This is a genomic window from Mycetocola sp. CAN_C7, from assembly GCF_015752285.1.
In the GTDB taxonomy this organism is placed as follows: Bacteria; Actinomycetota; Actinomycetes; order Actinomycetales; family Microbacteriaceae; genus Mycetocola_A.
Genome location: NZ_JADOUY010000003.1, coordinates 113,933 through 169,943, shown reverse-complemented (window position 1 = coordinate 169,943; position 56,011 = coordinate 113,933). Strand labels below are relative to the sequence as shown.

The 56,011-nt window shown below is 65.6% G+C and carries 52 protein-coding genes (1 of these 52 only partly in view); 21 read left to right on the top strand and 31 right to left on the bottom strand.

Annotation, left to right across the window (positions count from 1 at the left end):
- Window positions 1-139: 139 nt before the first annotated feature.
- From IWX78_RS07465 to IWX78_RS07455, 3 genes are all read right to left on the bottom strand, one after another.
- A complete protein-coding gene (locus IWX78_RS07465) occupies window positions 140-955 on the bottom strand; it encodes a DUF1206 domain-containing protein (RefSeq protein ID WP_196832901.1) in 816 nt (271 codons plus the stop codon).
- A gap of 103 nt (window positions 956-1,058) precedes the next feature.
- Window positions 1,059-1,844, bottom strand: coding sequence for an alpha/beta fold hydrolase (locus IWX78_RS07460; protein ID WP_196832900.1), 786 nt, complete (start codon window positions 1,842-1,844; stop codon window positions 1,059-1,061).
- 99 nt (window positions 1,845-1,943) lie between these two features.
- Entirely contained in the window at window positions 1,944-3,059 is a 1,116-nt protein-coding gene (locus IWX78_RS07455; RefSeq protein ID WP_196832899.1) for a YihY/virulence factor BrkB family protein, read from the bottom strand.
- 193 nt (window positions 3,060-3,252) lie between these two features.
- Here IWX78_RS07455 and IWX78_RS07450 point away from each other — a divergent pair, with 193 nt between their 5' ends.
- From IWX78_RS07450 to IWX78_RS07440, 3 genes are read left to right on the top strand one after another with little or no spacing between them, the layout of a single operon-like run.
- Complete coding sequence (locus IWX78_RS07450; RefSeq protein ID WP_334684624.1) at window positions 3,253-3,588, top strand: ArsR/SmtB family transcription factor; 336 nt, start codon at window positions 3,253-3,255, stop codon at window positions 3,586-3,588.
- Window positions 3,585-4,112 (top strand): SRPBCC family protein, encoded by a 528-nt coding sequence (locus tag IWX78_RS07445; protein WP_196832897.1) that lies wholly within the window; start codon window positions 3,585-3,587, stop codon window positions 4,110-4,112. The genes IWX78_RS07450 and IWX78_RS07445 overlap by 4 nt, the downstream gene beginning before the upstream one ends.
- Window positions 4,084-4,449: an iron chaperone gene (locus IWX78_RS07440; protein WP_196832896.1), complete on the top strand. Its 366-nt coding sequence runs from the start codon at window positions 4,084-4,086 to the stop codon at window positions 4,447-4,449. Before IWX78_RS07445 ends, IWX78_RS07440 begins: the two co-directional genes overlap by 29 nt.
- Window positions 4,450-4,553: 104 nt before the next feature.
- On the opposite strand, the gene IWX78_RS07435 is transcribed toward IWX78_RS07440, so the two are convergent.
- Window positions 4,554-5,879, bottom strand: a complete 1,326-nt coding sequence (locus tag IWX78_RS07435; protein ID WP_334684623.1) for an MFS transporter — start codon at window positions 5,877-5,879, stop codon at window positions 4,554-4,556.
- Window positions 5,880-6,009: 130 nt separating this feature from the next.
- On the opposite strand from IWX78_RS07435, the gene IWX78_RS07430 reads away from it, so the two are divergent.
- Complete coding sequence (locus IWX78_RS07430) at window positions 6,010-6,867, top strand: LysR substrate-binding domain-containing protein (RefSeq protein WP_196832894.1); 858 nt, start codon at window positions 6,010-6,012, stop codon at window positions 6,865-6,867.
- A 71-nt stretch (window positions 6,868-6,938) separates the two neighbouring features.
- Here the strand turns inward: IWX78_RS07430 and IWX78_RS07425 are convergent, their stop codons facing one another.
- Window positions 6,939-7,412, bottom strand: coding sequence for a hypothetical protein (locus IWX78_RS07425; protein ID WP_196832893.1), 474 nt, complete (start codon window positions 7,410-7,412; stop codon window positions 6,939-6,941).
- A 212-nt stretch (window positions 7,413-7,624) separates the two neighbouring features.
- Between IWX78_RS07425 and IWX78_RS07420 the strand changes: the two genes are divergently transcribed.
- Both IWX78_RS07420 and IWX78_RS07415 read left to right on the top strand, forming a co-directional pair.
- Complete coding sequence (locus IWX78_RS07420) at window positions 7,625-8,917, top strand: sensor histidine kinase (RefSeq protein ID WP_196832892.1); 1,293 nt, start codon at window positions 7,625-7,627, stop codon at window positions 8,915-8,917.
- Window positions 8,914-9,537 (top strand): response regulator transcription factor, encoded by a 624-nt coding sequence (locus tag IWX78_RS07415; protein WP_196832891.1) that lies wholly within the window; start codon window positions 8,914-8,916, stop codon window positions 9,535-9,537. Before IWX78_RS07420 ends, IWX78_RS07415 begins: the two co-directional genes overlap by 4 nt.
- Before the next feature lie 61 nt (window positions 9,538-9,598).
- On the opposite strand, the gene manD is transcribed toward IWX78_RS07415, so the two are convergent.
- Window positions 9,599-10,906, bottom strand: a complete 1,308-nt coding sequence (manD, locus tag IWX78_RS07410; protein ID WP_196832890.1) for a D-mannonate dehydratase ManD — start codon at window positions 10,904-10,906, stop codon at window positions 9,599-9,601.
- 103 nt (window positions 10,907-11,009) lie between these two features.
- On the opposite strand from manD, the gene IWX78_RS07405 reads away from it, so the two are divergent.
- The 4 genes from IWX78_RS07405 (at window position 11,010) to IWX78_RS07390 (ending at window position 15,256) form a co-directional block, all read left to right on the top strand.
- On the top strand, window positions 11,010-12,005 hold the full coding sequence (locus IWX78_RS07405) for a LacI family DNA-binding transcriptional regulator (RefSeq protein WP_196832889.1): 996 nt from the start codon (window positions 11,010-11,012) through the stop codon (window positions 12,003-12,005).
- 34 nt (window positions 12,006-12,039) lie between these two features.
- Window positions 12,040-14,088 (top strand): alpha-glucuronidase family glycosyl hydrolase, encoded by a 2,049-nt coding sequence (locus tag IWX78_RS07400; protein WP_196832888.1) that lies wholly within the window; start codon window positions 12,040-12,042, stop codon window positions 14,086-14,088.
- Window positions 14,089-14,300: 212 nt separating this feature from the next.
- Window positions 14,301-14,636: a PadR family transcriptional regulator gene (locus tag IWX78_RS07395; protein ID WP_196832887.1), complete on the top strand. Its 336-nt coding sequence runs from the start codon at window positions 14,301-14,303 to the stop codon at window positions 14,634-14,636.
- On the top strand, window positions 14,633-15,256 hold the full coding sequence (locus IWX78_RS07390; RefSeq protein WP_196832886.1) for a DUF2812 domain-containing protein: 624 nt from the start codon (window positions 14,633-14,635) through the stop codon (window positions 15,254-15,256). The genes IWX78_RS07395 and IWX78_RS07390 overlap by 4 nt, the downstream gene beginning before the upstream one ends.
- 25 nt (window positions 15,257-15,281) lie before the next feature.
- Here IWX78_RS07390 and IWX78_RS07385 read toward each other — a convergent pair whose 3' ends face one another.
- From IWX78_RS07385 to IWX78_RS07355, 7 genes are all read right to left on the bottom strand, one after another.
- Window positions 15,282-16,115, bottom strand: coding sequence for a methyltransferase domain-containing protein (locus tag IWX78_RS07385; protein ID WP_196832885.1), 834 nt, complete (start codon window positions 16,113-16,115; stop codon window positions 15,282-15,284).
- A 196-nt stretch (window positions 16,116-16,311) separates the two neighbouring features.
- Window positions 16,312-18,354 (bottom strand): beta-galactosidase, encoded by a 2,043-nt coding sequence (locus tag IWX78_RS07380; RefSeq protein ID WP_196832884.1) that lies wholly within the window; start codon window positions 18,352-18,354, stop codon window positions 16,312-16,314.
- A complete protein-coding gene (locus tag IWX78_RS07375) occupies window positions 18,351-19,070 on the bottom strand; it encodes a DUF624 domain-containing protein (protein ID WP_196832883.1) in 720 nt (239 codons plus the stop codon). Before IWX78_RS07375 ends, IWX78_RS07380 begins: the two co-directional genes overlap by 4 nt.
- Before the next feature lie 76 nt (window positions 19,071-19,146).
- The gene (locus IWX78_RS07370) at window positions 19,147-20,769 is read right to left on the bottom strand and encodes an ABC transporter substrate-binding protein (protein ID WP_196832882.1); all 1,623 of its coding nucleotides are present in this window, start codon (window positions 20,767-20,769) and stop codon (window positions 19,147-19,149) included.
- A gap of 59 nt (window positions 20,770-20,828) precedes the next feature.
- A complete protein-coding gene (locus IWX78_RS07365; RefSeq protein WP_196833248.1) occupies window positions 20,829-21,695 on the bottom strand; it encodes a carbohydrate ABC transporter permease in 867 nt (288 codons plus the stop codon).
- 53 nt (window positions 21,696-21,748) lie between these two features.
- Window positions 21,749-22,708: an ABC transporter permease gene (locus tag IWX78_RS07360; RefSeq protein ID WP_196833247.1), complete on the bottom strand. Its 960-nt coding sequence runs from the start codon at window positions 22,706-22,708 to the stop codon at window positions 21,749-21,751.
- A gap of 68 nt (window positions 22,709-22,776) precedes the next feature.
- On the bottom strand, window positions 22,777-25,137 hold the full coding sequence (locus IWX78_RS07355; RefSeq protein WP_196832881.1) for a beta-glucosidase family protein: 2,361 nt from the start codon (window positions 25,135-25,137) through the stop codon (window positions 22,777-22,779).
- A gap of 277 nt (window positions 25,138-25,414) precedes the next feature.
- On the opposite strand from IWX78_RS07355, the gene IWX78_RS07350 reads away from it, so the two are divergent.
- Together IWX78_RS07350 and IWX78_RS07345 are read left to right on the top strand one after the other, a co-directional pair.
- Window positions 25,415-26,458, top strand: coding sequence for a LacI family DNA-binding transcriptional regulator (locus IWX78_RS07350; RefSeq protein ID WP_196832880.1), 1,044 nt, complete (start codon window positions 25,415-25,417; stop codon window positions 26,456-26,458).
- Between the two features lie 36 nt (window positions 26,459-26,494).
- Window positions 26,495-27,523, top strand: coding sequence for an acetylxylan esterase (locus IWX78_RS07345; protein WP_196832879.1), 1,029 nt, complete (start codon window positions 26,495-26,497; stop codon window positions 27,521-27,523).
- Between the two features lie 138 nt (window positions 27,524-27,661).
- Here the strand turns inward: IWX78_RS07345 and IWX78_RS07340 are convergent, their stop codons facing one another.
- The 8 genes from IWX78_RS07340 to IWX78_RS07305 form a co-directional block, all read right to left on the bottom strand.
- Window positions 27,662-29,362 (bottom strand): BCCT family transporter, encoded by a 1,701-nt coding sequence (locus tag IWX78_RS07340; protein WP_196832878.1) that lies wholly within the window; start codon window positions 29,360-29,362, stop codon window positions 27,662-27,664.
- A gap of 79 nt (window positions 29,363-29,441) precedes the next feature.
- A complete protein-coding gene (locus IWX78_RS07335; protein WP_334684620.1) occupies window positions 29,442-30,446 on the bottom strand; it encodes a formylglycine-generating enzyme family protein in 1,005 nt (334 codons plus the stop codon).
- A gap of 12 nt (window positions 30,447-30,458) precedes the next feature.
- Window positions 30,459-31,898 carry a sulfatase family protein gene (locus IWX78_RS07330; RefSeq protein ID WP_196832877.1) on the bottom strand — a complete coding sequence of 480 codons (1,440 nt, stop codon included), beginning with the start codon at window positions 31,896-31,898 and terminating at the stop codon, window positions 30,459-30,461.
- Window positions 31,899-31,941: 43 nt separating this feature from the next.
- Entirely contained in the window at window positions 31,942-33,438 is a 1,497-nt protein-coding gene (locus IWX78_RS07325) for a sulfatase-like hydrolase/transferase (RefSeq protein ID WP_442929222.1), read from the bottom strand.
- Window positions 33,439-34,458, bottom strand: a complete 1,020-nt coding sequence (locus IWX78_RS07320) for an aliphatic sulfonate ABC transporter substrate-binding protein (protein WP_196832875.1) — start codon at window positions 34,456-34,458, stop codon at window positions 33,439-33,441. It lies immediately after the preceding gene.
- Window positions 34,459-34,473: 15 nt separating this feature from the next.
- Window positions 34,474-35,313: an ABC transporter ATP-binding protein gene (locus IWX78_RS07315; protein ID WP_196832874.1), complete on the bottom strand. Its 840-nt coding sequence runs from the start codon at window positions 35,311-35,313 to the stop codon at window positions 34,474-34,476.
- A complete protein-coding gene (locus IWX78_RS07310; RefSeq protein ID WP_334684619.1) occupies window positions 35,310-36,131 on the bottom strand; it encodes an ABC transporter permease in 822 nt (273 codons plus the stop codon). Before IWX78_RS07310 ends, IWX78_RS07315 begins: the two co-directional genes overlap by 4 nt.
- A 43-nt stretch (window positions 36,132-36,174) precedes the next feature.
- The gene (locus IWX78_RS07305; RefSeq protein WP_196832873.1) at window positions 36,175-37,398 is read right to left on the bottom strand and encodes an ROK family transcriptional regulator; all 1,224 of its coding nucleotides are present in this window, start codon (window positions 37,396-37,398) and stop codon (window positions 36,175-36,177) included.
- Window positions 37,399-37,669: 271 nt separating this feature from the next.
- Between IWX78_RS07305 and IWX78_RS07300 the strand changes: the two genes are divergently transcribed.
- Entirely contained in the window at window positions 37,670-38,029 is a 360-nt protein-coding gene (locus tag IWX78_RS07300) for a YidH family protein (protein ID WP_196832872.1), read from the top strand.
- Entirely contained in the window at window positions 38,026-38,388 is a 363-nt protein-coding gene (locus IWX78_RS07295) for a DUF202 domain-containing protein (RefSeq protein ID WP_196832871.1), read from the top strand. The genes IWX78_RS07300 and IWX78_RS07295 overlap by 4 nt, the downstream gene beginning before the upstream one ends.
- Before the next feature lie 113 nt (window positions 38,389-38,501).
- Here IWX78_RS07295 and IWX78_RS07290 read toward each other — a convergent pair whose 3' ends face one another.
- On the bottom strand, window positions 38,502-39,401 hold the full coding sequence (locus IWX78_RS07290; protein WP_196832870.1) for an SMP-30/gluconolactonase/LRE family protein: 900 nt from the start codon (window positions 39,399-39,401) through the stop codon (window positions 38,502-38,504).
- Between the two features lie 168 nt (window positions 39,402-39,569).
- Here IWX78_RS07290 and IWX78_RS07285 point away from each other — a divergent pair, with 168 nt between their 5' ends.
- A complete protein-coding gene (locus IWX78_RS07285; protein WP_196832869.1) occupies window positions 39,570-40,166 on the top strand; it encodes a hypothetical protein in 597 nt (198 codons plus the stop codon).
- 148 nt (window positions 40,167-40,314) lie between these two features.
- On the opposite strand, the gene IWX78_RS07280 is transcribed toward IWX78_RS07285, so the two are convergent.
- Complete coding sequence (locus IWX78_RS07280; protein ID WP_196832868.1) at window positions 40,315-41,301, bottom strand: LacI family DNA-binding transcriptional regulator; 987 nt, start codon at window positions 41,299-41,301, stop codon at window positions 40,315-40,317.
- Between the two features lie 173 nt (window positions 41,302-41,474).
- Between IWX78_RS07280 and IWX78_RS07275 the strand changes: the two genes are divergently transcribed.
- The 3 genes from IWX78_RS07275 (at window position 41,475) to IWX78_RS07265 (ending at window position 44,319) form a co-directional block, all read left to right on the top strand.
- Window positions 41,475-42,461 (top strand): ribokinase, encoded by a 987-nt coding sequence (locus IWX78_RS07275; protein ID WP_196832867.1) that lies wholly within the window; start codon window positions 41,475-41,477, stop codon window positions 42,459-42,461.
- On the top strand, window positions 42,458-42,928 hold the full coding sequence (locus IWX78_RS07270; protein ID WP_196832866.1) for an RpiB/LacA/LacB family sugar-phosphate isomerase: 471 nt from the start codon (window positions 42,458-42,460) through the stop codon (window positions 42,926-42,928). Before IWX78_RS07275 ends, IWX78_RS07270 begins: the two co-directional genes overlap by 4 nt.
- A 62-nt stretch (window positions 42,929-42,990) precedes the next feature.
- Window positions 42,991-44,319 carry an MFS transporter gene (locus IWX78_RS07265; RefSeq protein ID WP_196832865.1) on the top strand — a complete coding sequence of 443 codons (1,329 nt, stop codon included), beginning with the start codon at window positions 42,991-42,993 and terminating at the stop codon, window positions 44,317-44,319.
- Window positions 44,320-44,580: 261 nt separating this feature from the next.
- Here IWX78_RS07265 and IWX78_RS07260 read toward each other — a convergent pair whose 3' ends face one another.
- Window positions 44,581-45,639, bottom strand: a complete 1,059-nt coding sequence (locus tag IWX78_RS07260) for an NAD(P)-dependent alcohol dehydrogenase (RefSeq protein ID WP_196832864.1) — start codon at window positions 45,637-45,639, stop codon at window positions 44,581-44,583.
- Between the two features lie 284 nt (window positions 45,640-45,923).
- Here IWX78_RS07260 and IWX78_RS07255 point away from each other — a divergent pair, with 284 nt between their 5' ends.
- A complete protein-coding gene (locus IWX78_RS07255; protein WP_334684618.1) occupies window positions 45,924-46,949 on the top strand; it encodes a LacI family DNA-binding transcriptional regulator in 1,026 nt (341 codons plus the stop codon).
- 130 nt (window positions 46,950-47,079) lie between these two features.
- Here the strand turns inward: IWX78_RS07255 and arfA are convergent, their stop codons facing one another.
- The 5 genes from arfA to IWX78_RS07230 form a co-directional block, all read right to left on the bottom strand.
- Window positions 47,080-48,621 carry an arabinosylfuranosidase ArfA gene (gene arfA / locus IWX78_RS07250; RefSeq protein ID WP_196832863.1) on the bottom strand — a complete coding sequence of 514 codons (1,542 nt, stop codon included), beginning with the start codon at window positions 48,619-48,621 and terminating at the stop codon, window positions 47,080-47,082.
- A 34-nt stretch (window positions 48,622-48,655) separates the two neighbouring features.
- Complete coding sequence (locus IWX78_RS07245; protein WP_196832862.1) at window positions 48,656-49,585, bottom strand: carbohydrate ABC transporter permease; 930 nt, start codon at window positions 49,583-49,585, stop codon at window positions 48,656-48,658.
- Window positions 49,585-50,526 carry a carbohydrate ABC transporter permease gene (locus IWX78_RS07240; RefSeq protein ID WP_196832861.1) on the bottom strand — a complete coding sequence of 314 codons (942 nt, stop codon included), beginning with the start codon at window positions 50,524-50,526 and terminating at the stop codon, window positions 49,585-49,587. The genes IWX78_RS07245 and IWX78_RS07240 overlap by 1 nt, the downstream gene beginning before the upstream one ends.
- Window positions 50,527-50,599: 73 nt before the next feature.
- Window positions 50,600-51,970 carry an ABC transporter substrate-binding protein gene (locus IWX78_RS07235; protein WP_196832860.1) on the bottom strand — a complete coding sequence of 457 codons (1,371 nt, stop codon included), beginning with the start codon at window positions 51,968-51,970 and terminating at the stop codon, window positions 50,600-50,602.
- 420 nt (window positions 51,971-52,390) lie between these two features.
- Window positions 52,391-53,314 carry an aldose 1-epimerase family protein gene (locus IWX78_RS07230; RefSeq protein WP_196832859.1) on the bottom strand — a complete coding sequence of 308 codons (924 nt, stop codon included), beginning with the start codon at window positions 53,312-53,314 and terminating at the stop codon, window positions 52,391-52,393.
- Window positions 53,315-53,404: 90 nt separating this feature from the next.
- On the opposite strand from IWX78_RS07230, the gene IWX78_RS07225 reads away from it, so the two are divergent.
- Together IWX78_RS07225 and IWX78_RS07220 are read left to right on the top strand one after the other, a co-directional pair.
- Window positions 53,405-54,349, top strand: a complete 945-nt coding sequence (locus IWX78_RS07225; protein WP_196832858.1) for an alpha/beta fold hydrolase — start codon at window positions 53,405-53,407, stop codon at window positions 54,347-54,349.
- A 156-nt stretch (window positions 54,350-54,505) separates the two neighbouring features.
- Window positions 54,506-54,850 (top strand): type II toxin-antitoxin system HicB family antitoxin, encoded by a 345-nt coding sequence (locus IWX78_RS07220; RefSeq protein WP_196832857.1) that lies wholly within the window; start codon window positions 54,506-54,508, stop codon window positions 54,848-54,850.
- Window positions 54,851-54,891: 41 nt separating this feature from the next.
- Here the strand turns inward: IWX78_RS07220 and IWX78_RS07215 are convergent, their stop codons facing one another.
- Window positions 54,892-55,710, bottom strand: coding sequence for a carbohydrate ABC transporter permease (locus IWX78_RS07215; protein WP_196832856.1), 819 nt, complete (start codon window positions 55,708-55,710; stop codon window positions 54,892-54,894).
- A protein-coding gene (locus IWX78_RS07210) for a carbohydrate ABC transporter permease (RefSeq protein ID WP_196832855.1) crosses the window boundary here: on the bottom strand, window positions 55,707-56,011 show its final stretch. 604 nt of this gene lie beyond the right edge of the window; the window shows 305 of its 909 coding nt (coding positions 605-909); its start codon lies off the right edge, out of view; its stop codon occupies window positions 55,707-55,709. The genes IWX78_RS07215 and IWX78_RS07210 overlap by 4 nt, the downstream gene beginning before the upstream one ends.

Genomic DNA, 56,011 nt, shown 5'->3' with positions numbered 1-56,011 from the left:
ATCCGCGCATCGCGACCGGCCCCGCAGCATCCGTCACTCCAAACGACACAAACGGCTGTCAATCCCAACGAACGATGACCCTTTTTGTCGTTCCACCGGGCGCGTGAGCCCAGGAGTGAGCCCGCGCCGTGGCCGCGACCTAGAGCCGCGCGTACCGGGCGCGCGCGAAGCAGTACACACCGTAGGCGATGAGCCCGAGCGCGACCACCGAGAGGATGACCGCACCGAGCGGCAGTTCAGCGAGGGTTTTCAGCGCACCGTCGAGGCCGGTGGCTTCGCTGGGGTCAGACGTGATTGCGGCAACACAGAACAGGATTCCGACGACCACGATCGCGACGCCCTTCGCGATGTAGCCGACCTGACCGAGCCTGGTGACGGTGCGACCGGTCTTGCCTGCGGGAAGGTTGATGTCCTGGAGGAACTTCTTCCTGGCGCCCTTGACGACGAAGTACACGCCGACGGCGATCACCCCGAGCCCGAGCAGCACGACGACGAAGACACCACCGGGCGACGCGAGCAGCTGAGCGGTGAGCCCCTGGCTCTGGCCCGAACTGCTGCTGCCGCCCCCCATCGCCACGTTGAACGCCGAGAAACCGATGGCCAAGTATGCGACGGCCTTGCCGCCTTCCTTGGCGCGGTCGGCCCAGGCATCCTTGCCTGAACCGCGCACGAGGAACGCCTCGAGCACCTGGAACAGCCCGAGCGCCCACAGGCCGATCGTCACGACCCAGAGCAGAAAGATACCGCCGGGGCTCGAGGCGAGTCCGCTGAGTGCGCCACCCTGGTCGGCCTCGCCGCCGGAACCGAACGCGACGCTGAGGGCGATACCGCCGATGAGAATGTGCAGAAGGCCGTTGACCGCATACCCGCCGCGGGCAGCCAGCTGGAAGGCGTGGTTGTCTTGCAGGCGGGAGGCGGTTGAGCGGGCGGATGCCGCGGAAGATGCGTGTGACATGGCACTCACCATAAAGCCGACGGCCCCTGTTGCGCGCACCGAAGGCAGCCCCTTGCGCGCGACGCGATTTTCGGCTTAGGCAGTGGTGCGCCGGGCTCGCGCGTCACTCCCCTGCGCTGAGGAACCCGAGTGCCGCTTCGCGAAAGTCCTTCGAGGTGGGCGCGTTGAAGTGGTTGCGCCCGGGGATCTCATAGAACGTGCCGTGCGGGGCCGCGCCGGCGAGCGTCCGCGACTTCTCGAGGATGGCATCCTCTGTTCCGGTGGCGAACAACACCGGCTGCTGCGGCGGATTCGCGGGGTCGGGCTGGACGCCGCCGCGCATCCCCTCGACGAGCGAGATGAGCGCTGCGAGATCGTTGCCCCGGATGCCGCTGGCCATCTTCACGTACGCGGCGGTCAGTTTGTCGGTGGGGGCGTTGCCCGTTTCGAGGCAGGCGCGAGCTTCGTCGACGCGGAACCGGGTGAGTGGATCCCCGTCAGGGATGCCGCCGAGCACTGCTTTGGTGATCCGGCCGGGCAGGTCGATCGAGGCCTGCCAGCCGACGCGCGCGCCGAGCGAATAGCCGACGAAGAACGTTTCGTCGAGCATGAACGTGTCGAGCACGTCGAGCAGGTCGTCGACGAGAAGCGGCATCGTGTATGCATCCGGGTCGTGCGGTTTACTGCTCGCCCCGTGCCCGCGCTGGTCAATGGCAAGCACGCGGAATCCGGCGCGGGTGAGCACGCGTGTCCAGCCGGAGAGGTGCCAGTTGAGCAGTCCAGCCGAGGCGAAGCCGTGCACGGCGACGACCGGGATGCCGTCCGGGTCGCCGAACTCATAGGTGGCGATGCGGATGTTGTCGCGCGCGAGCACGAAACGTGGAGCGGGCGACTCGGGGAGCAGAGGCATGCGCCCATTATTCACGGCGCGAACGGGGCATGCGGCATCCCACCCTCACCTTCGTCGGGTAGCGCAGCCGCGCTGGGAGCTGCAACACCCGACGAAGACTTACCGGCGCGAGCGGCGAGTGTCACCCTCGGTGTCGCGGGACTCCCCCTCGGTTTCGCGCAACTTACGGCCGGCGTCGATGTCTTCCTGTTCCTTCTGCTGCTTCTTCTCGCTCGCCTTGGTGTCGCGCGGCGGCAGCTGCAGCGCATCCTCGGCTTCGATACCGCCCTGGAGCTGACGACCGCGTTCCATCTCGGCGTCGAACTCCGCACCGAACAGCAGCGACAGGTTGACGATCCACAGCCAGAGCAGCATGACGATGACGCCGGCGATGCTCCCGTAAGTTTTCTGGTAGCTCGAGAAGTTCGTCACGTAGAAGAAGAATGCGACGGTGGCGAGCGCCATGACAAGGAGTGCGATGAACGCACCCAGGGTCATCCACTTGAACTTCGGCTGCTTCACATTCGGGGTGCCGTAATAGAGCACGGCCACCATGAGAATGGCGAGCAATGCGATCACCGGCCACTTGGCGATCGACCAGATCGTCAGGGCGACCTCGCCCAGACCGATCGCGTTGCCGATCGCCTCGGCAATCGGTCCGGAGACGATAAGCAGCAGCACGATGAGCACGGCGATCACGAGCAACACGATCGTGATGAGCAGCACGGTCGGGCGCAGCTTCCAGAACGGCCGGCCCTCGTCGATCTCGTACACCTGGTTCATCGCCTGGCTGAAGGCACTCACATAGCCGGATGCCGACCAGATCGCCCCGAGAAGCCCGAGCACGAGGGCAAGTCCTGCCCCCTGTGAGCTGGCGAGCTGCTCGATCGGCTGGCGCAGTGTCTCGGCTGTCGAGGCGTCCCCCACGCTTTCGACGATCTGCAACAGCATCTGTGTGGTCTGCTCCGCCTGACCGAACAGCCCGATGAGTGACATCAGCGCAAGCAGGGCCGGGAAGATCGCCAACACGGCGTAGTACGTCAGCGCTGCCGCGAGAGTCGTGCACTTGTCACGGCCGAACTCCCGCAGGGTGCGCTTGATCACGTATCCCCACGACGGCTTCTTCACATCCGTCGGGTCATCCGGCTTGCGGGAATCGTCGGGATCCGGCGCGTGCTGAGCTTTCGCCACGCTGTCTTCGCGGCCCTTGCCGCTGCTCTTCTCGTCGGTCGTCATGTCGTTGCCTCACTCTGCTGGAACATCCGAGGCACTCGTGGCGTCGGAGATACAAGAGTCGTCGCTCGCACCGTCTGCGCCGAGAGGGTCGACGGATGCCGTCGGCGAAGTTATAGTGCCACGTTCGCAACCAGACACAAGGGGTTCACCGAACCCATTGAACTTATCGGTTCAGTGTCATATGCTGAACCACATGGTTCATGAACAGGTTCTCGACCGCACCTTCTCCGCCCTGTCTGATGTCACGCGACGCGGCATCCTGACCCGGCTCGGTGAAGGTCCGGCAACCGTCGGGGAACTCGCCGGACCCGCCGGCATGACGCTGACGGGCATGAAGAAGCACATCGCCGTGCTCGAAGAAGCAGGGCTCGTCGTCACCGAGAAGGTCGGGCGGTCCAGACAGTGCCGGCTCGGCACTGAGCGATTGGACGACGTGATGGCATGGATCAGCTTCTACCAGCGGCTCTGGGAACGTCGACTCGACGGTCTCGACGCCTACTTCACACTCCAGAAGGGAAGAGAGAAATGACTGAACATCCCACCACAACCGACACCATCGAGCTGCGGATCACGCGGTTCCTTCCGGCCACCCCCGACGACGTCTTCGACGCGTACACCGACGCCGAGAAGCAGAAGGTCTGGTTCAGCATCCTCGACGCCAGGCCCGGCATCGTCGAGATCGACGTCGACCTGCGGGTCGGCGGAACCCAGACCGCCGTCTGGGGGGTGGACGCAGACACCCTCTTTCGCGAGACCCAGACTTTCCTCGAGATCGACCGCCCGCACCGTCTCGTCACCGAGTCGACCGGCAGCAGCCCCGACGGCATGACCATGACCACCCGTGTCGAGCTCACGTTCGACGCCCACGACGACGGATGCCTCGTCACCGTCGTACAGACCGGCTTCCCGGCCGTCGAGGTGCGCGACTTCTTCACCAACGAGGTGTGGAGCGGTGCCCTCGAGCGCATCGAGGCGTATCTTCGTCGCGAGGCTGCCTGGCGCTCCCGACCGAAAGGACCCGACCATGGCCACAACACCGACCAGCGTCGATGAGTACATCGCCGGGTTTCCGGCCGAACGGCAGCGAACACTTCGGCTGATCCGCGAGGCCATCCATCGCGGCGTTGCCGCTGCGAGCATCCCGAACGAGAGCGAGAAGATTCGCTACGGGATGCCGGCGGTCATGCTCGGCGGGCGCTATGCTCTGCACTTCGCCGGCTGGAAGAAGCACATCGGGCTCTATCCGGTTCCGCACTTCGACGGCGATCTCGAAGCCGAGATCGCACCTCACCGAAGCGAGAAGGACTCCGTCACATTCCCGTGGTCGGAGCCGGTGCCGTTCGACCTGATCGAGCGGATCGCCGCCGCGATCGTCGCCAGGCGCGGGTAGCGCGCGACCCGAGGGCATCCGTTCCGGACGAAAGCACCCAGCACACCGGGTGCTCTCGACCGCGGCGGATGCCTTCACGAGCGATCGAGGTCGTGCGGCGGGCCCTACACCCGCGACGCGATCTGCACGGACGGCACGAAGCGCCCGGTGCGCACCTGCAACCGCAACTGCCCACGACGGGCCAGCACGAGGGCGATCACGCCGGCGGCGACCAGCGGAACACCGCCGGAGACGACCATGCCGACGTGCGCTCCGAAGTTCTCGATGACCAGACCCATGAGCGGACCGCCGATGGCCTGCCCGCCCAGCAGCACGAGCACGTAGAGCGACATCACCCGGCCGCGCACGCTGATGTTGCTCGACATCTGCACGAGCGAGTTCGCGGCGGTGAGGAAGAGGAGGGATGCCACGCCGACCGTCACCAGGGTCGCCGAGAACAACGCGATCGACGGCATCAGCCCCGCCGCGGCCTGCAACAGGCCGGTCAGCCCGATACCCACCACGATCGTCCTGAGCCGGATGGATGCCCGGCGCGTCGACAGCAGCGCCCCGGTCAGCGCACCGACGGCCACCATCGAGTTGAACAGGCCGTACCCGCCGGGTCCGACATCGAACACGTCGGCGGCGTAGGACGCGAGGAGCACCGGCATCGTCAGCCCGAAGACGGCGAACACCGCGATGAGGATCACCGGATAGAGGATCGTCGGCTTGGCCACCGCGTATCGGAGGCCCTCGCGCAGCTGCCCCTTCGCGCGCGGCGATGGGGCGACGCGGGTCATCTGGCCGGTGCGGAGCATCCCGAGCATGACGATGACGGTCAGACACGCGACGCCGTTGATCACGAACGCGGGGCCGGCTCCGACGGTGAGCAGGAGCACGCCGGCGATCGCCGGTCCGATCATGCCCGCCAGCTGGAACACCGACGAATTGATGCTGATCGCGTTTCGCAGGTTCTTCTGCCCGACGAGTTCGGTGACGATGACCTGCCGAGCCGGGTTGTCGACGACGGTGACGAGCCCGGTGGCGAAGGCGATCGCGAACACGTGCCACGCTTCGACCACTCCGGCGATGGTCAGCACGGCGAGGCCGAGGCTCAGGACGGCGAAGAGGGCCTGCGTGATCACCATGAGCATCCGCTTGCTGTGCCGGTCGACGAGCACGCCGCCGAGCAGGCCGAAGAAGAGCATCGGCGCGAACTGCATGGCGACGGTGATTCCGACCGCTGTCGCACTGCCGGTCAGTTCGAGAACGAGCCAGTCCTGGGCGATTCGCTGGGTCCACCCAGCGGTCATCGCGAGGATGTTGCCGGTCGTCCAGATCCGAAAGTTCGGCACGCTCAACGCGATGAACGTCTTGCGCCACGGCAATCGCCCGGTCTGCACCGACAGCGGTTCGGTGGGGGGAAAGGCGGTCGAGGTGGCGGAGGCCACAGATGTCTCCTGAAACGTTGGAACGGATGCTTCCTTCCACGCTAGGCGCGGCATCCGTATTCGGACCCTCAATGGATAGAATTAGTGCCATTGGTCTATCGAATGACGGGCCTGTCTCCAGGAGGCTGCCATGTACGACCCGGTGTTGCTCAAGACGTTTCTCGTGGTGGCCGAAACGCACAGCTTCACGAACGCGGCGCTCCGGCTCGGCATCAGCCAGCCGACCGTGAGCCAGCAGATGAGCAAGCTCGAGAAGGCGGCGGGGCGGATGCTGATCGCGCGCGATACGAGGGAAGTCCGGCTCACCGACAACGGCGACGCGATGGCCGGCTTCGCACGCACCATTCTCGCGGCCCACGCCGCGGCGGAGAGCTACTTCAGCGGATCGGCCATGCGCGGGCGGCTGCGGTTCGGGGCCGCAGACGACCTGGCGATCACCCAGCTGCCGCGGATCCTCAGGCACTTCCGTCAGCTGTACCCGCAGATCAACCTCGAGCTCACCGTCAATCAGAGCGGCCCGCTGCGGCGGCGGCTCGAGGGCGGGCACCTCGACCTCATCTTCGTGAAGCAGGGCGCTGGCGAGGCCAGCGACAGCACCCGGGTCGCGAAGGACTCCATGGTGTGGATGGCCCAGGAGAAGATGACACTGGACGAAGGTGCGCCTGTGCCGCTCATCGCGTACCAGGCGCCGAGCCTGAGCCGCCAACTCGCCATCGACGCGCTCGAGAGCGCCGGCCGCACCTGGCGCATCACGTGCAACACCCGTGACGTGAACGGGATGCTCGCGGCCGTGCGCGCCGGGATGGGCGTAGCGGTGTTCCCGCACTCGCTCATCCCGTCAGACCTCGTGAAGGTCAGCAACCGGTTCGCCCTGCCGGAGCTCGGTGACGTCGACTATGTTCTGATGGCGAACCCCTCGGCGGCGAGGGAGCCCGTGCAGGCCCTGATGTCGGCGATCATGAGCCGCGGGGTGAGCCGGGCGGCGTAGCATCCGCCCTACCTCCGCTACCGCTCCCCCTCGCCGAATGCTGCAGTTCCATTCGTGCAGCACGCGCGCGCTCAGCCGAGCGTCGACACCCCGAGCATCGCGAGCACACCGAACACGACACCCCAGATGATGATCGAGATGACCTGCCAGAGGATCACCGTGTTCTTCGCCGCGCCGAACGACACCATTGCGGCGGAGGTGATCTGGCTCGGCAGGATGGTCTGGCCGAGCAGGCTCACGCCCGCGACCCCGTAGCGGTCGAAACGCTCCCGCAGCTTGCGGCGTCGCGGCGTCTCGGGCTTCGGGTCCTTACGGCCCGCCACCTTCGACCGCACCCCGTGTGCGCTGAGCACGAAGAGGATCATCGACACGACATTTCCGAGAATCGCCGCGCCGATCGCGATGGCAGGGTGGATGCCCGCAAGCACGCCGATCACCGCACCGAAGTACGACTCGACGAACGGGATCGCCGAAGCGAGCACGATACCGACCCACTGGAGAACATCGGGAAGTCCGGCGGTGAAGTCCTGGAGTGCGTCGATCATGAGGCGCCTTTCGTTCGGGATCAGGAGTGCTGCCATGCCGGGCCACGCTCTGCTCCGGCGGCGGTGTCTCCAGTCTTGCGGCCACGAATGAGCGGGGTCAGTGTCGTGGCGTCACAGGATCCGCAGTGCTTTCGCACCGCCGACCATGACAAATGTCACTGCTCTACGCTGGGGGGCATGTGGCCCAGAAACCGCGCTCAGGAGAGCGTCTCATGACGATTCGCCAGCGCAATGCGCGCGCCACCACCGATGCGACCACAGCAGCCGGCGTGCCCGACGAGCACGACGCGACCGACCCCCTGCCGCCTGTGAAACACCGAGTGCCTGCCCGCGGCGTCCAGACCACCTGGACATACACGCTCGGCTCGATCGTGTTCATCTACATCGTGCTCGATGCACTCGCGTTGCTGACGTCTGCGGCGAGCTACTCGGCGACAAGCGCACCGCTCGACGCCGCGCTGGTGCTGCTGGTCCTCGTCTCCGCGGCGATTCACGTGCGCTACTGCTGGTTTCTCCGGGTCGGGCGCGGGGGCGGGATGCCGCATCCCGCCTGGACGTTCGCGCTGATCGTTCCGGCCGCCGCCGCGTGGGTGGTCGGCCTCCTCACCCCGGGTGGCGGGCTGATCGGCGCTCTGCCGCTCTGGATGGCCGTGACGCTTATCGCCGCCCTCGTCGCGAAGCGGCTCCGGTGGATGCTTCTCGGCGTCGGATTCCTGCTCACCGTCGCCCACGGCATCCTGGCCGTGAATATCTCCGGCAGCCCGGTCGTCATGACATTTCAGGCGGGGTCAGGCGACTGGTTGCTCGTCGTGTACTCGGTGACGCTGCCGATCATGGTGCTCTCGAGCCTGTGGTGGTGGGAGATCGTCGTGACCCTCGACCGGCACCGCTCCGTGGCGGCCGACCTCGCCGTCGCGCAGGAGCGGCTGCGGTTCGCGTCGGACCTGCACGACATCCAGGGGCACCACCTGCAGGTGATCGCGCTGAAGTCCGAGCTGGCAGAACGCCTTCTCTCCGTCGATGCGGATGCCGCCCGAGACCTCGTGCACGAAACCCGGCTCATCGCCCGGGAGGCACTCGAAGAGACCCGCTCGCTCGTCGCCGGCTATCGCGAGGTCGCGCTCGACGACGAGCTCGAGAACGCCCGTGAGGTGCTCGCCGCCGCCGGCGCCCAGTGCGAACTCGCCGTCGAAGCCCTGCCCGCCGACCCCGAGATCGCCCGCACCCTCGCGCTCGTCGTGCGCGAGGCGACCACCAACATCCTTCGTCACAGCGACGCGACCGAGGCATCGATCCACCTCGGTGCAACCAATCAGGGGAGCATCCTCGTGATCAGCAACAACAAGGCCACGGGCGCGGATGCCTCCGGCCGCGCCGCGAGCACGGGTCTCGCCGGGCTGCGCGATCGGGTTCTCGCACTTCATGGCTCGCTCGACACCACGATCGACGGCGACCGTTTCGAACTGCGGGTGGTCGTGCCCACGCGCGGAGGGCTGCAGGCGTGACCGGCGACGAAACCAGGAGCATCCGTCTGCTGATCGCCGACGACGAGCACCTCATCCGCGGGGCGCTCAGCGCGCTGCTCAACCTCGAGCCAGACATCGAGGTCGTCGGGAGCGCAGACAACGGGGTGTCTGCGGCCGAGCTCGCGCTCGAACTCAAGCCCGATGTCTGCCTGCTCGACCTCGAGATGCCGCAGGCCGACGGACTCGAGGCGGCTGCGCGCATCCTGTCGACGGTGGCGACGAAGGTCGTGATCGTCACACGGCATGCGCGGCCTGGTGTGCTGCGGCGGGCGCTCGCCGCGAGGGTGTCCGGGTTCGTGCCGAAGTCGACGCCGGCAGAGGAACTCGCGGATGTCATCCGCGATGTCGCCGCAGGCAAGCGGTACATCGACCCGGAGATCGCGGCGACGGCGCTGACCGCCGAGCGCTGCCCGCTCACCGATCGGGAGCTCGACGCGTTGCGCTTGAGCCGGTCGACGATGAGTGTGCAGGAGATCGCCGACCGGCTGCACCTCGCCGCAGGCACCGTGCGCAACTACCTGTCGTCAGCGATGACGAAGCTCGATGCACGATCGCGGCATGAGGCGGCCGAGCTGGCGTGGCAGCAGGGCTGGATCTAGGAGCTCTCGACGTTCCCCGCGCGCAACCGCCGCGAAGCGGCGAAAACCGGATGCCTGTACCTCACCAGTCGTGCAGCGTCCCGTCGAGCGCCAGCCGGTTCACCGGCAGGTACGCCGGCTGGTATTCGAACGTCCCCGCGAGCGCATCGTCGTACTCGACGCCGAGACCGGGGTTGTCGCCCGGGTGCAGCAGCCCGTTCTCGAAGGTGTAGCTCGTCTGGAACACCTCGAGAGTCGGAGCGGAGTGCTGCATGTATTCCTGGATCCCGAAGTTGTGGATCGCCAGGTCGAGGTGCAGTGCGGCAGCCTGACCGACCGGCGAGATGTCGGTCGGTCCGTGGAAACCCGATTTGATCTGGTAGATCGCCGCGAAGTCCATGATCTTCTTCAGCCCACTGATCCCGCCGGTGTGAGTGACGGCACTCCGCACGTAGTCGATCAGCTGCTCGGTGATGAGCGTCTGATAGTCGAAGACCGAGTTGAACACCTCGCCGATCGCGAGCGGCGTCGTGGTCTGCGACCGCACCCGCCTGAGCGCTTCCTGGTTCTCGGCGGGCGTGCAGTCCTCGAGCCAGAACAGCCGGTACGGCTCGAGCGACTTGCCGAGACTTGCCGCCTCGTTCGGTGTGAGCCGGTGATGGGCGTCGTGCAGCAGCGGCAACGACCACCCGAACTCCTCACGCACAGCCTCGAACACCGCCGGGATGTGCTGCAGGTACGCGGCGCTGTCCCACTCCTCCTCGAGCGGAACGGTCGACCGCTTGGCCGGCTCGTAGTCGTATTTCTCGCCGACCTTCTGGTTGGTGCCGACGCCGTAGACCTGGCCGAGGCCGGGCACACCGGTCTGCACCCGGATCGCCCGGAACCCCTGGTCGAGGTGGTTGCGAATCGAGGTGAACAGCGACGGCAGGTCGGATCCGGATGCGTGCGCGTACGCGAGCGCGCCGACACGCGTCGCCCCACCCAGCAGCTGGTACACCGGCTGGCCGGTGATCTTTCCCTTGATGTCCCACAACGCGATGTCGACAGCCGAGATCGCTGCCATCGTCACAGGCCCGCGCCGCCAGTACGCACCCCGGTAGAGGTACTGCCAGGTGTCCTCGATCTTCTGCGGGTCCCGCCCGATCAGCAGCGGCACCACGTGCTCCTGCAGGTAGGCGACGACAGAGAGCTCCCGGCCGTTGAGGGTGGCATCCCCGAGGCCGGTCACGCCGTCCGACGTGGTGATTCTCAGGGTGACGAAGTTGCGCCCGGGGCTCGTCACGAGAACTTCGGCGCGTTCGATGATGCTCACGGGATCTCTTCCGGTTCGGTGGCCACTGGACGAGCCAGCTCTATCTAGAATGAAACAAAGTGAATAGAGTTGCATTTGGTGCGACGTCGAATGGATCGGTTTTATCCTCTTTGATGGCTCCAGCCTAACCGCAACGACGACAATTGCTGCAAACCTTTGCAGCGGAGAAGGTGGAGGCATGTCGGTCACGATCCGCGACATCGCGCGCGCCTCGGGCGTCTCGATCTCCACCGTGTCCCGAGCGCTTGCCGCACCGGAGAAGGTCGCAGAGTCGACTCGCCTGCGAGTCCAGGAGGCGGCGCGCTCGATGGGGTACCGCCCCAACCGCGCCGCCCGCGGTCTCATCACCGGCCGCACGGGATCGATCGGTCTCGTCGTTCCCGACCTCGAGAATCCGTACTTCGGCGCTGTCTGCAAAGGTGTGCAGGCGCGCGCCCGCTCCGCCGGCTACTCCGTCTTCATCGCCGACACCGACGAGGATGCCGACGTCGAGCGCGAAGCCGTCTCGAGCCTCGCCAGGCAGGTCGATGGGGTGATCCTCTGCTCCGCACGAAACACGGATGCCGCGGTGCTGGCCCTCGCCGCCGACGGTCCCCTCGTTCTCGTCCATCGTGAGGTCGACGGCATCCCGTCGATCGCCTACGACAATGCGGGCGGCCTGCGTGCGTTGATGTCACACCTCGTTGCCCTCGGGCACCGGACCATCGCCTACGCGGGCGGTCCCGAGACATCCTTCTCCAACAGGCAGCGTGGCAACGCCTTCCGCGCGTTCACGCCACCCGCCGCCGAGCTCGAGCTGATCGACCTCGGCAACTTTCCGCCGACGTTCTCGGGCGGCGTGCAGTCCGGTGATCTCGCGATCGCGAGCGGCGCCACCGCCGTTGTCGCCTTCAACGACCTCGTCGCCGTCGGCCTCATCGACCGGCTGACACAGCGCAACGTCAGCGTGCCAGGCGAGATCAGCGTCGCCGGGTTCGACAACACCCCGGTGTCCACGCTGGTGCGGCCCCACCTCACGACCATCGACTCGCCGCGCAGGCAGATCGGTCGCGCCAGCGTCGATCTGCTGCTCGACATCGTCACCGGAGCCGAGGCCGGCAGTCGACCGACGCCGGATCTCGGTGTCGAACTCCTCGTTCGTGGTTCGACCGGCGTCGCGCCGGCGTCCCGTTAGCTTTTTTCCCGCCCCACCATCACAGGAGACATCAATGGCGACCTCTCACCCGACGACAACGACAACGACGGCGCCTGCCTCACCGACCGTCGAGCACCCGGCCTGGCTCCCCGCCGAAGCGGGCCGCCACCTCGGCGGCGAGCGCGTGCACATCGCCGGCACCGGTCCTCTTCTCGAGACGGTCCGGGCCGAGTTCGACCGGGCGATCGCGGCGTACGGCGGATGCATCGTCGACGACGTCGCCACCGCGGGCATCGTCGTCATCGCGGGTGCGGGAACTTCGGCGGATGCCCCCTCCGCCGTCCGCGACGCGATCGACGCCACGGCAACTGATTCGTTGTCCGACGAGGGCTACCTCCTCTCCTCGCGCGACGGGGTCACCGCGGTGGTCGCGGCGACCGATCGCGGCGCCCTGTACGGCGTGCTCGACCTGCTGCGGTCCGGCCGCCCCGCGAACGGGATGCGACGCGAGGAGCCCGCCCACGGCATCCGGATGCTCGATCACTGGGACAATCTGACGAAACACCCGGTCATGGGCACCGTGGAGCGCGGGTACGCCGGCGACTCGATCTTCTTCGCCGACGGCGACGTGCGCGCGGACCTCGACCGGGTCGCGCGCTACGCCCGCCTGCTCGCATCGATCGGCATCAACCGGGTCGCGATCAACAACGTCAACGTGCATCAGACCGCGACCGAGCTGCTCGCCGGCAAACTGCCGGATGTCGCGCGCATCGCCGATGTGTTTCGCCCGTGGGGCATCCGCCTGCACCTGTCGGTGAACTTCGCGTCACCGACGATCCTCGGTGGGCTCGAGAGCGCCGACCCGGTGCTGCCCGAGGTTTTCGAGTGGTGGCGTGTCGCCACGGACCGGGTCTATGCGGCCATCCCCGACTTCGGCGGCTACGTCGTGAAAGCCGACTCAGAGGGCCAGCCTGGGCCGTTCTCGTACGGGCGCACCCACGCCGAGGGAGCGGCCCCGCTCGCTGCCGCGCTCGAGCCGCACGGCGGCATCCTCAACTGGCGTGCATTCGTCTACAACCACCATCAGGACTGGCGCGACCGCTCCACCGACCGGGCCAGGGCGGCGTACGACCACTTCCTGCCGCTCGACGGGGAGTTCGCCGACAACGTCGCCGTGCAGGTCAAGTACGGGCCGATGGACTTTCAGGTGCGCGAACCGATTTCGCCGATCATCGGTGCGATGACGCAGACGAGAGTCGCGGTCGAGCTCCAGGTGACGCAGGAGTACACCGGGCACCAGAAGCACGTCTGCTACCTCGGTCCGTTGTGGAGTGAGGTGCTGAACTTCCGGTTCGGCGGGGATGCCTCTCCCCCGGTCGCCGACATCGCCACCGGAGGGTTCGTCGCCGTGTCGAACGTCGGCACGAGCGAGTTCTGGACAGGGCATCCGCTCGCCCAGGCGAACCTGTACGCATTCGGGCGCCTGTCGTGGCATCCGCTCGCCGACAGCATCGCCGTGCTCGACGAATGGATCCGAGCAACCTTCCCCGGAAGAGACAGCACCACGCACGACGCGATCCACTCGATCATGGCTGGGTCGTGGGCGAGCTACGAGAAGTACACAGCGCCGCTCGGCGTCGGGTTCATGGTGAACCCGGGCAACCACTACGGCCCGAGCGTCGACGGTTACGAGTATACGCCGTGGGGCACGTACCACTTCGCCGACCGTGACGGCATCGGCGTCGATCGCACCGTGTCGACCGGTACCGGGTTCGCCGGCCAGTATCCGTCGCCGTGGCGGGAGCGGTTCGAATCGCTCGCCGACTGCCCCGACGAGCTTGTGCTGTTCTTCCACCACGTGGCGTACGGCCATGTGCTGCACAGCGGGTCGACGGTGATCCAGCACATCTACGACACGCACTGGGCTGGCGTCGAGGATGTGGCCCGCATGCAAGAGACATGGGCGGGACTTGCCGGTGTGATCGATGCGCAGACCCACGAGCGCGTGACGGCGCTGCTCGTCGAACAGGCGCGTTCGGCACGGGAATGGTGCGACCAGATCCGCACCTACTTCTTCCGTAAGTCCGGCATCGCGGATGCCACGGGGCGGCCGATCTACTGACCCGCCTTCACGCTCGGCGGCAGGGCTTCCATTTCGGTGCGGGCCCTGTTTCGTGTGCGCGGGCGCCTCGCAGGCATCCATGCTGCACTTTCTTGTCGATGCTGCAGTTGCAACTGCAGCATCGACACACAAGTGCAGCACGAGCGGTCAGCACATACTCAGTTGCGCTATATATCGGCCAACTGTATAGTTAGCCGATATAAGGAGGCGCCATGAACCGCAACCCACAGCTGCCGCTCACCGAGACGGTGTTCTACATCCTGCTCGCCCTCATCGAGCCGGCCCACGGCTACGTGATCATGGCGCGGGTCGAGTCGATGAGCGGCGGGGCCGTGCGCCTGGCGCCTGGCACGCTGTACGGCGCCCTCGACACCCTGCTGAAGCAGAACATGATCGCGCGGGTGACGAGTCCCGATCCACGTCGCAAGGTCTACCTGATCACCGAGTCCGGCTACCAGACGTTGGGGCAGGACGCCGAGCGGATGGCGCACCTCGTACGCATGTTCAACCAGACCCGGCCCGACCAGACCAGAGGAGAGAGCGAATGAGAATCTTCAAGATGTTCGTCGACTTCGACAAGGAGGAGGCGTGGCTCAACGAGATGGCAGGCCGTGGTCAGCTCGTGACGAGGGCTGGTCTGCTCTACACGTTCGCACCGATTCCGCCGGGAAGCGCCGTCATCCGTGTCGACCACCAGCCCAGCATGAAAGCGGAGGACTTCGACGATTATCGCTCCCTGTTCGCGGATGCCGGCTGGCAGCATCTCGCCGGCACGCGCGGAGGCGGTGAGCAGTACTTTGCCTCCTTCTCCGGCGAACCGAACGTCGACATCTTCTCCGAGAACGGGTCGAAGGCGCAGCGTTATCGACGGGCCATCGCCACGACATCGGCGCTACTGCTCCCCCTCTTCACCATCACCGTTGCTCTGTGGTCAGTGTGGAGAGAGGGCATCGGCAACCTGCTCTCACCCCGGGACTGGTATCTCACTCCAGGTCTGTGGCAGAGGGAAGGATGGGAGTTCGCGCGAGCCTTCGCCTTCGAAACACCGTTCGTCGCTCTTCGTGTCGGCGGCCCGGCGTTTCTTATCGCGAGTTGCCTGGTCATGCTGGCGCTGATCGCCTATCAAAGCGTTCTGTACCGTCGGGCGGTCGCGCGCGCCAACGGCTGAGGTCTTGCTGATGACGGCTGAGGCGTCAGTCGGCGGGGAGATGCGCGAGGATCTCGCCATGGGGGATGAGAAACCAGGCGTCGGGATCCTGACCCCACGCCCGCCATCCACCGGCGATCGCCTGGACCCCGACGCTGTCGATGCCCTGTTCGACTGCTTGCCGCACGAACATCTCCCCGGCCACCCGGTCGGCTTGCCCGTTGCCCCACCACATGCACTCCGCCGCCGTTGCGTAGGTCCATACCGATGAGGTGATGGTCGCATCTGGCACCCCAGCCGCGTTGGCCCATGCCCGCATCCGACGACCCGCATCTGGTTCGGCACCGTTCCCCCTCGCGATTGCCCGGTAGAGGGTGCGCCAGTCGTCGAGTTCAGGCAGTTCCGGATGCCAGGCCATCGCGTCGTAGTCCGCGTCCCGTGCGGCGATCCACCCGCCGGGACGACACACGCGCACCATCTCCTGGAGCGCGCCGACCGGATCGGTCAGGTGCTGCAGCACCTGATGAGCGTGCACGACGTCGAACGTATCGTCGGCGTATGGAAGCGCCATGACGTCGCCCAGTTCGAACCTCGTCGTCTGGTCGCCCCGGGCGGCCGCGGCTGTTCGGGCGGCGACCAACGGCGCCTCGGCCTTCTCGAGTCCGACAACCAGGCCAGGAGTCACGAGATCTGCCAGATCAAGAGTGATCGAGCCTGGCCCGCACCCCACATCCAGGATGCTCATGCCGGGACTCAGGTGAGGGATCAGATAGGCCGCGGAGTTCGCCGCCGTCCGTGCGCCGTGCGAGGCAAGCACGGCGGGCTCATGCCCATGTGAGTAGCGTGTTCCTCCGTCGGTTCCCGATGCACCATCATTCATGTGGCGAGCCTAGCGATGCCGATGAACCGGCGCGCCACGTCTCCTGACCACGGATGCGACGCAGCGGTCGATCGCAACGCTCCGGGAGCACGCATGCCGCCCTGTGAGGCCCCCATGCTGCACTTTCTTGCCGGTGCTGCAGTTGCTAACTGCAGCATCGGCACACAAGTGCAGCATGAGCGCCCCGCTCGCCGCGTCACCCCTCCCGCAGCACCACCACGTCCTTGGGCGCGAGTGTCAGCGACTCCCCGGCCGCAATCGCCAAACCAGTGAGCACGTCGGTACCCGATGCGTGCGCCTCGACTGTCACCGCGGCATCCGCGTGATTGAGCAGGAACGCGATGCGCCCGCCGCCACCGTCGCGCACGGCGAACTCCAGTTCGGGCTCATCCGCATACGGACCGACCAGGCCGTGCTCAGCCAGCACCGCACGAAGGACCGCCGACAGCCCGCCTTGGTCGAGCAGGGTTCCGACGTACCAGGCTGATCCGCCCGCTTCGGAAGCGTTCCGCGTCACCGCAGGACTGCCGGCATAGAAGTCGTCGCCGTAGGTCCCGATCACCTCGGCCCCCTCGGCAACGAGAACCTCGAACACACTGCGCGCATCAGCGACAGTGTCGAGCCCCGCTCCACGGAGTGCAATCCGGTTCACCGTTTCGGCGGGCAGCGAGTCGGTCTCCTCGACCCGCACCCCGAACAACGGAGCGAGCGGGCCCGGGGCATCCGTGAGAAAAGCGTTGGTGTCCACGTCGACGCGACCGGACAGGAAGCTCGACACGACAGACCCGCCACGGTCGACCACAGCGCGGAGCCGCGAGGCCACATCTCCCTTGAGCAGGTGCAGCAACGGCGCGACGACGACGTCATAGCCGTCGAGCGGAGCGTCCACCGCGACGACATCGAGTTGCACTCCCGCCTCCCACAGCGCGCGGTGGTAGCCGAGCACCACCTGCGGGTAGGTGACGGTGCGGTTGAGCCCGTCGGTGATTTCGGATGCCCACCAGCTGTCCCAGTCGAACAGGAACGCGACCCGAGCGGGTGTCCGCGCACCGAGAACAGCCGAACCTACACGTGAGAAGTCCGCGCCGAGCTGTGCGACCTCGCGGAACGACCGGGTATCGGTGCGGCCGGCGTGGTCGAGCACAGCCCCGTGGTACTTCTCGCACGCCCCACGCGACTGACGCATTTGGAAGTAGAGCACGGCATCCGCCCCGTGCGCGACCGACTGCCACGACCACAGGCGAAGCACGCCGGGGCGCTTCACCGGGTTGATGTCGCGGCTCGCCGTGATCGTGGGTGTCTGCTCCATCACCCAGAACGGGTCGCCGCCCTTGAGCCCACGCATGAGGTCGTGGGTGAACGCCATCCGCGCTTCGGACCGGTCGGTGGGCGGGTAGTTGTCCCACGACGCGAAGTCGAGGTGTTCGGCCCAGCGGTGGTAGTCGATCGGGCGGTACATGCCCATGAAGTTGGTCGTCGCGGGAGTCGCGGCGTCGTGCTCCCTGATTGCCGCCTTTTCGTCGATGAAGTTCTGCAGCATCGCGTCTGACATGAAGCGCAGGTAGTCGAGCGTGATGCCCTGGAACGCCGTATGGTTCGGACCGCGCCAGTGCTCACTGAGCATGTTCGGTGGCACGATCTCGGCCCAGTCGGTGAAGGTGTGCGACCAGAAGGTGGCGTTCCACGCCTCGTTGAGCCGGTCGAGTGTGACGTACTTCTCGCGCAGCCACACCCGGAACCCTGCTGCACAGTTCTCGCAGTAGCAGGCGCCGCCGTATTCGTTGCCGATGTGCCAGGCGACGAGACCGGGGTGCCCGGCGTATCGCTCGGCGATCTTTCCGGCGAGACGGGCCGCGAGGCGGCGGAACACCGGCGAGCTCGGGCAGGCGTTGTGGCGCTGCCCGTAGACGTGCCGTCTGCCTTCGAAGTCGGTGCGGTTGACCTCGGGATGCTGGTGCGCCAGCCACGGCGGAAGCGCACCGGTCGCTGTAGCCATCACGAAACGACGGCCGGACTCGGCCACACGGGCGACGATCGCGTCGAGCAGGGTGAAGTCGTACTCGTCCTCCCCCGAGGAGAGAAGGGCCCAATCGAAGACACCGAGGGTGAGTGTGTCGATTGCGGCGAGGTCGAACGCAGCGTGGTCGAGTTCCCAGACCTCGCGTGGCCACTGTTCCGGGTTGTAGTCGCCGCCGTAGAGGATCTTGGTCTGGGGGGCCGGTTCAGTTGTGTCGGTCACGCGATGTACTTCTCCTCGATGTCTGCGGTCATGGGATGGGCGTTCTGGAGCACGAGCGCGCCGACGATCGAGGCGAGCGCGAACAGGGCGATCTCGGAGCCGACGGCGACGACGCCTGAACTCGCGATGACGAGAGCGGCCGCGCCGATCGTCGCTCGCGGCGAGGATCGAACGAGGCGAAGTGCGAGCCGCAGGGTGTCGCGGGTACGGAAGTTGTACAGCGACCCGATGACGAGGGCGTGCAGCGCGGTGACTGCGACGAGCACGAACACGATCGCCTGGGCGACGCCGGCGATCACAAGCGGAAGGCCGGGCGGGACGACCCGGTCGAGGAAGCCGATGTTGATCCCGAGGATGGCGACGATCACGAGGACGAGCCACCACCAGCGCAGGGTCGACACGGCGTTGAGACGGTAGCCGCGCCAGAATGCCCGGGCAGGCTCGAGGTGTTCCTCGGCGGTACTCGCCCGCCAGGCGAAGAGCACGGCAGCGCATGCCGGACCGACGGGGAGGAGGCTCAGAGCGATGAGCGGGGCGTTGGACGGGTCCGGGGCGAGGGCCACGAGGAGGACGATTCCCGGCGACGCCGTGAGGAGAAAGAGCAGTTCGAGAATGAGCACCCGGTAGACGGCGGCGGTGATGCGGCCCAGCGTGCCGGTCGGCTGCGTGCCAGACCCCTGGGTACCTGTCGCGCCTGCTTCTGGCGATGAGGCCATCGGATGCTCCTTGAGATTGCGTGAAATGCCGGAGTCACCGGGGCCCTGATCGGGCCCCGGTGACGACGGGTACTGCTTACTTGCTGTCTTTGTAACGCTCGTATGCCTTGTTCACGAGGTCGATGTACGTGGTCATACCCTTGCCCTCGAGTTCGGTGACATAAGCATCCCAGTCGGCGAGGTCTCGCTGGCCGAGGATGAACTGCAGAGTCGCCTGCTTCGTGGTGTCGGAGAGCGGAGTCACGAGCAGGGTGGACTGCTCCCGTTCGGCCTCTTCGAGCGGGTACGGCGGCGCGAGAGGGAGAACATCCTTCTGCTTCATGATCTCCTGGAAGGCGAGTTCCTCCTCGGAGAAGGTCGACTCGAGCAGTTCGGTCGATCCGCCGTATGCGAACACTCCGCCAGCGAATCCGAAGTCTTTCTGCAGGTGCTTGGGTGCTCCGGGGTTGAGGCCCACGTAGTCGACGTCGTCGGCCAGCGTGTATTTGCCGTCTGCCTTCTCGTATGTGGTGCCTTCGACACCCCACTTGACGAACTCAGCACCCTCGTCGGAGTACCAGAGCCAGTCGATGTACTGCATCATGGCCGTGAAGTTCTCGCTCTCGAGCGCTTCGGCGTTGATCATGATGCCGTTCTCGAGGCGAGTGGTTCCTGCGACGACGTTTCCGGCGGGGCCGGCCGGAAGCGGAAGCTTCGCGACGGTCGCGCCAGGGACGGTGTCTGTGAGCGGCTGACGGTAGTCATTGACGATCGTCTGGGCGTTCGAGCTGATGGCGAATGATTTTCCGCTCACGAACTTCTGGATGGCCGAGTCATCGTCCTGGGTGAAGCTCTCCGGGTCGACGAGTCCGTCTTCGACGAGAGAGGCGACGTACTCGACGAAGTCACGGTAGTCGTCCGTCGCTCCGGTGAACTCGAACTTGTCTTCCGCTTCGTTGTAGTTCGCTCCGTCCCAGCCCCAGCCGGCCGAGACACCGTAGGTCATCGCGATGACGTTGAGGAGGCTGTCACCCATGAACCGGTCAGACAGCGGATAGGAGTCCGGGTATTCGGCCTTGATGGCTTCGAGGACCTCGCGGAACTCTTCCCAGTCCTGGGGCTCTTCGAGTCCGAGGTCGTCCATGACGTCGGTGCGGATCGCCACGGTGTAGTCCTGCCACACGTCTTCGTGAATGCCGGGAAGCACGTAGTACTCACCGTCGGCCTGTCGGAGTCCTTCGATGTTCTCCTCGAGGCCCCACTTCTCGATCTTCTCCGAGAGGTTCGGCATGAGGTCGATGTATTTCGAGACCGGCAGGACCGCGCCGGAGGAGACGTACGCTTCCTCCTGGCCCGGGTAGGTCTTGGGGATGATCATCGGAGCGTCACCGGCGCCGACGATGAGGCTCCGCTTCTGCTCGTAGTCGCTCATCGGCACGACGGTGGGATCGAGGGTGACATTGGTGCGCTCGGTCAGCTCTTCCCAGAGCAGCCAGTCTTCCTGGAGCGGGTAGTTCGGGTGGTCGCTGAAGAGGATCGAGAAGTCGAGGTCCTCTGTCGCCACGAACTGGTCGCCGGCCTTGAAGTCCTTCATCGCGCCTACGTCTTTGCCGGTGAGGTCTGCGCCGTCTGACTCGGCACTCGGCGAGCAGGCCGCCAGCCCACCCACGAGAGCGATGAGCGCCCCCGTGGCCAGGACTTTCTTGGGTGTGGACAACATACTTTTTCCTTTCGTTGCCGACGAGTCGGCGTGTGGTGAAGAAAACGGGTACCCGAACGTCAGCCTTTGACGGAGCCGAGCATGATTCCCGAAACGAAGTACCGCTGGACAAAGGGATAGAGACACAGAATGGGCAAAACGGTGAGCACCATCGTCACCGACTGGATGTTCGACGCCACCTGGGCAAGGTCGGAACCTCCGCCGGAGGATGCCGCCGTCGACGCACCGGCGATGAGGTTACGGAGGTAGACGGTGACGGGGAACAGGTCTGCCCGGTCCATGTAGAGGAACGCCTGGAACCAGGAGTTCCAGAACGCGACAGCGTAGAACAGCACCATCGTCGCCATCACCGCTTTCGACAGCGGCAGGACGATCCGGAACAGGATGCCGAAGGTCGACAGGCCGTCGATCTGGGCGGCTTCTTCGAGCTCTTCGGGGAGATTCTCGAAGAACGCTTTCATCACGAGCAGGTTGAACACCGAGATAGCGTTCGGTAGCACGATCGCCCATAACGAGTTGGTCAGGCCCAGGCTCGAGATGAGCACGTAGTTGGGGATGAGGCCACCGTTGAAGAACATCGTGAAGACGGCGATGCCGATGAGAAAGTTGCGTCCCCGCAGTCGCTTCTTCGACAGGACGTAGGCATAGCAGGTGGTGAGGACCATGGCGATGACCGTTGCGACGACGGTGTAGACCACGGTGTTGCGGTAGTTCGTCCAGAACATCTCGTCGCTCAGCACGAGCTGGTACGTCGTCGTGTTGAATCCCTTCGGCCACAGGTTCACCTGGCCGGCCCGGATGAAGGATTCACCACTGAACGACTGGGCGATGATGTTGACGAAAGGGTAGAGCGTCACGGCGACGACGCCGAGCAGCACGATCGTGTTGATGACCTGGAAGATCCGCTCGCCGCGGGTGGAACGGATGCGACGGGTCGCCCGTTCCTTCTTCTTCAGTTCGGTGGGTGCTTCAGCGGTGGTTACCACAGGCTTGTCCCTACTGTGCGGCGCGAGATGGCGTTGGCGGAGAGGATGAGGGTGAGGCCGATGATCGCTTCGAACATGCCGATCGCGGCCGCGTAGCTGAAGTTGTTGGCCTCGAGCCCGACCCGGTACAGGTAGGTCGAAATCACGTCAGCTGTGGGATAGGTGAGGGGGTTGTAGAGCAGCAGGATCTTCTCGAATCCGACGGAGAGGAACGTGCCGATGTTGAGGATGAGGAGGGTGACCATCGTCGGGCGGATGCCGGGGAGGGTGACGTGCCAGGTCTGCTGCCACCGGTTTGCCCCGTCGATGCGCGACGCCTCGTAGAGGCCGGCGTCGACGTTGGTGAGGGCGGCGAGGTAGAGGATGGTTCCCCAGCCGACCGTCTGCCACACCTCACTCGACACGTACACGGTGCGGAACCAGTCGGGCAGCTGCAGGAACGGGATCGCGTCGCCGCCGACAGCACGGACGATCTGGTTCACCGTGCCTTCGATCGACAGCAGCTGCATGAGCATTCCGGCGACGATGACGATCGACAAGAAGTGGGGCAGGTACGAGATCGTCTGCACGAACCGCTTGAAGTAACGGGCTCGGACTTCGTTGAGCAGCAGCGCCAGGATGATCGGCAGCGGGAAGCAGAACAGCAAAGACAGCGACCCGATCGCCAGCGTATTGCCGAAGACCTGCCAGAACGTCGGGTCGTTGAGGAACATCTCCACGTAGCGGAAGCCCACCCACTCTTCACCGAAGATGTTTCCGCCCGGGCGGAAGCGACGGAAGGCGATGACGTTTCCGAGCATCGGCAGGTAGCGGAAGATCGCGAAGAACAGCAGCGGAAGAATGATGAGGACGTAGAGCTGCCAGTCGCGGCGCAGCGTCTTGCGCCACGGCAGCTGACCCGGCTTCGAGCGGAACAGCCGGCGCTTCTTCTGGGGCGCGATCTCCGTCGCCATCCCGACGGTGGCCGCTGCCTCCGGACCGGTCGCGCCCCCGCCGGTCGTCATCGTTCCCTGTTGCAGGCTCATCGCACGACCTCGAGTTCCGGTAGCGCCACTGGCGTGACGATGTTGACACTGGTGAGCACCCGATCCGGTCCGACCTCGCGCAGAGGCCCGACGAGGTCGAGTTCGATCGTTGTGTGGATGTCGCCGCTCGAGCGGGCGACACGGAGTTCGACGGCGCCCGGTTCGACGATCAGCGTGCCGTCGAGTCCGGTGAATGCGGTCAGATCAGCGGATGCCGTGATCGCGACGTTCGCGGATTCGTTCGGGTCGAGTTCCACCCGTGCGAATCCGATCAGCCGTTGAATCGGTCGGGTGACCTGGGCGACCGGATCGTGGAGGTACAGCTCGACGACATCCGCCGCACGCATGTCCCCGGTGTTCGTGACGGTGACTTCGACGGTGACCTCACCGTCGGCATCCCATTCGGTGCGGCCGGAGCGTTCTCCGACGTCACTCCACTCGAAGCTCGAGTAACCGATGCCGTGCCCGAACGGGAACGCCGGACTGGGGTCGAGGTTGGAGACACCCGACTTCGCGCCGAGCGGAACGGTGAGGTAGGTGCCGGGCTGCGACCCTGCTTCACGCGGGATGCTGACCGGCAGCCGCCCGGACGGCGAGAACTCACCGGAGAGGAGATCGGTGATCGCGGATGCGCCGCGCTGGCCGGGAAAGAAGCCCTGCACGATCGCGGCGGCGCGGGTGACGGCGTCGCCGAGCGCATAGGGACGCCCGGCGAGGAGCACGACGACGACGGGGGTACCCGAGTCGAGGAGTGCGGAGAGCAGATCGGCCTGAACGCCGGGAAGCCGGAGGTCGGCGGCGTCGCAGCCTTCGCCGGAGGTTCCGCGGCCGAACAACCCGGCGCGGTCGCCGAGCACGACGACGCAGACCTCGGCGTCCCTGGCGGCCGCGACCGCGTCCGCGATTTCATCGATCTCGGGGCCGTCGACCGTGCAGCCCTGCGCATGCGTGATCGAGGCGAAGGTGGTGCCCATCGCGTCGACGACCGTGGGGATGTCGATGCCGAGAGCGACCTCAGGATGCTTGCTGCCGACGTGAGCGGGGAACGAGTAGCAGCCGAGCATCGCCATCGGGTCGGCGGCGAGTGGGCCGACGACCGCGATCGTCGTCGCGGGGGCGATCGGCAGCATCCGTTTCGGGTTGGAAAGCAGGATGAGGGATTCGCGGGCGATCTGCGCGGCCAGCTCCTGCCCTTCTGCGGTGTCGAGGTCGAGCGAGTCGACGTTCGCGGGGAGCGAGCTCCAGCTGTCGTCGAGCAGCCCGATCGAGATCTTCTGGGTGAGCACGCGGAGGGCGGCGCGGTCGACGAGCTTTTCATCGATGCGGCCGCCGGCGACTCCGGCGAGCAGCGGGGCGCCGAAGGTGTCGACGGTGGGCAGTTCGACATCGACGCCCGCGTCGAGGGCGAGACCTGCTGCCGCCGTCCCGTCTGCGGCCACACGGTGGAGGCGCTCGAGGAAACGGATGCCGAAGTAATCGGCGACGACGGTCCCATCGAAGCCGAGACGGTCGCGGAGGATACCGGTGAGGAGCTTCTTGTCTGCGGCAGATGGCACGCCATCGATCTCGGTGTACGAGTGCATGACCGAGCGGGCTCCGCCGTGACGGAGCGCGGCTTCGAACGGGGGGAGGATGACGTCGGCGAACTCGCGCGGGCCCATCGAGACCGGGGCGAGGTTGCGGCCGGCTCGGCTGGCCGAGTAACCGGCGAAATGTTTGAGGGTGGCGATGACGCCGGAGTTCTCGAGGCCCTTCACGTAGGCGGATCCGATCGCCCCGACAAGGTGCGGGTCTTCGGAGATGGTCTCTTCGGTGCGACCCCAGCGGTAGTCGCGGGCCACGTCGAGCACAGGGGCGAGGCCCTGGTGGATGCCGGCGGCGCGCATCGTGTGTCCGATGGTGTTCGACATCCGCTCGATCAGGGCCGGGTTGAAGGTGGCGCCCCAGGCCAACGGAATCGGATAGGCAGTCGCTTGCCATGCGGCGAAACCGGCCAGGCATTCCTCGTGCACGAGCGCCGGGATGCCGAAGCGGCTCTGACCGACGATGTGCTCCTGCGAGATGGCGAGAGAACGGGCGGCGACGACCGGATCGATGGGCGCGGTCCCGTACGGGCGGGTCAGCTGGCCGAGGCCATGGCGCGTGACGGCTTCCCAGTCGATCGGGTCTGCGGCGAGATCCTGCTGGAGCGGGGCGACTCCTCCACCGGAGGCGTCTGCACCGACCCAGACGCCGACGAGCTGGGCCGCCTTCTCTTCGAGAGTCATCCTCGATACGAGATCGGCGGCGCGGTCTGCGGGTGACGCAGACTCATCACGCCAGACCTCGACGTCGCCCGAACGGATGTTGAGTGACATGTGACCCCTTCGTCAACCGGTTGCCAAAACGGACGCGAAGACAGGATGTCATTCGGGTACCACGGCGATGTAGTCGTTACGCAGTTTTCGCAACTTCTTGCGAATGCGTGTGTGGTCAGACTAGCAACTGAGGTCGATGTGTCAAGCAACAAATTCTCGATGACCGGCACACCCGCGTGATTTCGGGGCAAACTCCCCCCGGCGGAGGATGTTGCGAACATTTCGGAGGTGCTACGGTTGCCCAAGAAGTTGCGAAAAAACAATGACAAGGGATTCGATGTCTACCGAAACAGCGCCTCTGGGCGACGCCGCAACCGGTCGCATGACGATCTCAGCGATCGCGGCATCCATCGGCGTTTCGGTGCCATCGGTGTCCAAAGTGCTCAACGGTCGCTCCGATGTCGCGCCGGCCACGAGGCTCAAGATCGAGCGGGCGCTGCAGGAGCACAACTACCAGCGCAATGCGCGACAGACCGGCACCAGCGCCGCCCCGCTGATCGAGCTCGTCTTTCACGAGCTCGACTCCGCCTGGTCGATCGAGATCATCCGCGGCGTCGAACAGGCCGCTCGCCGCAACGGACTCGGCGTCGTGCTCTCCGATCTCGGCGGCAGCCACACCCCCGACCAGCGCTGGATGGACGAGGTGATCTCGCGGCGCCCGCACGGCATCATCCTTGTTCTCTCGATGCTCTCGGCGGAGCAACGACGCCAGCTCGACACCCGGTCGATTCCCTACGTCGTGCTCGACACCAACGGTGAGACCACGGTCGGCGCCCCCGCGGTCGGGTCGAACAACTGGAACGGTGGACTGTCGGCAACACGCCACCTGATCTCGCTCGGACACCGCCGGGTCGCCGTCATCTCCGGCCCCGGCGATGTGCTCTGCTCCCGAGCCCGGGTCGACGGCTACCGGGCGGCGCACGCCGAGGCGGGGCTCGAGCCGATGGAGGATGCCATCCGCTGGGGCAACTTCACGGTCGACGGCGGTTATCGGCACGGACTCGAACTTCTCACCCGCGCGAACCGCCCGACGGCGATCTTCGCCGGCTCAGACATGCAGGCGCTCGGGGTGTTGCGCGCTGCGCGTGAGCAGGGCATCGACGTTCCACGGGATCTCTCCGTCGTCGGTTACGACGATCTGCCGCTCGCGGCCTGGGTCGGTCCGTCGTTGACCACGGTGAATCAGCCGCTCCTCGAGATGGCTGACACGGCCGCGCGCATGCTGCTCGGTATCGCTCGCGGCACCGATCCGAACCCGAGGAGCATCGAGCTGGCGACGCAGCTCGTTGTGCGCGAGAGCACAGGCCCGGCTCCGGCCTGACCGCGGTCCGTCCCCTCAACACCAGCAAGGAACGCAATGGCGCACTTCGATTTTCCGGTCGAGCAACTGTGGACCTACCGGTCGGCCGAGGTGGAACCCGACGACTTCGACGAGCGCTGGCGGGAGACTCTGGATGCCGCCAGGCAGCATCCGGTTCTCATCTCCGTCGAGGCGTACGACAACGGACTCGCCGCGGTCGACTGCTGGGACGTGCGGTTCGCTGGCTTCGGCGGTGACCCGGTGGCGGCGTGGTTCTCGCGGCCGGCGGGCGTCGATGCGTCGGTGGAGCTTCCGGTCGTGGTCGAGTACCTCGGCTATGGGCGCGGGCGAGGTCTGCCGCACGAGCGGTTGCTGTGGGTGTCTGCGGGCTATGCCCACCTGCTTGTCGACAGTCGCGGCCAGGGCGGGCAGTACGGCTCCGGTGGGGACACACCCGATTCGTGGCCGGCCCCTCCGTCGGCGCCGGGGGTCGTGACGCGTGGAGTGCTTTCGCATTCGGAGCACTATTACCGTCGCCTGATCACGGATGCCGCGCGCGGCGTCGATGCGGCCCGTGCGCTTCCCGGCACGGATGCGGCCACGGTGATCGTGGCGGGGAACAGCCAGGGTGGGCTGCTCTCGCTCGCAGCAGCCGGACTCGTGCCTGATGTGGTCGCGTGCCTGACGAGTGCCCCGTTCCTGTGCCATCCGGAGCGGGCGTTGAGGATCACTGAAGCCGCGCCATGGGATGAACTCGTGCAGTACCTGTCGGTGTTCCGCAATGCCGAGGCCGCGGTGATGCGCACGCTGTCGTATGTCGACGGGGTCGCGTTCGCACGGCGGGGACGCGCGCCGGTGCATTTCGCGACCGGGTTGCGTGACACCGTGTGTCCGCCGTCGACGGTGTTCGCGGCGTTCAACGCGTATGGCGAGCGTGCAGCGGTGCCGCCGGAACGGCAGATGGAGTTGTACCCGTTCAACCACCACGAGGGTGGGGATGCCGTGAACACCCGGCGGCAGCTGGACTGGTTGCGTGGGCTGGGGCTGGCCGCCCCGGCGCTGGGCGTGTCTGCTCCGGCGTCGTAGCGCGAAGCCGCCTGTGCTGCAGTTGTGTGTCGATGCTGCAGTTGCAACTGCCGCATCGCCACACAAGTGCAGCACCCGTCCCGACCGGACCAGCAGCACTCGACTGGAGCTGCAGCGCTCACGCGATTTCCCGCGCGGCTAGAACACCTCGGTCGGCGGCTCGCTCGGCGACCCGGACTTCGGCCGTCGCCGTCCGAAGATCGTCCGGCGACCGGCATCCGTTACCTCGTCCGGGCCATCCACCTCGAGCCCGTAATGGTCGCCGATCCGGTCGACGAATGCTGCACGCCTGGCCCGTTCGTATGCTCGCCGCTCCCGGCCGAATGCGATCGCGGTCGCCCAGCAGATGAGCAGCATGATGACGCTGAACGGCAACGCGATGATGATCGCGGCCGTCTGCAGTGCCTGGAGGCCACCGGCCAGCAGCAGCGAGATCGCCAGCGCTGCCGTCACCCCGGTGAAGAACGCGCGGATCCAGCGTTTCGGCTCGACCTGTCCGCCGCTGGCGATCATGCTCATCACGAGCGACCCGGAGTCCGCTGAGGTCACGAAGAACACCGCGATGAGGATGATCGCGCCGATGGTCAGCGCCGTTCCTGCGGGGAGCTGGTCGAGCATCCGGAACAGGGCGGATTCGACGACGACCGTGCCGTCCTCGCCGACGAGACCGCCGGGGCCGTTCAGTTCGGAATACAGTGCGGTCCCCCCGAGAACACTGAACCAGAGGAACGTGATCAGCGTCGGCACGAGCAGGACACCCATGACGAACTGCCGGACAGTGCGGCCGCGTGAGATCCGGGCGATGAAGATGCCGACGAACGGCGCCCACGAGATCCACCAGCCCCAGTAGAACGTGGTCCATGCCGCCTGCCACGCTTCACCCTCTGCTCCGGTGAACGCGCCGACTCGGAAAGACAAGCCGACGAAGTCCTGCAGGTAGGTGCCGATCGACTGAACGAAGTCACGCAGCAGGAACTGGGTCGGGCCGACGACGAGAATGAACACGACGATGAGACCGGCGATGATCAGGTTGATGTTCGACAACCACTTCATGCCCTTGGTCACGCCGGACAGCACGGAGAACAGCACGGCAACAGTGATGACGAGAATGAGCACGACGTTCGCGAAGTCGGATGCCGTGAGGAGACCGATGCTTTCGAGGCCGGCGCTGATCTGCACGACCCCCAGACCGAGCGAGGTGGCAACGCCGAAGAGGGTGCCGACCAGGGCGACGACATCGATCAGGTTGCCCCAGCCCCCGTGCACCCGTTTTCCGAGGAGCGGTTCGAGCGTCCAGCGGATCGACACCGGTCTGCCGCGACGGTGGATGGCGTAGGCGAGCGCGAGTCCGATCACGACGTAGATCGCCCATGCGTGCACGCCCCAGTGCAGGTAGGTCTGCGACAGTGCCTGCTGGGCGAGCTCGGTCGGCGTGCCCTCGACACCCGGCCGGGGATTGGCGAAGTGGCTGAGTGGTTCGCCAACACCGAAGAAGACGAGGCCGATGCCCATCCCTGCAGCGAAGAGCAGCGCGAACCAGGAACCGACGGAGAACTCGGGTTCATCGTCGTCTTTGCCGAGCTTGATGTCGCCGTACCGACTGAACCCCATCCACAGGCTGAACGCGACGAAGAAGGCGGCGATGAGTACGTAGTACCAGTTGAAGTTGCTGACGATGCTCGCTTGGATGCCGGCGAAGAGCGACTCAGCGGCATCCGGGAGAAGGATCGCGAACGCGACGAAGACCGCGACGATGATCGCAGCGGGCCAGAACACCCATCGTGCGATGTCTGGGACCTTCGCGCCCGGGGCAGTCGTTGTGCTCACAGGGGTCGACATGCCGCTCAGCATACGCTTTTGCGCACGAGCGACGAGGGGTATCCGCGCGTTTCGTCGGCAGCGCTCGCGCGGCCTGCCCCTACAGGCTCCGCGCGCAGCGGAACCCGATGTGGGTCGTCGCCGAGTCCTCGGTCTGGGGCGACCGAGCCGCCGGCCGATAGCGCTGGCAGTACTCGGGTGCGCACAGGTGCGATCCGCCCTTCGTCACGCGGCTGACCGCTGGATTCGGCGCAGCGCCACTGCCCGCATCCGGAGTGCCCGTGCGAGATGCCGACGGGCCGCACTGACATCCGTCGCCGCACCCGCCCGTAGTCGAATCAGCGCGCACCTCGACCGCCGGCCCGAGCAGGTTCGTGGTTGCGGCGCGGCGCGCACGGTGGTCTGGGGTGAACACCGAACTGGTCCACTCCCACACGTTGCCGATCATGTCGACGAGTCCGAAACCGTTGGCGGCGAAAACCCCGACCGGCGAGGTGCCGACCCACCCCCGCGCTCCCGTATTCCGGTACGGGAATGAACCCTGCCAGGTATTGGCGAACAGCTCCCCGGCTGGCGAGAGTTCGTCGCCCCAGGCGTAGTCGCGGCCGTCGATCCCGCATCGGGCAGCCCGCTCCCATTCCACTTCGGTCGGGAGTCTCTTGCCGGCCCACTCTGCATATGCAGAAGCATCGGTGAAGCACACCTGCACGACCGGATGGTCGTCGCGTCCAGCCAGGTCAGAGTCAGGTCCGGACGGATGCCGCCAGCTCGCGCCGGTCTGCCAGGTCCACCACGCGCGCCAGTCGCGCAGGTCCACCGGCCCGGCCGTCGCCCGGAAAGCGAGGCTTCCCGCGGCGCGGTCGGCCTCGCTGAGTTGCGGATACTCGGCGGCAGTGAGCGCGCGCTCCGCAACGGTGACGTATCCGGTCGCGTCGACGAAGGCGGCGAACTGCTGGTTCGTCACCGGATGCCGATCAAGGTCGAATGCGGCAACCTGGGCCCGGTGTACGGGCTGCTCTTCCGGGTAGAACGCCTCAGAACCCATGCCGAACGCCCCACCGGGAACCCGGATCATCTCGACGTCGGTCACGACGGACATGGTCATCTCCCCGACCCCTTAGCGAACAGCGACCGCACCGGCCGGAACCGGTTGTGACGGGTGCGGCCGGTCGCCGAGGTCTGCCTGAAGCGCCCACAGCCGCACCTTCAAATCGTCGCGGATGTCAGCGTAGCTGCCCGAGTGGTAGACGTTCGTCAGCTCTTCGGGGTCTTCGACCAGGTCGTACATCTCCCACTCCGGCGGGTACACGTGATCCGACGAACCGGGCAGACCCATCCCGTCGTTGTAGAAGTAGATGAGCTTGTAGCGCTCGGTGCGGATACCGTAGTGGGCCAGCGCGTGGTGATGCTGGTCGTCGTTCTCGTAGTAGCGGTAGTAGATGGCATCCTGTGTCGGTTCATCCGACCCGGTGAGCTGCGGCCAGAAGCTGACCCCCTGCATCCGTTCGTGCGGCCCGACTCCGACGGCGTCGAGGATGGTGCGGGCGAAGTCGACGTTGGTCACCAGGTGCTCGAGCGGCTCCGACGGCGCGATCGCGTTGGGGTAGCTGACAACGAGCGGCATCCGGATCGACTCTTCATACATGAAGCGCTTGTCGAACCAGCCGTGATCACCAAGGAAGAAGCCCTGGTCAGACGTGTACATGAGCATCGTGTCGTCGAAGTCACCCCTGGCGCGGAGCCAGTCGATCACGCGCCCGACGTTGTCGTCGACGGATGCCACGCATGCCAGGTAGTCCTCCATGTAGCGCTGGTACTTCCAGAGCGCCAGTTCGTCCGGAGTGAGATCGGAGGGCGGTGCCACCTTCAGATCGGCGAGGTCGAGGTAGTCGGCGACCCGCATCGTCGCGTGACGTGCAGCCATCGAGCGGGTGGAGTAGTCATCGTCGAACGTGCTCGGCACCGGTATTCTCTCGTCGGCATACATGCCCTTGTGCTTATCATCCGGCTCCCACGAGCGGTGCGGAGCCTTGTGATGGATGAGCAGACACCAGGGTTCGTCGCCCTCGAGCGAGTCGACCCAGCCGATGGACAGGTCGGTGATGATGTCGGTGGCATAGCCAGGCTCGATCCGCACCCCGTCTTCAGTGAGGATCTGCGGGTCGAAGTACTCGCCCTGCTCTCGCAGGACCGCCCAGTAGTCGAAGCCCTCCGGGTCGTGCCCCTCCCCCTCGCCCATGTGCCACTTGCCGACAATGCCGGTGCGGTAGCCCGCGTTCTTGAGCAACGAGACGAAGGTGGGCTGACTGGCGTCGATCGGGGTGTCGAGGGTGGTGACCTCATTGACATGGCTGTGGGTTCCGGTGAGGATCGCAGCGCGTGAGGGGGTGCACAGAGCGTTGGTGCAGAAGCAGTTGTCGATCCGCACACCCGCCGCGGCGATCTCGTCGATGCGCGGCGTACTGTTCACGACCGAACCGTAGGCGCTGATCGCGTGCGACGCGTGGTCGTCCGTGAGGATCAGCACGATGTTCGGTCGTCTGGGGGCGGTGGTCATGATTCTCGCTTCGAAACTCGAACGGATGCCGTTGGCGTCCGCATCACTTCTGGTACGACGCGTCGTCGAACCCGCTGAGCGACGGGTCGTAGCCGACCCCGCCGACGTCGTACATGGTGGTCATCCAGTGGTAGAACTTGTCTCCGCGTTCGCGCAACAGGTCGTAGAGCCGCTGCATCATCGACTCACGAACCTCGGCCATGTCCGGGAGCGGAAACACGTTGTTGAGTTCGTCCGGGTCTCGGTGCAGGTCGTAGAGCTCGTTGACCGACTCCGGGTTGACGACCAGTTTGTAGCGATCGTTGCGGAGCATCCTCTGGGCGATCGGGAAGTGGTGCCCGTGGTACTCACAGACGATGTCTTCTGCCCAGTCGGGATGCTTCCCGGCGACCAGCGGGACGAGACTGCGCGAATCGACGGCGGGCGACGGGTCGATGCCGGCGATCTCGAGGAAAGTGGCGGTGCAGTCGAGCAGGCTCACGAACTCGTCGCGTACCTGTCCTTCGGGTGCACCGGGGATCCGTACGATGCCCGGGGTCCTGTAGATGTCTTCGTACATCGCCGGCCCCTTGTCGTGCAGGCGGTGGGAGCCGGTGAACTCGCCGTGATCGCAGCTGAAGAAGACGGCGGTGTCGTCGCTGAGGCCGAGCCGGTCCATGGCAGCCATCACGCGGCCGATCTGCTCGTCGATGAGGGTGACGTAACCCCAGTAGATCGCAATGAGCTTGCGGCTCGTTTCGATCGGCATCGTGTCGAACGCCCAGTGGTCGCTGTAGTTCTGCTGCACGGGCGGTTTGCCCTGGAACGTCTCGGCGATCGACTTGGGCATTTCGATGTCTGCCGGGTCGAACTTGTCGAAGTACTCGTTCGGCACGACGTAGGGCAGGTGAGGGCCGAAGAAGTGGAGCGCGAGAAAGAACGGAGTGCCGTCGGTGTTCGAATCGGCGGCGTAGCGCTCGAGCATCTCGATGGTGCGGGTGGCGAGGTAGTACTCGAATGTCGCCTCAACGGGCTGATGCAGCCGAGCGGCGAGCAGGTTACCCGGCCCGCCGTTCGGCAGCGTGCCACGAATCTGGTCACTGATCTCGTACGGCGGGAGGCCGTTCTCGGTCAGGTAGGCCAGGTAATCCTCGTTCTCCACCGGGTTGTGCCAGCCGGGCAGATCCGGCCCGTCGAACCCGTAGTCAGCAGCGGTCTTCTCGTTACCCGCGTGCCATTTGCCGATGAGCCCGCAGTTGTAGCCGTTCTCGCGCAGAGCCTTCGAAAAGGTGTACTGCCCGTCAGGCAGGTCCTCCAGGTAACCCACATTGCGCTCGTGGTTGGCGAGCAGCTTGTGGCGGAAGGGAGCCTGCCCGGTGAGCAGGCTCGCACGGGCGGGCGTGCAGATCGCGGTGGGTGTGTACCACCGGTCAAAGCGCGTGCCCGTGCGAGCCAGCTCATCGAGAACCGGCGTTTCAGCCAGCGAGTTGCCGTAGGCACCGAGGGTGTCGACCCGGTGCTGGTCGGTCATGAGAAAGAGGATGTTCCTGGCCTGTGACACTTAGTTGCCTGCTCCTGTGAAGAGGTCTCCGGTGTAGTACGTCGACGGGTCGACCGGTTCTGGCAGCTTGCCTGCTGAGACGAAGTAGTCGTTCATACCCTCGAGCCAGCCGACGACTGACCCGTCTTCGGTGAGTTCATCGAGCTCGGCGGTGGTCATGATCTTGACGTTCTCGGCATCCGCTGCGACCTTCTCCTCGTCGATCTGCAGCATGGCGGCGGTGAGCGCGATGGTCTCGTCCATGTTCTCGGCCCGGTAGTCGATGGCCTCACGCAGGGCGGCAAGCACCTGGGTGACGGTCTCTTCGTTCTCCTCGACGAAGTCGGGGCCCGAGACGAATGCGGTCGGGAACGACACCGTGTCGGAGAAGTCGTCGTTCTCGGCGAGGATGTTCAGGTCAGGAACCTGCTCCTCGATCGTGCCGATCAGCGGGTACCAGATGCCGGCGGCATCCACCTGCTTCGACGCGAACGCCGCGACGACCGTCGACGGGTCCATGGCCACCTTCTCGACGTCGTCGATGGAGAGACCGACGGATTCGAGCGCGAGGTTGAGGATCATGTCGCCGGAGGTCCCCTCGGGCACAGCGACCTTCTTGCCCTTGAGGTCCTCGAGCGATTCGATGCCGGCCTGGGCGATGACACGGTCAGCACTGCCCAGAGTGTTGATGGAGACGATCTTGGCCTGGCCGGATGCCGGCAGCCACATGGCACCGGGGCCGATGTAGCCGAAGTCGAGGTCGCCGGTTCCGAGCGCCTGGATCTGCAGGGGTCCGTTGGTGAAGACGCTGGTGGTCACGTCGATGCCATTCTTCTCCCACAGGCCCTGGTCTTCAGCGATGGCCAGGAGGCTGGCGCCATTGAAGTCGGCGATGTAGCCGAAGTTGACCGGGGTGAGCTCTTCGGGAGCGGCGGCGTCGTCGCCGCCACCTCCTCCGGAGTTGGACGCGCAGCCGGTGAGGGCTAGTGCGACTGCTGCGACGGCGGCGACGATGCCCCGTTTTGTGCGTGCGTGTGTCATGAGTTTTCCTTGGTGTCAGGCCGTCTGGGTTGACGGCGTCGATTCGGCTGCTGTGCCGGTGTTCTGGTGGTAGACCGAGTGCCACACCCGGTTGCGGAGAGCCGTGAATTCGGGGCTCAGCCGCATGTCTTCGGTGCGGGGGTAGGGAAGGTCGACGTCGATGACGTCGAAGATGCGGCCGGGACGGGCCGCCATCACGACGACGCGGTTGGCGAGGAAGACCGCCTCGTCGACGTCGTGGGTGATGAAGACGACAGTGCGTTTCTCCTGACTCCAGGTGTCGAGCAGCTGTTCCTGCAGTTTCACGCGGGTGAGGGCATCCAGCGCGCCGAACGGTTCGTCCATGAGCAGGATGGTCGGGTCGACGGCATAGGCGCGTGCGATGGCGCAGCGCTGTTTCATTCCGCCGGAGAGCATCTTCGGCAGAGCGTCGGCGAACTGGCTGAGCCCGACCATCTCGATGAAGTGCTCGGCCTTCTCCCGTCGCTCTTTGGCTCCGAGTCCGGCTGTCTTGAGGCCGAACTCGACGTTCTTGCGCACGGACAGCCACGGGAACAGGGCGTACTGCTGAAAGATCACGCCACGCTCCGGGCCCGGGCCTGAGACGGCCTTGCCGTTGACGAGCGCCTGGCCGCTGGTCGGGTCGTCGAGTCCGGCCAGGATATTCATGAGGGTGCTCTTGCCGCAGCCGGAGGGTCCGACGACGGTGACGAACTCGTTGTCTGCGACGTCGAGCGACACGTTGTCGAGTGCGATGAACTCGTCACCGCTGAGGTCGAAGGTCTTGGTGACGCCCTGAACCGAGATGCGGGCGGGGTCGGTTCCCCGGGGGGTCACCAGAGGCGAAGCGGTCATCGGCGTTCCTGCCATCCGGTCAGTTTGCGTTCGGCGAAGAGGAGTATGCGGTCCATCAGCAGACCGAGGATGCCGATCGTGATGAGTCCGACGAAGATCGTGGGCAGGTCGTAGTAGATCTGGGCCTGCTGCATCCGGAAACCGAGGCCCTGCTGGGCTGCGATGAGTTCAGCGGCGACGAGGGTGGACCAGGATGCTCCGAGCCCGACGCGCATACCCACGAGGATGAACGGCGTCGAAGCGGGTACCACGACCCGGATGAAGATGCCGCCGTCTTTGCTGCCGAGTACCCGGGCAGCGTTGATGAGGGTGCGGTCGACGTTCACGACGCCCTGGAAGGTCGAGATCACGCAGGCGAAGAACGCGGCGAGGAAGATCACGAAGATCTTCGGCTCTTCACCGATACCCATGAGCACGATGGCGAGTGGGATGATCGCCAGCGGTGGAATGGTACGGAAGAACTGCACCCACGGTTCGATGATCCCGCGGGCGACGGTGTACCAGCCCATGAGGAACCCGACCGGGATAGCCACGAGGGTGCCGAGGGCGAAACCGATGAGCACGCGGGTGAGGCTGGCTGAGATGTCGGTGAGCAGGGTGCCGCTCGCGATCAGCTCGCCCGCCCGTTCGACGACCGCGACCGGGGTCGGCAGCCGGAATCCTGCAAGCGAGAGAGCCCACCAGAGCAGGATGCCGGCGACCACGCTGACGACGTTCAGGGTGAGGAGCAGTTTGCGATTCTTCACTCCGGCTTTGGGCATCTTTTTGGCGGGGGCGCCGGGGAGCCCGCTCGTTGCGATCGCCTGGGTGGCGGTCATGAGCTGCCCTCCCGGTGAGGCGCGCGCCCTGGGGTGCTGATGGTCATGAAATGCTCCTTTGCATGGGGCTGTGCTGAGGCTCGGGCTGTGTTGTTTCGGGATAGCTGGCGAGCAGGGGCGACTGGTGGAACAGGGCGGCGATCGCGCCGAGGGCGCCGTCATCGTCGCCGAGTTGGGCGAGGCGGATGTGTGGGGCGGCTTCGGGCACGGGGAGCAGTTCGTACGCAATGGTCGCGACCGCCTGCTCGAAGATCACCTCGGCGATCTGCACGACCTCGCCGCCGATGACGATCTCGCCGGGGTTGATGGCAACGGCAACCGTGCCGAGGACGCGACCGAGGGCATCCCCCACATCGCGGAGCACCCCGGTGACGATCGGGTCACCCTTCGCGACGGCTGCGCGGAGGTCGTCGAACGAGCTGATGGGCACCCCCTTGGCGGTGCAGCTACCGAAGATGGCGGGCACTGAGGCGATCGTCTCGAGGCAGCCGCGTTTACCGCAGCGGCACTGGATGCCGTTGGGACTGACGGAGACGTGCCCGAGTTCACCCGCGAAACCGGATGCTCCGGTGACGAGATGGCCGCCGACGACGAGTCCGCCGCCGATACCGTCGGAGAGTCGAACGTAGAGGAGGTCCTGCGCGCCGGCACCGCTGCCCCAGATCGCCTCGGCGAGTCCGGCGAAGCGGGTGTTGTTGTCGATGATGACGGAGACGTCGAAGCGGTCGACGAACGAACTGTAGACGAGATCTCCGGCGGGGCGCTGCGGGACGCCCCCCGGGGTGACCGAGGACTTCGGCATTCGGGGGGAGAACGGACCGGGGAAGCCGATGCCGATGCCCTGGAGAGCGCCGTAGTGGGTTCCGGACTCGGTACCCACGCGGTCGATCAGCCGGAAGCAGCTGGCGATACGGTCGGGCCAGCTCGAGTCGGCGTCGTAGAACTCGGCGCCGGAAGCGATGATGTCGTGCGCTGCGTCTGAGACGGCAACGCGCACGCGGCGGTGGCCGAAATCGACGCCCATGAACTGCCCGGCGCCGGGGTCGAGCGCGAGGCGTTCAGCCGGACGGCCACGACCGGCGCGGACGTCGCCGTCGGTGCTGGCGATCGTGATCGCCCCGCGCTCGAGCAGAACGTTCGTGATCTCGGAGAGGGTCGTGCGCGAGAGACCGACGCGGCTGGCGATCTCGCCTCGGGTCAGCGCACCATGCTCCCGAAGCACCCGCAGAATGCGGTCTTCGTGAGTCTGGCGAATGAGTGTATGCACTCCAGCGGGCTTGAACACATGGCAACGATAGGTAGCCCTATTTATTCCGTCAACAGTCCGACATAATTCGGCTCAAAAAATGTCCGGATGGTTACAGAAATGCGAGACGCCCGGTTTTTCGCGGATCGCCGGGGGATGCCTGTCGACGGATGCCGGTGGACAGGGCGGTTCGTGTTCGGTGGCTGCAGCATCCGTCATCGGCTGCCGCCGTTCGCGTTGCTTGATTCAGGCATAGTCTGAGGCGCGATTGACGCACGCGAGAGAGGACCTCATGCCCAAAACACGATTCCCCGCAGCGGTGTTCGGGCACGGTCAGGAGCCGGATGCTCGCTTCACCCTGGCGAACGAGCGGACCTTTCTCGCCTGGATCCGGACCTCGCTTGCGCTGATCGCTGCCGGGGTCGCGCTCGAGGCCCTTCCGCTGCCGATCGAACCCACGCTCCGCCTGGTATCAGCGTTTCTGTTCCTCGCACTCGGCGTTCTCGCTCCAGCGCATGCGTGGGTGAGCTGGGTTCGAATCGAGCGGGCCCTGCGCGAGAGCAACCCGCTCCCCGGGCCCGGATTTTCGGGCATCCTGGCCGCCGGAGTCATTGTGGGCGGCCTGCTCGTCGGCATCGGACTGCTGGTGTGAGGTCGCCGGATTCGAGCTCGTCGGAGCTGTTCGACGAGGGGCTGCAGCCTGAGCGCACCCACCTGGCCTGGCAGCGGACGTTGCTCGCGCTCGGTCTCGGCTGCGCGCTGTCTGCGCGGCTCACGGCGCCACACCTCGGGCTCGCGGGTGTCGCCATCTCGTTCGCCGGACTCGCTGCCGTTGCCGTCGCCTCTGTTGCGATCCGGCTTCGCTACCGGCGAATCAACGCCTCACTGCGGTCGACGCAGACCCTCTCGTCGGTCGGCGCCGGGCCTCTTGCACTGGTCGCAGTGGCGACCGGATGCCTCGGCGTGCTGGCGATTCTCTTCGTCGTGTTCGGGTCGGGTGCGATTGTCTGAGCGCAGGCGCCCGCGCTAGCGCCCGTGCTGCACTTTCGTGTCGATGCTGCAGTTGCAACTGCAGCATCGACGTAAAGGTGCAGCACGGATGCGCCCGACGCGCCGCGCGGGCCTCAGCGCACCGGCCGCCCGGCCTGCGTCACCGTCGTGCGGATCCGGTACAGGCTCGCCGATGCCGTGAGATACAACTCGGTGCCATCGGGCCCGCCGAAGCACACGTTCGACACCACCTCCGGCACCGGAATCTCGAGCAGCAGCTCACCGTCCGCACTGAGAACCTGCACCGCAGAGCCCGCCGACGTCCAGACGCGACCGGCCGTGTCGACGCGCAGCCCGTCCGTCGTGCCCGGCGGGGTCGCAAACACGCGCCCCTCCCCCGCGATGAGTCCACCCGCGACGTCATAAACGCAGATGTACCCCTCGTCGCCCGTGCGACCGGTGTCGGTCACATACAGCAGCCGCTCATCGGGCGACAACGCCAGCCCGTTCGGGTGCACCAGCTCGGTGATCACCGCGGCGAGCTCCCCGGATGCCGGATCGAAACGGAAGACGAAGCATCCGCCGTATTCTTGCTCGCCGGGGTGACCCTCACGACCGCTCTCCTGGATTCCGTAGGGCGGGTCGGTGAACCAGATCGCCCCATCGGATGCCACGACCACGTCGTTCGGCGAGTTGAACCGGTGGCCGTTCCAGCTGTCGATGAGCACCTCGACCTGACCGCCGACCTCGCGCTCGACCGCCCGGCGGCCGTGGCTGCACTGAACGACCTGCCCGCCGAGATCGAGAGTGCGACCGTTCGTGTACTCGACGGCGTTGCGGTGTACCTGCGTCTCGCCGCTCGTGCGGTCGAACGCGAGGATGCGGTTGTTCGGGATGTCGCTGAACCACACCGACTGCGTGGCGGGGACCCAGACCGGGCCCTCGAGCCATTCGCCTCCGGTCCAGAGCTTCTCGAGATCGCCGGCGATCAGGCCGGAACTGTCTGCGGGGGTGGCGTGCGTGGCATCCGTCATGGCTTCACGCTAGCAACCCCGGGCCCGACGTAGCTGGCGGAGTTTTCTGTGTCTTACCGGTTGCCAGCGGCTCACACCAGGGGCACTCTGGTTGAGCGAAGCGGTCAGAGAAGGGAGAAGCCTCATGGTTGCCTTAGGCGGCGTCCTCCCGGCTGGAGCAATGACGCCATGAACCCGATCCTGATCGGAGCCGTCGGCGGGCTGGCGTGGGCGGCAAGCCTGCGCGCATTCATGGTCGAGCTTGCCGGATCTGAGACGCAGGTGGCATGGCTCGAGACGTTCGTCGGCATCCTGTTGCCAGGGCTGGTGGCTGGCGGGCTCCTCGGGTGGGCCGAAGTGCGACGTCGATCCGGTCGCCCTGCTCGAGCTCTGATTCTTGCGCCTCTTCTCTTTCCGGTGGCGACGCTGTCCTTGCCGGGCCAGCTGCCGACCCTGCTCACGACTGGCCTGGGCAGCGGTGCGATCGCCGTGCCGCTCCTCGGTCTGGCCGGTGGGTATGCCCTGGCCGGGAGCCGACGCTGGGCGCGCATCGTCTGCGGTGTGTTCGCGCTGTCGATTGTGCCGTTGGGTGCCGTCGCAGCGGCGATCGCGGGCATCCCGGTCACTGCGCGCGGCATGTGGGTCGCCGTCCTGTTCTTCTCATTGCTCACCGTTCAGGCCTGGGCCTGCGCGATCCCGTTGCGTGCGGCGCCCGGTCACCCGACCGCCGAGCCGGGCTCATCGACTGCTCGACGGCACGCGACGACACCTCCACTCGCGCCCTGACCGACGGATGGCGCGGCACGCAGCTGCGAACGACAAAAACGGTCGCTATCCGCGAGGAGTAGCGACCGTTTTTGTCGTATGTAACACGTATCGGCGAGAGACCTACGCGGCGGACGCCGGAATCGTCGCCGTGTCTGGCTTCCAGACGTCAGCTTCCTGAGCGGTCGATGAACGTGGTGGGGATTCGCTGCGATGCGACAGTCCCGCCGGCAATGAGCTCCAGCAGGCCGACGACGCCTGCTCTGCCGATGGCTGCAGCGTCGTGCCGCACCGCGCTGATCGGCGGTGTCACGAATTCGAACCACTCGAGATCATCGAATGACACGACCTCGATAGCGGATGCCGCCGAGGCGCCAAGACGGTGACGCAGGGCGCGCATCGCCCCAACGGTGGTCGGCCCGTTCGCGCCGAATACCACCGTCGGATGCACCCCTCGATCGAGGATGCGCAGCATGGCGCGCTCGGCTCCTTCGGCGAGGAAGTCACCGGCATCGATGAAAGCATCATCGGCGTTGATGCCGTGAGACGAACGGCCTGCAAGATACGCCGCCAGTCGCTCAGCACCCGTCGAAATCGTGGTCGGTCCTCCGACGAAGGCAACGTCGGTGTGCCCACGGGTTTGCAGCCAGTCGAGGACCAGGCCGATGCCCTGGCTGTTGTCTGTCGCAAAGTATGGCGCGTCGAGACCGTCGACCAACCGGTTCAGCAGAACGACCGGCAGGCCGGAGCCGAGCAAAGACGTCAATTGGGGCGAGACCGGTCCCTGCGGTGACAGCAGCAGTCCGTCGATGCGCTGGGAGGCAAAGATGCGCAGGTACTCGTCGGCCTGGGTCTCGTCTTCGTTTGCGTTGGCGAGGAGCACCGTGTAGCCGAGGCGCATCGCTTCGCGCTCGGCGGCACGGGCGAGTTCGGAGAAGAACGGGTTTCGGATGTCTGAGACCAGCAATCCGAGCACGTTGGTGCGGGCGCTGCGCAACGATCGCGCCGGACCGTTGGCAATGTAGTTCAGCTCGGCGGCGGCCGCGTGAACGAGGGAACGCGCCTTGGGCGATGTGTTATGTCCACCGCTGAGCACGCGAGAGGCGGTGCCAAGAGAGACCCCGGCGCGCTCGGCGACATCCTTGATCGTCGACATGCGTCACCTTTCTCTGGAAACGTTTCATCAGTTTCGTGCACGCGAGCGCAGCGCGCAAATCTCAGAGCAAGGGTCGAGCGGTCGGCATGAACAGCATTTGCAGTTGCGCCCATCTGGAGCTTAAGCAATAGTGGAAACGTTCCCAATTGGAAACGTTTCCACCCGGAGGATCAATGTCGACCATTCAGGCCATCGCTTGCTTACCGAGCGACCTCGACCGTCGCGTTCTCGTCGTGGGAAGCGTGAACCAGGACATCATCGTCCGAACGGCCCGGCAGCCGTCACCGGGAGAAACGGTAACCGGCGTGAGTCTCGACACCGGGCTCGGCGGCAAGGGGCTCAACCAGGCGGTTGCAGCAGCACGGGCCGGTGCAACGGTCCTCATGGTCGGCGCCGTCGGCGATGACGCGGCCGGCGCGGCCGCTCGAAACCAGCTCAGTGCCGACGGAATCAGCACCGACCGGGTCTTGGTCCGCAGCGGCACACCCACCGGCTCCGCCGTGGTGACCGTCGATGACACCGGAGAGAACTCCATCATCGTCGTGCCCGGTGCCAACGGAACACTCGATGGCGACGATGTACGAGGGATGCTCACCGACCTCCGGACGACGGACATCCTGCTTTTGCAGAACGAACTGCCGCCTGCGGCGGGGTCAGCAGCCGCCAGGGCGGCTCGCGCGGCCGGAGCCACGGTCGTCTGGAATGCGGCGCCCGCGCCGATCACGTTGGACAACATCCCTGACCCCATCGATGTCCTAATCGTGAATGTGCATGAGCTCGTGCGCGTCGCCGACTTGCTCGGCGTCGCCGAGTCAGAGCGCGACTCACTCGCCGCAACGGTCGGACGTCGGTTGAACGCCGTCGTGGTGTGCACCCTCGGTGGTGATGGCTCGATGGTGTTCGACGGCGGTCGCCACGAGAGCGTGGCCGCAGTATCCGTCGATGTCGTTGACACGACTGCGGCGGGCGACACCTTCATCGGCTACCTCGCCAGCAAGCTCCCTTTCGACGCGATCTCGGCCGCACACCTGCGTGTCGCTGGAGCTGCCGCCGGGCTCACTGTGACCCGGCCGGGCGCATCCGACTCAATCCCCTACCGCGGCGAGGTCAATCTGGCCGCCGGATCAACCACCGCCACCACCACCTGGAGCACACCATGAGAGTTTCCCTCGGAGCCGACCACGCCGGTTTCCCCTTTAAGCAGCTCGTCCACGACGCGATCACCGCGCTCGGACACGAGGTCATCGACTGCGGCACAGACAGCACTGACCCCGTCGACTTTCCTGACATCACCGTAGCGACCTGCATCCCGGTACTCGACGGTCGGGCGGAGCGAGCGATTCTCGTCTGCGGGTCGGGCGCCGGCGCGATCATGGCGGCCAACAAGATCCGCGGCATCCGATGCGGCCTCGCAAACGAACCGTTCTCAGCCCACCAGGCGGTCGAGCACGACGACGCGAACGCCATCGCGCTCGGAGCGTGGCTGGCACCACGGGCGTTCATCGACGACATCGTGGCGAACTTCCTCAACGCGACCTTCGACGATGACGATGACACCCGGCGCCGGGTCGCCAAACTCAATGCGCTCGATGACCGCATCGCTGCGCTCGTCCCCGAACTGAACTGACCTTTACCCACCACATTCACCGGCCGCGCGCTCGCGCGTGGCACGATCAAAGGAGATCCACCATGACAGACACCGTCGCACAGCCCAAGACATCCCTTCGAGGGTCACCGGACCGGCTGAAAACCTCGATCGCCGCCGGCATCGGCACCAGCGTTGAGAACTACGACTTCATCGCTTACGGCACCGCATCAGCCCTGTACTTCGGAGCCGTGTTCTTCCCCGAGGAAGACCGGTTCATCGGCACACTACTGAGCTTCGCCACCCTCGCTGTCGGCTTCCTCATGCGCCCACTCGGTGGCGCGATCGGTGGCTACATGGCCGACCGATTCGGACGCAAACCCGTGCTGGTGGCCGCGATGATCGTCATGGGAGGCGCGACGTTCTGCATCGGCATCCTCCCGACGTACGCGACTGTCGGTGTTCTCGCACCCGTGCTTCTGGTGCTCATCCGCATGATCCAGGGCCTGGCCTTCGGAGCGGAATGGGGCGGCGCCATCACCATGGCCTACGAACACGCACCGGCAAACCGCCGAGGCATGTACGCAGCCATCCCTCAGGCAGGCAACCCGCTCGGCATCGCGATGGCAAGCGCGATGTTCGTCTTCAGCGCCGGTCTCGAAGGCGACTGGCAGTGGCGGACGCCGTTCCTCCTCAGCGCTGTCCTCGTGATCGCGGCTCTCTTCGTACGCTCACGGCTCAGCGAGTCTCCCGAGTTCGAAGACGCGAAGGCATCAGGCAAGACCGTGAAGAACCCGTTCCTGTCGGCGTGGCGCAACGACTGGAAGAGCATCCTCCGGGTCGTCTCGCTGCGAATCGTCGAGTCCTTCACCTACTACTCGACAGCAACGTACCTGCTCAACTACCTGTCCGAGCGTTTCCCCGACATCCGGCCCCTGGCTCTCGGCGCGATCACCGCGGCGAGTCTCCTCGCGATCTTCGTCACCTTTGCGGCAGGAAGCCTGAGCGACAAGGTCGGCCGAAAGCCGCTGTACATCGCGGGATGTATCGCTGCCATGGCCTTCGCCTTCCCGATGTACCTGCTGACAAACGACGCCGTTCCTGCCCTCGTCGTACTGACGTTCGTGATCGGCATCGGTGTCATCCACGCCACGCTCACGGGCGTGCAGGGCTCGCTCCTGACCGAACAGTTCGGCACGGCCACCCGGACGTCCGGAGCATCCATGGGTTACCAGATCGCCGCATCCGTGGGCGGATTCGCCCCGCTCATCGCTGCGCTCATGGTCGGAGCAATCGGCTGGCCTGGAGCCTCGCTGGTCGTTCTGCTCGCGGCGACGATTGGCCTCATCGGCATCCTCACCACCCGTGAGACCTGGGGCAAGGCGGAGCGTCAGCGGGTCGCCGAAGCGCTCGCGGTAGAAGAAGCCCGTTAAGCACCGACTCCACATCAGAACGGCCGCTGCCTCGGAAAGGCAGCGGCCGTTCTTCGTCTGACCGCGGCGGCATCCACACGCACCGAGACCGAGGGCATCCCTTCCGGACCAGACCTCTCGGCACACAGGATGCCCTCGATCGCAGCGGATGCTCTCGCGCCAGGTGCGCGCTCACCCGCAGCTCGGACGACAAAAACGGTCGCTATCCGCGAGGAATAGCGACCGTTTTTGTCGTATGTGAGAGACGTATCGGCGAGAGACCTACGCGGCGGACGCCGGAATCGTCGCCGTGTCGATCACGAAGCGGTAGCGAACGTCACTCTTGATGACGCGCTCGTACGCCTCGTCGACCTGGTCGGCGTCGATGACCTCGACGTCGGCACCGAGACCGTGCTCAGCGCAGAAGTCGAGCATCTCCTGGGTTTCACGGATGCCACCGATGTTCGATCCGGCGAGGGTGCGGCGTCCGCCGGTGAGGGAGAACACGCGGAACTCCTGCGGCTTCTCGGGCAGACCCACGAAGACCATCGACCCGTTGAGGGTGAGCATCGACAGGTACTTGTCGATCGGCAGGTCGGCTGAGACCGTGTTGATGATGAGGTCGAAGCGCTTGCGGTTCTTCTTGAAGGTCTCGGGATCCGAGGTCGCGAAGTAATCGGTCGCGCCGAGGCGCATGCCGTCGTCCTGCTTCGACAGCGTCTGGCTGAGCACGGTCACTTCAGCACCGAGCGCCGCAGCGATCTTGACGCCCATGTGGCCGAGTCCGCCCATGCCGACGATCGCGACCTTCTTGCCCGGGCCTGCACCCCAGTGCTTGAGCGGCGAGTAGGTGGTGATGCCGGCGCAGAGCAGCGGTGCGGCGATGTCGAGGCTGATGCCCTCAGGGATCGACAGCACGTAGTTCTCGTTCGCGACGATCGAGGTGCTGTAGCCGCCGTAGGTCTCCTCGCCCGAGTACTCGCGGCCGTTGTAGGTCGCGACGTTGCCCTTGAGGCAGAACTGCTCCTCACCGGCGAGGCAGTTCTCGCACTCGCGGCAGGAATCGACGAAGCATCCGATGCCGACGCGATCGCCGACCTGATGCTTGCTGACGTCTGAACCGACGGCGCTGACGATGCCGGCGATCTCGTGGCCGGGCACCATGGGGAAGATCGCTGCACCCCACTCTTCGCGCGCCTGGTGGATGTCTGAGTGGCAGATGCCTGCATAGGCGATGTCGATCTGCACGTCGTTCGAGCCGACGTCGCGGCGTTTGATGGTGGAGCGCTCGAAGGCGGCGCCAGCGGATGCTGTAACGAGAGCGGGCACGGTGGTGGTCAAGGATTACCTCCGGAAGTTGATTGGGCAGACGCTTCTGCACTGCCGTCTTCAAGGCTACAACTTCGTTCTGGGTGCACCCCGAGCCTTGACAGGCACTCCGGCTCCTCCCCCGCCGGCTGGAGCGAGCCCGCGCCGCCCAAACCCCCGACCGCTGCAGATCCAGTGGAATGCTGCTGTTGCAACTGCCGCACTCGACTGGAACTGCAGCACCGGGCGAGGGACCGCGGCCCGCGGAGCCTTCTCCGATATATTGACCGGTGAGCGCCACAATGAAGGAGGCATCGGTGAGGTCGACGATGCACGACGTGGCGCGCGTGGCCGGGGTCTCGATCAAGACGGTCTCGAACGTCATCAACGATCATCCGCATGTCAGCACCCAGGTCCGCGACCGGGTACGCAGCGCCATCCTCGAGCTGGATTACCGGCCGAACCTCTCAGCACGGGGGCTGCGCTCCGGCAAAACCGGCGTGATCGGACTCGCCGTCCCTGCCCTCCGCGAGAGCTACTTCGCCGAGCTCGCCGACTCCGTGATCCGGGCAGCCGAGAAACGCGGACTCAGCGTGCTCATCGGGCAGACGAACGGCGACCGCGCCAAAGAACTCGAGGCGGTGAAGGGCGTTCGCCTGCAGGGTACGGACGGGTTGCTGCTCAGCCCCGCCCGACTCGGTCAGCGCGACGTCGACGCGCTCGACGTTCCCCTGCCGCTCGTGCTCCTCGGTGAGCGGATCTTCGGCGGCCCCACCGACCACGTCACCATGCACAACGTGACCTCGGCGCAGGCCGCGGTCGAGCACCTTCTCGCTCGTGGGCGTTCCCGCATCGCCGTCATCGGTGCGCCCGAACCGCTCGCCGAGGATCCGAGCTCAGCGACCCTCCGCCTGCAGGGGTACCGCAAGGCCCTCGCAGCGGCAGGCATCCAGGAGCGACCCGAACTGATCTGCGTGACCGGCCCCTGGGGCCGCGAGGCAGGAGCGACAGCCGTTCGCCGACTCGTTCACGACCGGGTCACATTCGACGCCGTCTTCGCCCTCAACGACACCCTCGGTCTCGGTGCACTGCGCGCGCTCGGCGAAACCGGACTGAGCGTTCCCGACGATGTCGCCGTCATCGGCTTCGACAATATCGACGAAGCCCGCTTCTCGGTGCCGTCGCTGTCGAGCGTCGACCCCGGCCGGGAGTCCATCGCCGAGATGGCCGTGCAGATGCTGGTGGAGCGGATCCGCGAGAAGGGCGACCGCAGGCCACCTCGCCTGAGCAAGCCGGACTTCCACATCGTGACCCGCGAGTCGTCGGGACCCGCCCCGAGCTAGCTGCGCCTCCACTGCCGCGCTCATGCTGCACTTGTGTGTCGATGCTGCAGTTGCAACTGCAGCATCGACACACAAGTGCAGCACCGTTCCCGCCGGGTGCAAAGTCCCCACCACGATGGACCCGGGGCGCTCAGCCGAGCGCCACCGCGGTCCACGACACCGGGGGCAGTGTCACGGTGAGGATGCCGTCCTCGATCGACGCCGACCCGTTCGGCTGCAACCCCACCCGGCCGGGAGCATCCTTCGTGTTCGTGGCGTACACGTCGGCATCCGCCATCATCTGAGTTTCGAGCACCGAGAGGTCGCCGAGCGCTCCGAGGTTCACGCTGACCGTGACCGGCTCGGTGAGTGATCGGTTGACGAGGAACACCGCTGCACGGCCGGTCGAGTCATCGAAGGTCGCGCCGGCATCCACGAGCGGAACAGAGCCGAGCTCGTCGGTCTCGTACTGCGCACTCTCGATTCGGATGTCGAGCGAGACGCCGACGGCAAGCCGCGAGGTCACGGCGAAAGGGAAGAAGGTGGCCTGCCGCCAGGCAGGGCCCCCAGGCTCGGTGGTGATCGGCGCGATCACGTTGACGAGCATCGACATCGCGGCCGAGGTCACCCGGTCAGCGTGCCGCAGAAGCGAGATGAGCAGACCGCCGACGACGACGGCATCCGCCACCGAGTACACATCTTCAGCGAGCCGGGGCGCTTCGGGCCAGTCGTCGCCCTCGATCTCGTCGGTGCGGTAGAACCGGTCGGCCTGCCTCGGGAAGCTGCGCAGGTTCTCGCCGAGGTACCAGACGTTCCATTCGTCGAACGAGATGTTAAGCGTCTTGTCGCTGCGCTTGAGTGCCTTGACGTGGTCGGCGGTCGCGATCACGACGTCGAGGTACCGGTCCATCTTCACCGGTGAGGCGAGGAACGAACCGAGGTCGCCGTTTTTCTCCTGGTAGTAACCGTGGCATGAGATGTAGTCGACATCGTCGTAGGTGTGCTCGAGCACGACCCGGTCCCAGAGCGGAAAAGTCGGCATGGTCGGATGCGACGACCCGGATGCCACGAGCTCCACCCGCGGGTCCAGCTGACGGAGTGCCTTCGCGGTCTGTGATGCCTTCTTGGCGTAGTCCTCGGCGGGCGAGTGGCCGAGCTGCCACGGCCCGTCCATCTCGTTGCCGAGGTACCACATCGAGATTCCGAAGGGCTCGGTGCGCCCGTTCGCGATGCGCTCCTCCGCCAGAGTCGAACCTCGGGCGATGTTCGCGTACTCCACCACGTCGAGGGCGTCCATCGTGTCTGCGGTGCCGAGGTTGACGGCATACATCAGCTCGCCGCCGACCTTCTCGACCCACGATGCGAACTCGTGCAGCCCGACCTCGTTGGTTTCGGTCGCACGCCAGGCCAGGCTCAGGCGGCGCGGGCGGTCGTCGCGCGGTCCGACGCTGTCACGCCACTCGAAGCCCGAGACGAAGTTGCCGCCCGGGTAACGGATGCCGGTGACGCCGAGTTCCTTGACCAGTTCGATGACGTCCTGACGAAAGCCGTCGGCATCCGCCGTCGGGTGACCCGGCTCGTAGATGCCGGTGTAGACGGCGCGCCCCATGTGTTCGATGAACGACCCGAACAGGCGGCGGTTGATGGGTCCGACGACGAAGCTGGGATCGAGGGTCAGGCGTGCGTTGGACATACTTCTCCTTAACAAAGAGGTCAGAGAGCGCCGACTACTTGAGGCTGCCGAGCGACAACCCGCCCTGCCAGTACTTCTGCAGCAGAAGGAAGGCGATGATGAGCGGGATGATCGAGATCAGCGACCCGCTGGTCACGAGGTTCCAGACGATCTGGTTCGCCGTCGCGGAGTTCGACTGGACCTGCCAGGTGTTGAGACCGACGGTGACGGGCAGCAGGGTCTGGTCCGAGATCATCGCGAGCGGCAGGAAGTAGTTGTTCCAGCCGCCGACGACCGAGAGCAGCAGCACCGTCACGACGGCCGGCCGCATCAGCGGCAACGCGATCGTGGCAAAGGTGCGGATCTCGCCGGAACCGTCTACACGGGCGGCGTCGAGCAGCTCGTCGGGAATGGCATCCTGAATGTAGACACGCATCAGGTAGACACCGAACGGGCTCAGCAACGACGGGAGGATCACGGCCCAGATCGTGTTTGTCAGGCCGAGGTTGTTGAAGAGCACGTAGGTCGGGATGACGAGTGCGGTCGCAGGAACCATGACGGATGCCAGTAGCACCATGAAGCTCACGGTGCGGCCGCGGAAGCGGTACTTCGCGAACGCGTAACCGGCCAGGACCGCGAGGACCGTGGCTCCGACCCCGCCGGCGATGGCGTAGAGGAACGAGTTGCCGAGCCACTGCACGTAGATGCCGTTGTTGTACGTCATCAGTTGCGAGATGTTGTCGAACAGGGCGAAATCCTTGTCGAACCACAGCGGTCCGCCGGTTCCCGAGAAGAGCCCCTGTGTCGTCTTGGTTCCGGCGACGATGAGCCACCACACCGGAAGCAGGAAGTAGAGGGACGCGATCGCGAGCAGGATGTGCAGGCCGACGGATTTCTGACCCTTCGGCCGGGAGCCCGCGCGTTTCTTGCGCGGACCGGAGGCCGTGATGGAGTCGTCGACGAGGGGTGCGGGTGAAGTAGCCATCAGCGGAGTCCGCTCTTCTTACGAGTTGCGATGAGGAAAATGATGGAGGCAAGGAAGACCATCAGTCCGAGCGCGAAGGAGATCGCAGACGCGTAGTTGAACTGCTGGTACGAGAACGCCAGGTTGTATGCGTACAGGTTCGGTGTGTACGCGGCGTCGATCGCATTGCCGGCGAGCGGCGCGAGCACTTGCGGTTCGGTGAAGAACTGCAGGGTGCCGATCAGCGAGAACACGATCGTGAGAACCAGTGAGGATGTCACGATCGGCACCTTGATCTGCATCGCGGTCTGCCACTTCGTTGCGCCGTCGATGCGCGCGGCTTCGTAGATCGACGGGTCGATCGACTGCAGCGACGCGTAGATGATGATCATGTAGTAGCCCGTCCACTGCCAGGTGACGATGTTCGTCAGCGACCAGAAGATCGAGTCGGGGCTGAGCATGTCGGGGGCGTTGAGACCGAAGAAGTCGAAGATCGTCGTCGCAGGGCCGAAGGACGGGCTGTAGAGGAAACCCCACATGAGGGCCCCGATCACGCCGGGGATGGCATACGGCGCGAAGATGAGGAGACGCGTGAACTTCGACAGCCTGGTGCGCACGTCGTCGAGGATGAGCGCGAAGATCAGCGCGAGCCCGATCTGCACGGGAACGAAGATGATCGCGAACATGGCCACGCGGCCGAGCCCGGTCATGAAACGTTCGTCGCTGAACGCCCTGACGTAGTTGGCCAGTCCGGAGAATTGCTCGCCGCCGGCGAGGGTATTGGTGTGAAGGCTCATCCAGAACGCGTATGCCAGCGGCAGGACGAGAAAGACGAGGAACACGACGGCGAATGGGGCGAGAAAGACCCAGCCGAATCGAGCGTGTTTACGTTCGAGGCTGGCTCCCCGCTTCCGCTCGGCCGGTGGTCGTGCTGGCTGCTGGAGCTCGGTGGCTGTTGACATGTGTCACTTCCTTGGGACGCAAAAAGGAGGCTGTGCGGGCGGGGCGTGAAACCCCGCCCGCACAGGACCTGACTCAATTCAGGGTGAAACCCTGTTCGGTGGCGTAGGTCTCCAACGACTCCTGAAGCGCATCTGCCGCTTCAGAGCCCGTCAGGTTGCCCGCAATCGCATCGGAGAGCAGACGCTGCGACTCGTCGTAATAGAACTGCGAGAACGGCGAGAACTGCACACCTTCGTAATCCAGGGCTGCCTGGGCGAAGATCTCCTTGTTGATCTGCTGGTTACCGAAGAACTCGTACTCCTGGTCGAGGAAGTAGTCGGACTCGATCATCTCCGGGTAGGCGAGGAACAGTCCACCGACCTCGACGCCGAGCTTCTGACGGTCTTCGTTCGCGTAGAGCTCAGCGGCAACCTTCGTCGCGAGTTCCGGCTCGGTGGCCTGCGTGGTGACGGCCAGGGTGCTCCCACCCCAGTTCACCTGCTTGGGGTTCGCGGCATCCCACTGCGGGATCGGGGCTGCGCGCCAGACGGCACCCTCTTCAGGGTTCTCGAACGCGGAGATGTGCACGCTGTACCAGACCGGGTACACCGCGGTGGCGTACGAGCCCGCGCCGAGTGCGGTGGTGAACTCAGGAGTCCATGCCTGGTCGGTGCCGACGAGGCCGCGGTCGACGAGGTCGAGCCAGTACTCGTAGACCTTCTTGCTCGCGTCATCGTTGTGGTTGATGGTGATCTCGGTCGGGTTGCTGTTGTCGAATTCGAACGGCACAGCGCCGGCCTGGTCGAGGAAGGCGGTGTGCTGACCGGCACCGTTCGGTGCGAAGTTGCCGATCTTGACGTCTCCACCGGTCGCCGCGTCGAGTGCTTCGGCCGCTGCCGCGTACTCGTCCCACGTCGTCGGGATGGCGATGCCGTACTCCTCGAAGATGTCGGCGCGGTACCACATGCCGACCGGTCCGAGGTCGACCGGAACAGCGTAGACGCCGTCGCCGCTCGAGACATCGCGCAAGGCGCCCTCGGTGAAATTGCCTGTGTACTCATCGATGCCGTACTCGGTCATGTCGACGAGTCCGCCCTGGATGAGGAAGCTGTTCAGCCAGTCGTACTCGACCTGCACGATGTCAGGTGCGCCCGACTTCGACTGAAGCGACGTGGAGAGCTTGGTGTACGCGTCGCCACCCTGGCCGGCGTTCGACCAGCAGACCTGCACGTCGTCGTTGGACTCGTTGAAGTGGTCGACGGTCTCTGCGGTGTCTGGGAGCCATCCCCAGTACGTGACGACAGGGACGTCTTTCACCTTGATCTCGTTGGTGCAATTGGTTTTGCTGGCGCCGGAGCCGCTTCCACCGCTCCCGCTGCCGCCGTTACCGGCCGAGCAGCCGACAAGTGCGGCGGCCAGTGCCGTGGTCATGCCTGCTGCAAGCAGGACTCTTTTTCTGGTCATGTGATTGCTGGTCCTTTCGCGGTGCAAAGACACCGTTGTCGGCGGCACGGGGGTGCCGCTGTTGCTGCGAGAGAAAACGCACGTATCCCGCGAACTTCCCGCGTTTACAACGTTGAAAGGTTTCCGCAAAATAAATGCAGGCTCAGCGTAATCCGAATAATTTGTTTTGTCTACCGCTAATTTCGCGCGCGGCCCGTGCTGCAGTCTTGTGTCGATGCGGCAGTTGCAACTGCAGCATCGACAAGTACCTGCAGCACGGATGCCGTCGCGACCGCCTGGGACGGATGCTCCGCCGCGAGTCGCAAGGCCGGAGCATTCGTTTGCGAGGGCATCCGTTCCGGACGAAACACCCAGCGCACCGGATGCCCTCGTCCGAAACTGATGACGTCGCGTCGACATCAGCACGCGCGAACGCGAGACCTACAGCGCCGCGATACTCCACGACGCAAAAGTGACCCCACCCGGCTGCAGGACGAGCAGGTCCTCGCCCGAGTTGAAGGCATCCGGTGGGCAGGTCATCGGTTCGACGGCGAGGCCGATGCGGTTCGGCAGCGGTGCGACCTGGTCGGCGGTGTGCACCTGCATCCACTTGCAGGAAGAGTCCCAGCGCATGCGAACACCGGTTCCGGATGCCGCCGTGACCTGCACCTCGGCAGTCCCGTTCGCGTCACGGACCAGGCCAGTGAAGGCGTGGTCGATGAAGGTGTCGCCGAGAACCCGGGGGGTGCGGAAGTCGAAGATTCCGCCTGACTCGGTGGCGACATCCGCTTTCCCGATCGGGATCAGGCGGTCCTCGGTGACGGTGAGCACCTGCTCGGCGGGGAGGAGGAGGGTCCAGTCGTCGACGGTTCCCTCACCGGCGACGAGGTACGGGTGCGGGCCGGTGCCGAACGGTGCTGGGGCGTTGCCGGTGTTGCGGGCGGCGACGGTGGTGTGGAGGCCGTCGGCGTCGAGCAGGAACTCGACGCGCACCTGGATGCGGAACGGGTACCCGGTCTCGGCCTCGACCGTGGTGGCGAGCATGACGCGGTCGGGCGCCTCGTCGAGAGCGATGAAGTCGTGCCAGGCCACGAGCCCGTGCAGCGCGTGGTGGCGCTTCGGCTCGGTGAGCGAGAGCTCGAAGTCGGTGCCATCGAAGCTGTAGAGGCCGTCGACGACGCGGTTCGGCCAAGGCGCGAGAATGGCGCCGCGGAACGCCGGCCGCACCTCATCGGCGTCGTACGGCACGACGAGGTCGCGGCCGTCGTGCTGCAGCGAGCGCAGTGAGGCGCCGACGCTGGCGATGGTGGCGGTGTAGTCGCCGCTGGTGAGCTCGAACTGCGTTCCGGAGAGTGGGGTGGTCATGCGTTCATTCTGCCGGGTGTTGGGGTGTGGTTCGTCCCGCGCCGCCGGTAGGCACCCAAGCGCCCTGAGGCGTGGCTCCGAAATACTCAGGTGAACACCACACCTGCTTCCAGCACCCGGTACAACGCCGATACCCCGTTCGACCGCGCGACTGCCGGGATCAGGCGCGTCGTTGTCTCCACAGCGCTGGGCGATGTCGTGGCGCACGTCGACCCGAATGCTGCGGCACTCTCCGATGCTGCCACCTTGCTTCTCCACGGCGCCGCCGGCTCGTGGACGACCTGGCTTCCCCTCATTCGTGCCTCCCAGAAGGCCGGCAGTCCATTGCAGAATATCGTCGCCCTCGACCTGCCCGGTTGGGGAGAGAGCGGGAGCATTTCGGCTGACGCAACCGTGGAGGACCTTGCGGATGCCGTGGCCCACGTCACCAGAACGCTCGGCTACGCACGGTGGCACATTTTCGGCCATTCGCTGGGCGGACACCTCGGGCTCACGATCGCGGCCAGACACCCGGAGCGCACCACGAGCGTCACCGCGATCTCGGCAACGGGACCAGGCGCGCTGTCGGTGCTGCGGCATCCGATTCGGAACTTCGCCGTTCTGCCCGCGCTGGCCGGGATGCTCGGAGCAATGCGCTTGCTGAGCGCACTGGGCGCGGGAGGCACCGCACTCGTTCGCGCCCTGCACCGCCTGCGCCTGTTGGGGCTGCTCAGCGATCCGCTGTTTGCTCACCGGGGCAGCCTCGACAGCTCAGTGATCGATTCGCTCGCGGCAGAGATCCGCCCGACGTCGTTCGCTCGAGGGGCCGCCGCGGCTGCCCGCTACGACGAAGTCCAGTGGGCGAGCATCCGGTGCCCCGTCGCCCTCGTGCGCGGTGACCACGATGTTTTCGTCAGTTCGGCGGATGACGCATGGTTTCAGTCGGCGATCCCGCACGCCTCGCAGCAAGTGTCACCGAACGCCGGGCATTTCGCGCACATCGAGTCGCTTCAAACGCTGCACTCCGCTCGCGGAGGAACGCACGCGGCCGCCTAGCTCGGTCTCGGGATGCCGTCGGCTCAGACGGCGAGCGCCCCCGCCATCAGCGCGACGGATGCCGCCATGCTCGCGCGTCGCACCCATTGTCTAGTGGTGCCATATATGGCACCACTGAGCATGGCATCCATCGACAAAGAGAGGGAGGAACTCTCAATGAGCGACACAATCGAACGGCCAGCTGTCGAGCACTATCGTTACTCCGTCGAGTGGAGCGCCGAAGACGGAGAGTTCGTCGCAACTGTCGCCGAGTTTCCCTCGCATTCCTGGCTCGCTCCCAGTCAGATGGATGCTCTACGCGGACTTGAAACAGTTGTGACCTCGGTCATCGACGACTTGAGCGAATCCGGCGAGACCATCCCCGAGCCCCTCGCCGACCGCACGTACTCCGGCCGGGTCAACCTCCGAGTGAGCGCGGCCACGCACCGCAAGTGGGCGGCCGAAGCACTGCGACACGGCAAGAGCCTCAACAGCTACGTCACCGAACTGCTCGAACGCTGACGACACCGAGAGCTGCAGTTCCATTCGAGGGATGGCGTCGGTCACTCGCGGACAGCGCCCTCGAGCATCCCCTTGATGAAGTGCCGTTGCAGAAAGATGTACAGAACGACGACGGGAAGAGCGACAAGGATCGCTCCGGCGGCGAGCAAGGCGGTTCCCTGGGTGTATTGGCCCTGGAAGAACGCGAGTCCGAGCGGCGCCGTTCGAACGCTGCCGTTCGGCGACATGACCAGAGGGATCAGGAACTCGTTCCAGGTCCACATGAAAGTGAGCAGAACGAGGGTGAGGATCGCTGGCCGACCGATCGGCACGAGGATGTACCAGAGCACACGCATGCTGCCGGCTCCATCCAACCGCGCAGCTTCGATCATCGCGCGGCTCGATGATCGGAAGTAGGTTCGCATCCAGTAGGTGCCGAATGCGATAGACATCGCGATCTGCGGGAACGCGACACCCCACACCGTGTTCGTCAGACCGATGCTGCGCATGTCGAAGTAGAGCGGCACGATGAATGCCTCGGTGGGGACCATGATGCCGAGGAGGAACAGGTAGAAGAAGAACGTCGATCCTCTGAAATTCATGGTGCCAAGCGCATAGCCGGCGAGAATCGACGCCGACACGGCAATCACCACCACGAGAAGGGCAACCGTGACAGACGTGAGCATGTACTGGCTGAAGCGCCCGACCTCCCACGCCTCGACGAAGTTCTCCCAGTGAAAAGTTCGACCCTCTCGGGCCACCGACGCACTCTGCGGACCGACGGCCAGGGTGAAGATCACACCGACGGGGCCGAGGACGATCAGAGCGAAGACGATCAGGATGACGTAGTTCGCACCCCGTTCGAGCGCCGAAGTCTTCACTTTTTCTCTCCGATTCTGTTGACGACGGCATTGATGCTGAAGACGATGATCGTGAGCACGATTCCGACGGCGGCTGCGGCGCCGACCTCGCCAAGCTCGAACGCACGTCGATAGACCTCATAGCTGGGGACGGTTGTCGATGTTCCCGGGCCGCCGCGCGTCGTGACGTACACGAGGTCGAAGGTCTTCAGGGCGGCGACGATGGTGAGCGTGAGAGCGACGGTGATCTCGCCGCGCACGGACGGAAGCGTGATCGAGAAGAACTCACGCACGGCCCCTGCACCGTCGAGGCGTGCCGCCT

What these genes read in the sequence shown, in the direction of transcription:
- IWX78_RS07360 (WP_196833247.1), bottom strand. Translation starts at nt 22,708, where the DNA reads ATGGCGACGGAGATCGCGCCCCAGAAGAAGCGCCGGCTGTTCCGCTCG.
- IWX78_RS07340 (WP_196832878.1), bottom strand. Translation starts at nt 29,362, where the DNA reads ATGTCGACCCCTGTGAGCACAACGACTGCCCCGGGCGCGAAGGTCCCA.
- IWX78_RS07220 (WP_196832857.1), top strand. Translation starts at nt 54,506, where the DNA reads ATGAGCGACACAATCGAACGGCCAGCTGTCGAGCACTATCGTTACTCC.
- IWX78_RS07390 (WP_196832886.1), top strand. Translation starts at nt 14,633, where the DNA reads ATGAGAATCTTCAAGATGTTCGTCGACTTCGACAAGGAGGAGGCGTGG.
- IWX78_RS07440 (WP_196832896.1), top strand. Translation starts at nt 4,084, where the DNA reads ATGGCCACAACACCGACCAGCGTCGATGAGTACATCGCCGGGTTTCCG.
- IWX78_RS07285 (WP_196832869.1), top strand. Translation starts at nt 39,570, where the DNA reads ATGAACCCGATCCTGATCGGAGCCGTCGGCGGGCTGGCGTGGGCGGCA.
- IWX78_RS07450 (WP_334684624.1), top strand. Translation starts at nt 3,253, where the DNA reads ATGGTTCATGAACAGGTTCTCGACCGCACCTTCTCCGCCCTGTCTGAT.
- IWX78_RS07345 (WP_196832879.1), top strand. Translation starts at nt 26,495, where the DNA reads ATGGCGCACTTCGATTTTCCGGTCGAGCAACTGTGGACCTACCGGTCG.
- arfA (WP_196832863.1), bottom strand. Translation starts at nt 48,621, where the DNA reads ATGTCCAACGCACGCCTGACCCTCGATCCCAGCTTCGTCGTCGGACCC.
- IWX78_RS07430 (WP_196832894.1), top strand. Translation starts at nt 6,010, where the DNA reads ATGTACGACCCGGTGTTGCTCAAGACGTTTCTCGTGGTGGCCGAAACG.
- IWX78_RS07350 (WP_196832880.1), top strand. Translation starts at nt 25,415, where the DNA reads ATGTCTACCGAAACAGCGCCTCTGGGCGACGCCGCAACCGGTCGCATG.
- IWX78_RS07355 (WP_196832881.1), bottom strand. Translation starts at nt 25,137, where the DNA reads ATGTCACTCAACATCCGTTCGGGCGACGTCGAGGTCTGGCGTGATGAG.
- IWX78_RS07235 (WP_196832860.1), bottom strand. Translation starts at nt 51,970, where the DNA reads ATGACCAGAAAAAGAGTCCTGCTTGCAGCAGGCATGACCACGGCACTG.
- IWX78_RS07405 (WP_196832889.1), top strand. Translation starts at nt 11,010, where the DNA reads ATGTCGGTCACGATCCGCGACATCGCGCGCGCCTCGGGCGTCTCGATC.
- IWX78_RS07270 (WP_196832866.1), top strand. Translation starts at nt 42,458, where the DNA reads ATGAGAGTTTCCCTCGGAGCCGACCACGCCGGTTTCCCCTTTAAGCAG.
- IWX78_RS07265 (WP_196832865.1), top strand. Translation starts at nt 42,991, where the DNA reads ATGACAGACACCGTCGCACAGCCCAAGACATCCCTTCGAGGGTCACCG.
- IWX78_RS07425 (WP_196832893.1), bottom strand. Translation starts at nt 7,412, where the DNA reads ATGATCGACGCACTCCAGGACTTCACCGCCGGACTTCCCGATGTTCTC.
- IWX78_RS07290 (WP_196832870.1), bottom strand. Translation starts at nt 39,401, where the DNA reads ATGACGGATGCCACGCACGCCACCCCCGCAGACAGTTCCGGCCTGATC.
- IWX78_RS07300 (WP_196832872.1), top strand. Translation starts at nt 37,670, where the DNA reads ATGCCCAAAACACGATTCCCCGCAGCGGTGTTCGGGCACGGTCAGGAG.
- IWX78_RS07420 (WP_196832892.1), top strand. Translation starts at nt 7,625, where the DNA reads ATGACGATTCGCCAGCGCAATGCGCGCGCCACCACCGATGCGACCACA.
- IWX78_RS07280 (WP_196832868.1), bottom strand. Translation starts at nt 41,301, where the DNA reads ATGTCGACGATCAAGGATGTCGCCGAGCGCGCCGGGGTCTCTCTTGGC.
- IWX78_RS07275 (WP_196832867.1), top strand. Translation starts at nt 41,475, where the DNA reads ATGTCGACCATTCAGGCCATCGCTTGCTTACCGAGCGACCTCGACCGT.
- IWX78_RS07465 (WP_196832901.1), bottom strand. Translation starts at nt 955, where the DNA reads ATGTCACACGCATCTTCCGCGGCATCCGCCCGCTCAACCGCCTCCCGC.
- IWX78_RS07330 (WP_196832877.1), bottom strand. Translation starts at nt 31,898, where the DNA reads ATGACCACCGCCCCCAGACGACCGAACATCGTGCTGATCCTCACGGAC.
- IWX78_RS07375 (WP_196832883.1), bottom strand. Translation starts at nt 19,070, where the DNA reads ATGGCCTCATCGCCAGAAGCAGGCGCGACAGGTACCCAGGGGTCTGGC.
- IWX78_RS07245 (WP_196832862.1), bottom strand. Translation starts at nt 49,585, where the DNA reads ATGGCTACTTCACCCGCACCCCTCGTCGACGACTCCATCACGGCCTCC.
- IWX78_RS07370 (WP_196832882.1), bottom strand. Translation starts at nt 20,769, where the DNA reads ATGTTGTCCACACCCAAGAAAGTCCTGGCCACGGGGGCGCTCATCGCT.
- IWX78_RS07395 (WP_196832887.1), top strand. Translation starts at nt 14,301, where the DNA reads ATGAACCGCAACCCACAGCTGCCGCTCACCGAGACGGTGTTCTACATC.
- IWX78_RS07315 (WP_196832874.1), bottom strand. Translation starts at nt 35,313, where the DNA reads ATGACCGCTTCGCCTCTGGTGACCCCCCGGGGAACCGACCCCGCCCGC.
- manD (WP_196832890.1), bottom strand. Translation starts at nt 10,906, where the DNA reads ATGCAACTCTATTCACTTTGTTTCATTCTAGATAGAGCTGGCTCGTCC.
- IWX78_RS07455 (WP_196832899.1), bottom strand. Translation starts at nt 3,059, where the DNA reads ATGACGACCGACGAGAAGAGCAGCGGCAAGGGCCGCGAAGACAGCGTG.
- IWX78_RS07240 (WP_196832861.1), bottom strand. Translation starts at nt 50,526, where the DNA reads ATGTCAACAGCCACCGAGCTCCAGCAGCCAGCACGACCACCGGCCGAG.
- IWX78_RS07460 (WP_196832900.1), bottom strand. Translation starts at nt 1,844, where the DNA reads ATGCCTCTGCTCCCCGAGTCGCCCGCTCCACGTTTCGTGCTCGCGCGC.
- IWX78_RS07320 (WP_196832875.1), bottom strand. Translation starts at nt 34,458, where the DNA reads ATGACACACGCACGCACAAAACGGGGCATCGTCGCCGCCGTCGCAGCA.
- IWX78_RS07445 (WP_196832897.1), top strand. Translation starts at nt 3,585, where the DNA reads ATGACTGAACATCCCACCACAACCGACACCATCGAGCTGCGGATCACG.
- IWX78_RS07400 (WP_196832888.1), top strand. Translation starts at nt 12,040, where the DNA reads ATGGCGACCTCTCACCCGACGACAACGACAACGACGGCGCCTGCCTCA.
- IWX78_RS07230 (WP_196832859.1), bottom strand. Translation starts at nt 53,314, where the DNA reads ATGACCACCCCACTCTCCGGAACGCAGTTCGAGCTCACCAGCGGCGAC.
- IWX78_RS07335 (WP_334684620.1), bottom strand. Translation starts at nt 30,446, where the DNA reads ATGACCATGTCCGTCGTGACCGACGTCGAGATGATCCGGGTTCCCGGT.
- IWX78_RS07310 (WP_334684619.1), bottom strand. Translation starts at nt 36,131, where the DNA reads ATGACCGCCACCCAGGCGATCGCAACGAGCGGGCTCCCCGGCGCCCCC.
- IWX78_RS07385 (WP_196832885.1), bottom strand. Translation starts at nt 16,115, where the DNA reads ATGAATGATGGTGCATCGGGAACCGACGGAGGAACACGCTACTCACAT.